The sequence below is a fragment of the Enterobacter cloacae complex sp. GF14B genome (assembly GCF_004136805.1).
GTDB lineage: Bacteria > Pseudomonadota > Gammaproteobacteria > Enterobacterales > Enterobacteriaceae > Enterobacter > Enterobacter hormaechei_C.
In genome coordinates this window covers 1-44,643 of record NZ_QFRV01000038.1, presented here as the reverse complement: position 1 = coordinate 44,643, position 44,643 = coordinate 1, and the positions used below count along the sequence as shown (strand labels likewise).

Below are 44,643 nucleotides of genomic sequence, written 5' to 3'. Positions count from 1 at the left end.
TGCTGCCCAGACGCGAGGTGAGCAGCACCGACGCCAGGCCGGACATCAGCCCCACCAGCGCGAAGAGGATCAGGTTGTGGCGCTTCACGTTGATGCCGGAGTACCACGCGCCGGTCGGGTTGTTGCCGATGGCGTAGGTGCGGCGGCCAAAGTTGGTACGGTGCAGCACAAAGGCAAACAGAGCGGCCAGGACGATAAACAGCGCGAACTCAAACGACAACGCGCCCCAGACGTAGCCCTGGCCGAACCAGGCAAAGCTCTCCGGGTAGCTGTTCAGCGCCTGGTCCCCGAGCAGGATGTAGGTGATCCCGCGGTACAGGCTCATGGTGCCGATGGTGATGACGATGGACGACAGGTTAAAGCGCGTCACCAGAATGCCGTTGAACAACCCGCACAGTAGCCCGACGCCTAATCCCACGCACACCAGCAGTGGCGTATCGACGCCCGCCGCCGCGCAAAAGCCCATCACCGTCGAGCTGAGCGCGATGGTGGAGGCCACCGACAGGTCAATTTCCCGGGCGATAATCAGCATCGCCATCGGCAACACAATGATCGCTTTTTCCGTGAAGTTGAACGTCGCGTCGGAGAGGTTCCAGATATTGAGGAAGTAGGGCGAGGCGAGCGCGTTCACCACAAACACCGCCAGCGTCACCGCCAGCAGGAAGCCCTCCCAGCACAGCAGACGCTGGAAGATGCCCGGCGCAGAAGTGGGTTTGAACTCTTCAGATGTCATCATTTTACTCATGGTTTCACCGCCAGTTTCTGACGTGCCAGCGCCGCGTCGCGCAGGATCAGCCTGCCTTTGCGCTTGTTGCCGCGCTCGTTCAGCAGCACAGCGATGACAATGACCGAGCCGGAAATCGCCATCTGCCAGAACGGGGAGACGCCGATCACCGGCAGGGCGTTGTTGATGACGCCAAGGAACAGCGCCCCGAACAGACAGCCGAGCACGCGGCCGGTGCCGCCCATGGTGCTGATCCCGCCAATCACGCAGGCTGCCACCACCTGCAATTCAAAACCGTTAGCGACGTCAACATACGCAACGGCAAAGCGCGATATCCACAGGTAGCCGCAGAACCCGGCCAGCAGACCGGAAAGGCAGAAGCTGATGAACTGCATTTTCCCGGCGTTGATCCCGGTGTAGTACGCTGCCGTGGCGTTACCGCCTGCGGTGTAGAGCGCCCGTCCGGTACGGCTGTAGCGCAGGAAGTAGCCCACCAGCAGCAGTACGGCGATGGCGCACCAGCTCAGCACCGGCAGGCCCAGCACTGACGCACGCGGCAGGCCGAGGAAGTCTGCACCCATCTGGTTGGAGTTCACCCAGCCGCCGCCGGAGAGCAAAAAGATCATTCCGCGGTAGATGCTCATGGTGCCGAGTGTTACCACAATCGCCGGAATGCCCAGCTTCCACACAAGCAGGCCGTTTATCGCGCCCATCAGCAGCCCAAGCGCGCTGGCGAGGATCAGCAGCGCCCAGACGGGCACGTCCGGGTAATGGAAGTTAATCAGGGCGACAATCATCCCGGTCAGGGCCAGATTGGCCGCCATCGACAGGTCGATGCCTTTAGTGAGCAGCACCATCATCTGCCCGAGCGCGAGGACGATCAGAATGGCGGTGTCGTTAAACATCTCCACCAGGTTGCCCGGCGCGATAAACGATGGCACGCGGCTGCCAATGGCGACGATCATCAGGATAATCACCGCGCCCAGCAGGGCTTCGCGGTGTTTTAAGAGTGAGCTAAGCATTTATGCCGCCTCCTGTTTTGCACCGCTGGCGGCGCTGACGATGGTTTCCGCCGTCGCGTCTCCCGCCTGGTATTCGGCCACCATCAGCCCCTCGTGCATGACGATAATGCGATCCGCCATGCCCATCACTTCCGGTAGTTCGGACGAGACCATAATCACCGCCAGCCCCTGACTGACCAGCTCGGACATAAACTGATGAACGGCTGCCTTTGAGCCGATATCGATGCCTTTTGTTGGCTCATCGAGGATGATCACGTCAGGGTGCGTCGCCAGCCATTTGCCGATCACCACCTTTTGCTGGTTGCCGCCAGAGAGGGTCTCCACCGCCTGCTTCCAGCTGAAGGCTTTCACTTGCAGGCGTTTGGCGTACTCGTTCGCCAGTTTCCATTCACGGTCGTCATGCAGCACGCCGTTCGGATTGAGCGTGCTAAGCTGAGGCAGGCTGATGTTCTGGGCAATCGGCAGGGCGATAATCGCCCCCTGTTTCTGCCTTTCTTCCGGCACGCAGACAATACCGGCTTTGATCGCATCCGCAGGCTGGCGGAAGCGCCGGGGCTGTCCGTTGAGGATAATTTCCCCGGACGATGGCCGCGTGACGCCGGAAAGCGCCTGCATCAATTCGGTACGCCCGGCACCCACCAGCCCGTAAAAGCCGAGGATTTCCCCTTTACGCAGGGAGAACGAGATATGCGCAAACTCGGTCGGATGGCAGAGGTTTTGCACCTCCAGCACCGTCTCGCCTTTTTCGCAGTCGATTTTCGGGAAGGTTTGGGTAATGGCGCGCCCGACCATCATCGACACCATCCGCTCCTCGGTGATCTCATTTATTGCCCCTGCACCGACGAACACGCCGTCGCGCAAAATGGTGTAGTGATCGGCCAGCTCAAAAATCTCGTCGAACTTGTGGGAGATAAACAGGATGGCTTTTCCCTCCTGCTTTAAGCGCTCCACAATCTGGTAAAACTCGAGGATTTCATGCTGCGACAACGCCGCCGTGGGTTCGTCGAGGATCACCACCTGCGCCTCAAACGACAGCGCGCGGGCAATCGCCACCATGTGACGCTGGGCGATGCTTAGGGTTTTCAGCGTTGCGCGCGGGTCGATTTGCACCTCAAGGCGGGCGAGAATAGCCTGCGCCCGGCGGTGCATTTCCGGCCAGTCGAGCTTTTTCAGGAAGCCTTTGTGAAGGTACTGACCAACAAAGATATTTTCGGTGACCGAGAGTTCATCAAACAGGACGGTTTCCTGGTGTATGGCGGTGATACCCATTTTATGCGCCGACTCCGGCGTTGGAAGGTGAACGGGGATCGCCTTGTAGAGAATTTCGCCCTCGTCGGGCTGGTATATGCCGGTCATCACTTTGACCAGCGTCGACTTGCCCGCGCCGTTTTCGCCGATAAGCGCCGTCACTTTGCCGGGCCACAGCGCAAGCTGCACGTTCTCAAGAGCACGTACGCCGGGGAACACCTTGGTGATGCCAGAAAGCTGTAGCAATGGGGTCATGATAGTTCTCCGTTTGGTTCACCCTCACCCCGACCCCCTCCCTTTGGGAGAGGGCTAGGGTGAGGGGGGAAAGGATCAAAAGATTTTCGAGAACTTATCAATATTGCTGGCATCGTAGACGAACGGCTCGGCCATCGCGCCGTTGCCGTCCGCATCCAGCTTCACTTTGCCCAGTTTGCCCATGCTGGCCTCACCTTTCGTGGCCGTGCCTTTCACCAGATCGTCCGCTAAGTAAGTCGCGGCATAGCCCAGGTCAATCGGGTTCCAGATGGCAAAGCTCTTGCTCGCGCCGGATTTCACCGCGCCCGCCATCTCAGACGGCAGGCCTAAACCGGTGACGTACACTTTGCCAATCTTGCCCTGGTCCTTCACCGCCTGCGCGGCAGCCACAATGCCCACGGACGACGGCGAGACGATGACTTTCAGCTCCGGGTAGGTTTTCAGCAGGCCGACCGCTTCGCGGTAGCTTTTGTCAGAGAGATCGTCTCCGTAGGCCACGGTCACCAGATTGACGGACGGGTACTTCGGCAGCACCTTTTTCATCTCCGCAATCCAGGTGTTCTGGTTGGTGGAGGTTGGCGTGGCGCTCAGCACCGCTACTTCGCCCTTCTCCACGTTCAGCGCTTTCAGGGCATCGGCGGCGAGCTTGACGTTGGTTTCGCCAATCAGGGCGTTATTGGACGGGTTGAGATGGATCTGACGCCCGGCTTTCGCCACCCCGGAATCCCACGACACAACCTTAATGCCGCGCTGCATCGCTTTTTTCAGCACCGGCACGACGGCGTCCGGATCGTTCGCGGAAATTGCGATCGCATCCACGCCCTGGGCGATCAGCCCGTTCAGCACCTCGATCTGCGCTTCCGCCGTGGTGGTGGTCGGGCCGGTATAAATCACTTTTACATCGCCTAACTCTTTGGCCGCCTCCTGCGCGCCGACGTTCGCTGCCTCGAAGAATCCATTCCCTAAGGACTTCGCCACCAGGGCGATTTTCACTTCTGCTAAAGCGGAACCGGACAACGCCAGAGCGGCAACGGTGAGGATCAAGCTTGCTTTTATTTTCATTGCTTTTACTCCACTGACTTGAGTTAGTTGTAGGGATTGCAGGTGGTTTTCGCCCCGTCTCGGTGAGCGGGGCGCGATGTTGTTATTGGTACAGATCTAACGCCGACTGCATCGGGGTGACGCCAAAGCGTTTGCCCAGGGCAATCAGCTCTTCCCGGGTGATGGTCTGCTTCATGCCGCCCATGGAATAGACCTTCACCAGCACCTCCGCGGATTTCTCGGCGGTGTCGATCAGGCCGAAGGTTTCATCCAGTGTCGGGCCGCTGCCGAAGACGCCGTGGAACGGCCACAGCACCAGTGAGTGCTTCTGCATGTCCGTCGCGGTCGCCTGGCCGATTTCGTCGGTACCCGGCACCATCCACGGCAGAATGCCGACGCCGTCCGGGAACACCACCAGACACTCGGTGCTGCCTTCCCACAGTTTGCGGGTGAAGAAATCAGAATTATTTTCCAGCACGTAGGTCAGGGCGATCAGGTTGGTGGCGTGGCAGTGCATGATTACGCGGTCCTTGCCATTGGTCGCCTTAATGCGCTCGCAGTGGGAGAGGAAGTGCGCCGGCAGTTCGGATGTGGGTACCGCGTCGTCCGTCAGTCCCCAGAGAATGTGGTAACCCGCGCCGTCGCTGTCCACCTTCACCACGCCGAGGTTGGCTTCCGGGTCCAGCTGTACGTTGCGGAAAAACTTCCCGGAACCGGTGACGATAAACGGCGTGTTGGCGAGCAGCGGCATCGGCTGGCTCAGGGCGATATAGCGCGGCTTCTGGTGGAAATCGGAGGCAAATGGCTCGATATCCGCGTCGTCCAGGCGTAGCGTCAGGTTGCCGCCGTTGCGCTCATCCCAGCCCTTCAGCCAGGCGTCGGAGGTGGCTTTGATCATGCCCTGGACGAACCAGGAGGTGGTGATGGTCTGCATACTGTAGTTCCTTTGAAAATGCCGGGTGGCGTTACGCTTACCCGGCCTGGTCTTATCTGTAGGCCCGGCAAGCAACGCGCCGCCGGGCGATGTTTTTTACTGACGAGCGGCAAGAACCTCTTTCTCATACGCCCGCACGTTATCCAGCCACTGGCTGCCCGCAGGTGCATCGTGACGCTGGCAGTACATCTCCCACACCGCCTGCCACGGCAGGGATTTCTGCTCTTCCAGCAGCGCCAGGCGCGCGGTGTAGTCGCCGTTTTCTTCCAGCTGTTTCAGGGCGGCGACAGGCTCCAGCAGCGCGCGCAGCAGGGCTTTCTTCATGTTACGGGTGCCGATAACCCACGCCGCGATGCGGTTGATGGAGGCGTCGAAGAAGTCGAGGCCGATATGTACGCGGTCAAAGAGGTTGTGGCGGATGATTTCGCTGGCAATGGCCTGGGTTTCGTCATCCAGCAGCACCACGTGGTCGCTGTCCCAGCGCACCGGGCGGCTGACGTGCAGCAGCAGGCGCGGCACGTAGAGCATGGCGGCGGAGATCTTGTCGGAGATGACTTCCGTTGGGTGGAAGTGGCCGGCATCCAGGCACAGCGCGGTCTGGCGGCTGGTGGCATAACCCATGTAGAACTCGTTTGAGCCCACGGTGTAGCTCTCTGCGCCAATGCCGAACAGCTTGCTCTCGACGGCGTCGATGTGGTGCGCCGGGTCCAGCTTCTCGCTGATGGCTTCATCCAGCGCGGCCAGCAGGCGCTGACGCGGGGCCAGTCGGTCTACGGTGATGTCCTTCATGCCGTCCGGGATCCAGATATTCATTACCGATGGCGTGCCAAGCTGCTCGCCAAAATAAGCCGAGACGCGGCGGCTGGCTTTGACATGGTCGATCCAGAACTGGCGGATTTCATCGTTGGCATGCGCAAGGGTAAACCCGTCCGCGCTCAGCGGGTGCGAGAAGCAGGACGGGTTAAAATCCAGACCCAGCCGGTTGGCTTTCGCCCACGCCACCCAGTTCGTAAAGTGTTCCGGTTTGATTTCGTTACGCGCGACCGGCTCATCGGATTCGAGATAAATGGCGTGCAGGTTCAGGCGCTTTGGCCCGGGGATCAGGCTCAGCGCCAGCTCCAGATCCGCACGCAGTTCGGTGGCGTTGCGCGCTTTGCCAGGATAGTTACCCGTGGCCTGAATACCCCCCGTCAGGGAACCGCCCGGGTTCTCGAAACCGGCGACATCATCACCCTGCCAGCAGTGCATGGAGACGGGCAGACGATCGAGCTGGCGCAGCGCCTCTTCGACATCCACGCCGACGGCGGCGAAACGCTGTTTAGCCAGATCCCAGGCTTGTTCAAGTTGAGTGGTCATGCGCAAAGCTCCTTAGTCAGTCGTTTTTGCTGAAACTGCGCCCGGTAGCGGGCAATTTCATGGCAGGGATGGGGGGTGAAGGTGGTCAGGCTGTTATTCGCCGTCACCACCGAACGGAAATCGTCGACGTTGGACAGTTCGTCCAGGGTCATCAGCTGAATGCCGATATTGCCGAGCGTGGAGGCTTCAATCGGACCTGCCACCACGGTAATGCCGCATGCATCCGCGCAGAGCTGGTTCAGCAGTTGGTTCTGGCAGCCGCCGCCCACGATATGCAGTTGTGTGAACGGTTTGCCGCGAAGGTCAGCCAGCTCGCTCAGGATGTCGGCATACAGCAGGGCGAGACTGTCAAAAATGCAGCGTGCCAGCTCGGCGGGGCGGGAAGGTACCGGCTGCCCCGCTTCAAAACAGGCGGCCTGGATTTCGGCGCTCATGTGCGCCGGGTTGATAAAGCGGTCATCGTTCGGGTTAATCAGGAAGGTACAGGCCTTCAGCGTTTCGGTTTCGGCGATAAGCTCGGGCAGGTCGGTGATGTTCTGCTCTTTCAGCACCCGCTGGAGCAGCCACAGGCCCATGATGTTCTTCAGCACCCGGTAGCGCCCTTCGGCACCGCCTTCGTTGGTGATGTTCGCGGCCAGCGCGGCATCGCTGGTGTAGGGCGTTTTGCTCTCAAAGCCCATCAGCGACCAGGTGCCGGATGAGAGGTAGGCCGCATCTTTGCCGGCGAGCGGCGAGGCAATGACCGCGCTCGCGGTGTCGTGGCTGGCGACGGCGACAACGGGGATTTTATTCCCCTGCGGGCAAAGCCAGTGGCCGATCACATTGCCCGGATGGGTTGGCGCGCCAAACCAGGACGGCGAGGCGCCCGTCCAGGCCAGCAGATGTTCATCCCAGTTATCGGTGTTGATGTTGACCAACTGCGTGGTGGTGGCGTTGGTGTATTCCCAGTTCATGTTGCCGGTCAGACGGTAGCTTAAGTAGTCCGGGATCAGCAGCGCATGCGCCACCTTTTCGACCAGCTCTGGCTGTTGCTCAACCAGCGCGCGCAGCTGATACAGCGTGTTAAACGGCAGAAACTGAATGCCGCTGCGACCATAGATGTTCTCCTTGCCAAGCTGGGCGATGGCGTGCGCCATTAGCCCATCGGTGCGGCTGTCGCGGTAGGAGACGGGCAGGCCGACGCGTTCGCCGTGACGGTCCAGCAGTACGTAATCCACACCCCAGGTATCAATGCCGATACTGTCGATGCGAATACCGTCTTCGCAGACGTTGTGAAGTCCGGTGCGGATCTCTGCTTCCAGGGCGTCGATATCCCAGGTAACAAAACCGTCCTGTTTTTGCAGACAATTGGCGAAACGGTGCATTTCGCGAAGCGTAAGGGTGTGCAGGTCGCAGTCCCAGGTGGCGAGCATTACACGGCCGCTGGATGCGCCTAAATCGACAGCCACACAATGGCGAAAAGTCATGGTCGGGTCCTTTCTTAAGTCATTAGCGAGGAGTGTAAGAAAGGGAAGAAATAGCCACCTTCTCGCCACTGACAGCCCAAATCTCGCGCTGGCAAGAAAGCAAAGATGAACGTGAGGGAGTTCACAGTTTCCAGTAATGGCGGGGTTTGCAGGCAGTGTGACGCTGACCGCATTTCCCGATCTTTCCGCCTGTTTCTTGAAAAACCGACAGCTTTTGCGCGGTTTGCTGTCAAAAATTTAAGGTGAGCGTGAAAGGCCTTAATTACTATTTTGAGAACTTTTCTCATTGGTGGGGGCCGTTATGACCGTACTGCACAGCGTCGATTTTTTTCCTACGGGGGCTTCGCCGGTCGCGATTGAGCCACGGCTGCCTCAGGCTGCGTTCCCGGAGCATCATCATGATTTTCATGAAATTGTGATTGTTGAGCACGGAACGGGCATCCACGTGTTTAACGGTCAGCCGTATACCATCAGCGGCGGTACGGTGTGCTTCGTGCGCGATCACGACAGGCACCTGTATGAACATACCGACAACCTGTGCCTGACCAATGTGCTCTATCGTTCTCCGGATGCGTTCCAGTTTCTTTCCGGGCTGAATCAGCTGTTGCCGCAGGAGAAGGACGGCCATTATCCGTCGCACTGGCGGGTGAATCAGTCCACGTTGCAGCAGGTGCGTCAGCTGGTGAGCCAGATGGAGCAGAGCGAGGATGGACAGGAGACGCACGCCATTGCTACCCGCGAGCTGCTGTTTATGCAGCTGCTGGTGCTGCTGCGGCGCAGCAGCCTGGTGGAAGGGCTGGAAAATAACGACGCGCGCCTGAATCAGCTGATGGCATGGCTGGAAGATCATTTCGCCGAAGATGTCTGCTGGGAAACGCTGGCGGATGACTTTTCGCTCTCGCTGCGCACGCTGCATCGTCAGCTCAAGCAGCATACCGGCCTGACGCCGCAGCGTTACCTTAACCGTCTGCGCCTGATCAAAGCGCGTCACCTTTTACGTCATACCGACGAAAGCGTCACCGATATCGCCTATCGCTGCGGTTTCGGCGACAGTAACCACTTTTCGACGCTGTTTCGCCGGGAGTTTAGCTGGTCGCCGCGCGATATTCGTCAGGGGAAAGACGCGTTGCTTCAGTAACGCGAGGGCAGTCACCGTTTTTTTGCTGCAAAAAGGCTAATAATGTCCGGTTATTCGCCGTAGAGGTTGTGGTGTGGCTGCTCAGCTCATTCTTCGCAAAGATGATTTTTTTGCCTCCGCGAGTCAGGCCGTCGCGGTGGCCGACCGCTACCCGCAAAACGTCTTCGCCGAGCACACCCACGAGTTTTGCGAGCTGGTGCTGGTGTGGCGGGGCAATGGCCTGCACGTCCTCAACGACCGTCCCTACCGCATCACGCGCGGAGACCTGTTCTACATCCGCGCTGAAGACAAACACTCCTACGCCTCGGTTAACGATCTGGTGTTGCAGAACGTCATCTATTGCCCCGACAGACTTAAACTGAATGTCGACTGGGCGGGCAATATCCCCGGTTTTCATGATGCCAGAGGCGAACCGCACTGGCGCTTAAGCAGCAACGGCATGGCTCAGGTGCGCCAGACGATTTCCCAGCTGGAGCAGGAGAGCCAGAAGAGCGATCCGGCGGCTAACCAGATGTCGGAGCTGCTTTTTGCCCAGCTGGTGATGACCCTGAAGCGCCATCGTTACGCTACGGATAATCCCTCTGCCACCATGCAGGAAGCGCTGCTGGATAAGCTCATCACCCGGCTTGCGGGCAGTCTGAACAAGAGTTTCGTGCTGGAAAAATTCTGCGAGCAGGAGCAGTGCAGCGAGCGCGCGCTGCGCCAGCAGTTCCGCACCCAGACGGGGATGACGGTAAACCACTATTTGCGCCAGCTGCGCATCTGCCACGCCCAGTACCTGTTACAGCATACGGAGCTGATGGTGAGTGAAGTGGCGATGCGCTGCGGCTTTGAGGACAGTAACTACTTTTCGGTGGTGTTTAACCGTGAGGTGGGGATGACGCCGGTTCAGTGGCGTCATCGCAGTCGAAAGGCAGCGTAATCAGTTCGCCATGCCGAGGCCGACGATATTGGCCGCAATGATAATCACCACGCAGCCCAGGCTCAGCACGCCAACCGGACGACGCCCGGCATTGTTCCACTCTTTCAGCACCAGCCCAACCAGCCCGCCGCACAGCACGTAGAAGCTCATGTGCAGCATCCAGCTCATGTAGTCATACTGCGCCGGAATACTGGCGTGACCCCAGGCGTAGAAGAAGAATTGCAGATACCACATCAGGCCGCCAAGGGCGGAGAGCAGGACGTTGGTGACGATCAGCGGTTTTGCCAGCGAGAAGTCGGCTTTTACCGACAGGTTGTTCACTTTTGCCAGACGAATAAAGCAGAAGCCGAGGTTTACCAGCGCGCCGCCGCCCATGATCACCACGTAGCTTGGCAGGGCAGCGTACAGCGGATCGACGCCCAGCGCCGCAGCGGCGTCGTGCATCGGTTTGGCGGCATTCATGGCGAACGACATGCCCGCCGAGAAGACGCCGCACATCACCGCCAGCAGCAGCCCTTTCTTCAGGTTGAACTCTTCGGCTTTGATGCCCATCTTGCGTTCTTTCAGCTGGCCCGCGCGGGTGACGATGCCCACGCCGATCACCGCCACCAGCACGCCCAGCAGGGTCATTCGCCCTCCCTGGGTGTTGATCAGCACATCGAAGTTGCCGTTGAGGATTGGCGTCATCAGGGTGCCAACAATCAACGTTATGCCAATCGCGATGCCAATCCCCATCGACATGCCGAGGTAGCGCATGGTGAGGCCGTAGTTGATATTACCGATGCCCCACATCGCGCCGAACAGGAATACTGGCAGCAGGGTGGAGGCGTTGAAGGAGGAGAAGTAGCCCCAGAAATCGGGCAGCAGCATGGCGCTGATTGTCCAGGGCAAAATCAGCCAGGACACGGTACCGCCAACGGACCACATGGTTTCCCATGACCAGCCTTTCACCTTTTTAAACGGGGCATAAAAACAGGCTGCACTGGCCGCGCCTATCAAATGCCAGAAGATACCCATCGTAATCGCATGATTCATTTTTACATCCTCATCGTTTTTATAGCCGGAGGCTTCCCGCCGACTTGATGAGTGTAAAAATGAGGCGGTTTGGGAACCTTCAGAAGGTTGCCGCACTTTTGTTCAGGATGGCAATCAGCACGTTAACCGCGTGAGCAGACTCACAATTTTGTCATTTATCAAAAACCGAATAACCTTATAAAAACTACGGCATTGATAATCATTTTCAATATCATTTAATTAACTATAATGAACCAACTGCTTACGCGGCATTAACAGCTGTGCCGCCCGACAATAATGGAGAGGATTATGAGTTATACACTGCCATCCCTGCCGTATGCCTACGACGCACTGGAACCGCATTTCGACAAGCAGACGATGGAAATCCATCACACTAAACACCACCAGACCTATGTGAACAACGCGAATGCTGCGCTGGAAAGCCTGCCAGAGTTCGCTAATCTGCCTGTTGAAGAGCTGATCACCAAACTGGACCAGCTGCCGGCAGACAAGAAAACCGTGCTGCGCAACAACGCGGGCGGTCACGCTAACCACAGCCTGTTCTGGAAAGGCCTGAAAACCGGCACCACCCTTCAGGGCGACCTGAAAGCGGCTATCGAGCGTGACTTCGGTTCCGTTGACAACTTCAAAGCGGAATTCGAAAAAGCCGCTGCAACCCGTTTCGGCTCTGGCTGGGCGTGGCTGGTCCTGAAAGGTGACAAACTGGCGGTCGTTTCTACCGCTAACCAGGATTCCCCGCTTATGGGTGAAGCTATCTCTGGCGCATCCGGCTTCCCAATTCTGGGTCTGGACGTGTGGGAACACGCTTACTACCTGAAGTTCCAGAACCGTCGCCCTGACTACATCAAAGCCTTCTGGGATGTAGTGAACTGGGACGAAGCAGCAGCGCGTTTCGCCGCTAAAAAATAAGGTTGCATTGACGCCTGTGAGAAGCGAGTCTGATGACTCGCTTTTTTTGTATCTGAAGGAGTGGAGATGCATTACCCGGTGAATGTGTTTACAGGCAAGGTAAGGGAGTACGAAGGCAGCCGCCCGAGTGCCATCGCCAAAGTGCAGGTCGACGGTGAGCTGACGTTGACCGATCTCGGGCTTGCGGGTGACCAGCAGGCTGAAAAGAAAATCCACGGCGGGCCCGATCGCGCGCTGTGCCACTATCCGCGCGAGCACTATCAGCACTGGAAAACCGAATTTCCTGAACAGGCTGACCTCTTCGTCGCCCCCGCGTTTGGCGAAAATCTCTCAACGGAGGGGCTGACGGAGAAGAACGTCTTTATCGGCGATATTTACCGCTGGGGCGATGCTTTGATTCAGGTCACCCAGCCGCGCTCACCGTGCTTTAAGCTTAATTACCATTTCGGCATTCAGGATATGTCGGCCCAGTTGCAAAACGCGGGTAAAACCGGCTGGCTGTATCGCGTTGTGCAGGCGGGACAGGTTTCGGCGGATGCGCCGCTTGAGCTGGCTTCGCGTTTGAGTGAGGTGTCGGTGTACGAGGCCTGCGCAATTGCCTGGCATATGCCGTTTGATGACGATCAGTATCACCGTCTGCTGTCAGCGGCGGGATTATCCACCAGCTGGACCAGAACGATGCAGAAGCGGCGGATAAGCGGCAAGATCGAGAGCAGTTCGCGGAGATTATGGGGGAAATAGTTCCCGCAGAAAGTAGGCCGGGTAAGGCGAAGCCGCCACCCGGCACATACGGTTACGAACGCTTATACAGCGGCAGCCACAGCGTTAACCTGAGCCCGCCCAGCGGGCTGTCATCGGCTTTCACCCAGCCACGGTGCTGTTGCATGGCGGTTTCAACAATCGCCAGACCCAGTCCCGTACCGCCAGATTCACGGTCGCGTGCCTCGTCGGTACGGTAGAACGGACGGAAAATCTGCTCGCGATCTTCCGGGCTGACGCCAGGACCGTCGTCGTCGACAATGACGGTTATCCCGTCTTTATCCACCGAGAACGCCACCTCAATCTTCGTGTGCGAGTAGCGCAGGGCGTTACGCACGATATTCTCCAGCGCGCTTTCCAGCGTGTTGGGGTTACCGTAGAGCGGCCACGGGCCCGGCGGGAAGTTGACGGTGAAGGATTTGCCCATCTGCTCCGCTTCAAACGCCGCGTTGTCCAGCACCTCATGCCACAGATGATTGGCTTTCACCGTTTCGCTCACCAGCGCGTTTTTCTGCTGATTGCGCGACATGACCAGCAGATCGTTGATCATGCTGTCCAGACGATGCGCTTCGGTTTCGATGCGCTCCAGCTCTTTGCTTTCTCCGCTGCGGCGACGCAGCAGGGCGGTACCCAGCTGTAAGCGCGTGAGCGGGGTACGCAGTTCGTGCGAGATATCCGACAGCAGGCGCTGCTGGGCCGTCATCATGCGATCGAGCGCGCTCACCATCTGGTTAAAACTGGTCCCGGCGGCCAGGAACTCCTGCGGCCCGGATTCCAGCTCCGGATGCTGCCTCAGGTTGCCCTGCGCCACTTCGTCCGCCGCATTTTTCAGCTTACGCGCCGGTTTCGCCAGGCTCCACGCCAGCCATAACAGCAGCGGGGAACTGACCAGCATCGTGACAATCAACAGCAAAAGCGGACGGTCAAACAGCAGGTTGATGAAGTCGGACTGGGAACTGCTCGCAGGGCGAATCAGGTAGAGCTGATAATTGTCTTCCCCGTCCCGAACCGAGAAAGGACCAACCATCTCTACCCGACCATATTTCTTTTTCTGTGGGTGATCGGCGTTATCCGCCTGGCCAATAAAGTTGCGGATAATCTGCATTTCATTGCGATCGGCCCCAATCACGCGGCCTTCACTGGTGACCAGTAAAAGACGTTGTCCGGGGGGCGCCCACTTGTCGATAGCGCGAAACAACCTGCGCCACCACATTAAATCGTTCGGCGGATCGTTTGCCAGCTCCGCTTCCACGTGCTGCTCGATCATCACGCCCTGACGTTGCTCGCTGTCGAGTAGCTCCGTCATCTGGCGTGAGTCGAGTTTTGGCAACATCAAAACGAGCATTAAAACCAGTGCCAGCGTCAGCCAGAAGATGGCGAAGATGCGGGCGGTTAAGCTGCCTATCATGAAGCGGAAACCATCAGATAACCGCGACCACGCAGGGTTTTGAACCAGGGATGACCGTCTTTACGCTCCGGCAGCTTACGGCGCAGGTTCGAGATATGCATGTCGATGGCGCGGTCAAACGGGGTGAGGCGTTTGCCCAGCACTTCCTGGCTTAAGTGTTCACGCGACACCACCTGGCCGAGATGCTGCGCCAGCAGATACAGCAGGGTGAACTCGGTGCCGGTTAGCTCCAGCGTTTCACCGTCGAAGCTCGCTTCCTGGCGGCCCGGGTTCAGGCTCAGGGAGTCCACTTCCAGCGTAGGTGAGCTGTTGTCGGTATTCTGCTGCTGCTCGCTCCAGTGAGAGCGGCGCAGGATCGCGCGAATACGGGCCACCAGTTCACGGTCGTTGAACGGCTTAGGTAAATAGTCATCCGCACCCAGCTCAAGGCCGAGTACGCGGTCAAGCTCGCTGCCGCGTGCGGTCAGCATAATGACGGGGGTCTGGTGTGTCTGGCGAAGCTCTTTCAACGTATCAATACCGTTTTTCTTCGGCATCATGACGTCGAGCAAAAGTAAATCGATGCTGTCGTCAAGGAGACTCAGCGCCTGCTCGCCATCATGGGCAACCAGGACGTTGAAACCTTCCATGTCGAGCAACTCCTTTAAAAGAGATGTGAGCTCTCGGTCATCATCAACTAACAGGATTTTATTCATTGTTTAAATACCTCCGAGGCAGAAATTACGACATCAAGGCTATCTAATCCATGACTTTACGTTGTTTTACACCCCCTGACGCATGTTTGCAGCCTGAATCGTAGACTGTCTCTCGTTGAATCGCGACACGAAAGATTTTGGGAGCAAGTGATGCGCAAAGTTACCGCTGCCGTCATGGCCTCAACGCTGGCCTTCAGTGCGTTTAGCCAGGCTGCTGTAGCTATCATCAGCGATAACGGTTCCTCAGCAGAGGGCGCAACGCAGCACAGCAGCCAAAGCCATATGTTTGACGGCATAAGTTTAACCGAACATCAGCGTCAACAGATGAGAGATCTGATGCAGAGGGCAAGACACGACCAGCCCCCTGTTAATGTTAGCGAAATGGAGACAATGCATCGCCTTGTCACCGCAGAAAATTTTGACGAAAGCGCTGTACGCGCTCAGGCCGAAAAAATGGCGCAGGAACAGGTTGCCCGCCAGGTAGAGATGGCGAAGGTTCGCAACCAGATGTTCCACCTGCTAACGCCCGAGCAGCAAGCGGTTTTGAATACCAAACATCAGCAACGTATGAACCAGTTGCGTGAGGTTGCACGGATGCAGCGAAGCTCAGATATGACGCTTTTCAGTAGCAATAGCAGTACCCGTAGTAACCAGTAAACCCTGTTTTCCTTGCCATAGACACCATCCCTGTCTTCCCCCACATGATGTGGGGGTTTTTTTTGCCCATCGTTCCGGTTTGTTAACGCTTTATTCATCCTTTCACTCCACCACCATCCGTTATACTAGCGCCATGGCATGACAGGAGTGTTTATGAATCAATCCTATGGACGGCTGGTAAGCCGGGCCGCAATAGCCGCGACGGTGATGGCGTCGTGTTTACTGATCATTAAAATTTTCGCGTGGTGGTACACCGGATCGGTCAGTATTCTGGCGGCGCTGGTGGACTCACTGGTGGATATTGCCGCCTCGCTGACCAACCTGCTGGTGGTGCGCTACTCGCTGCAACCGGCGGATGAAGAGCATACGTTTGGCCACGGCAAAGCGGAATCGCTGGCCGCGCTGGCACAAAGCATGTTTATTTCGGGCTCTGCGCTTTTCCTGTTTTTGACAGGCATTCAGCATCTTGTTTCGCCGTCACCGATGAACGATCCGGGCGTTGGCGTGGTCGTAACGGTAGTTGCACTTATAAGCACACTTGTTCTTGTAACGTTCCAGCGCTGGGTTGTACGCAAAACACAAAGCCAGGCTGTACGGGCCGATATGCTTCATTATCAGTCTGATGTTATGATGAATGGGGCTATTCTTATTGCGCTTGGTCTGGCCTGGTATGGCTGGCATCGGGCCGATGCGTTGTTTGCGTTAGGGATAGGGATCTATATTTTATACAGCGCCTTGCGGATGGGGTATGACGCGGTACAGTCGCTTCTTGACCGTGCGCTTCCGGATGCAGAACGTGATGAAATTTATGCCATCGTGACCAACTGGCCCGGCGTCAGTGGTGCTCACGATCTTCGTACGCGGCAGTCAGGGCCGACCCGCTTTATTCAGATTCATTTGGAAATGGAAGACAACCTGCCACTGGTTCAGGCGCATATGGTCGCTGAACAGGTGGAGCAGGCGATTTTGCAGCGTTTCCCTGGGTCAGACGTCATTATTCACCAGGACCCATGCTCTGTCGTACCCAGGGCGTTTTGAGCTTTCGTAATTCGTTGTAAAAAAGTGAGCCAGAGCAGCATTTTGTGGATAAATTACCACCATATGGCCTGACCTGAATCAATTCAGCTGGAAGGGATTGATATACTATTTGCAGTATTCGACGGTTGAACAGTTTCTTCCGGCAGCAGATTTCAATTTTGCATTCCTAAGTTCAGAGGTAGTCATGATTAAGAAAATCGGTGTGTTGACAAGCGGCGGTGATGCGCCGGGCATGAACGCGGCAATCCGTGGGGTTGTCCGTGCAGCGCTGACGGAAGGTCTGGAAGTTTTTGGTATCTATGACGGTTACCTGGGTCTGTATGAAGACCGCATGGTTCAGCTCGACCGCTACAGCGTGTCTGACATGATCAACCGTGGCGGTACTTTCCTCGGTTCTGCACGCTTCCCGGAATTCCGTGACGAACACATCCGTGAAGTGGCTATCGAAAACATGAAAAAACGGGGTCTGGATGCGCTGGTGGTTATCGGCGGCGACGGCTCCTACATGGGTGCAAAACGTCTGACTGAAATGGGCTTCCCGTGCATCGGCCTGCCTGGCACCATCGACAACGACATTAAAGGCACCGACTACACCATCGGTTACTTCACCGCGCTGGGTACCGTTGTGGAAGCGATTGACCGCCTGCGTGACACCTCTTCCTCTCACCAGCGTATTTCCATTGTTGAAGTGATGGGCCGTTACTGCGGTGACCTGACTCTGGCAGCGGCAATTGCCGGTGGCTGTGAGTTCGTGGTGGTGCCGGAAGTGGAATTTAGCCGTGAAGATCTGGTCGCTGAAATCAAAGCCGGTATCGCGAAAGGTAAGAAACACGCCATCGTTGCTATCACCGAGCACATCTGTGACGTTGACGAGCTGGCGAAGTACATCGAAACCGAAACCAAACGCGAAACCCGCGCGACCGTTCTGGGTCACATTCAGCGTGGTGGTTCCCCAGGCCCGTACGACCGTATCCTGGCGTCCCGCATGGGCGCGTACGCGATCGAGCTACTGCTTCAGGGACACGGCGGCCGCTGCGTCGGTATCCAGAACGAGAAACTGGTTCACCATGACATCATCGATGCCATTGAAAACATGAAGCGTCCGTTCAAAGGTGACTGGCTGGACTGCGCGAAAAAACTGTACTGATTGGCTCTGTTGCCCGGTGGCGGCAAGGTAAATGCAAAACGGTAACCCTTGGGTTACCGTTTTTTATGGTTGCTCCCTCTCCTGTGGGAGAGGGTTGGGGTGAGGGCATCAGTCCGCTCATTCACTTTTTTTATTCCTCCACGTTATAGCCAATCTTTTTTTATTCTTTAATCATCGGTTAGCTTTCTGGCACGCTGCATTCATCAAAACACTACACAAGAGAGCTGGGCGATGAATAAATGGGGCGTGGGGTTAACATTATTGCTGGCATCAACCAGCGTTCTGGCAAAGGACATTCAGTTACTGAATGTGTCGTACGATCCGACGCGTGAACTGTACGACCAGTACAACAAAGCTTTCGCGGCGCACTGGAAACAGGAAACCGGCGATAACGTGGTGGTTCGCCAGTCTCACGGCGGTTCCGGTAAGCAGGCGACATCGGTGATCAACGGTATCGAAGCCGACGTGGTGACCCTGGCGCTGGCTTATGACGTGGATGCGATCGCGGAGCGTGGCCGTATCGACAAAAACTGGATCAAGCGCCTGCCGGACAACTCTGCGCCATACACCTCGACCATCGTCTTCCTGGTGCGCAAAGGCAACCCGAAACAGATTAAAGACTGGAACGACCTGATTAAGCCTGGCGTGTCTGTCATTACCCCGAACCCGAAAAGTTCCGGCGGCGCACGCTGGAACTACCTGGCGGCCTGGGGCTACGCGCTGCACCACAACAACGGCGATCAGGCCAAAGCACAGGACTTCGTCAAAGCACTGTTTAAAAACGTCGAAGTGCTGGACTCCGGCGCGCGCGGCGCAACCAACACCTTCGTCGAGCGCGGCATCGGCGACGTGCTGATCGCCTGGGAAAACGAAGCCCTGCTGGCGACCAACGAGCTGGGTAAAGACAAGTTCGAGATCGTCACCCCGAGCGAATCCATCCTCGCTGAGCCGACCGTCTCCGTCGTCGATAAGGTTGTTGATAAGAAGGGCACCAAAGCGGTGGCGGAAGCCTACCTGAAGTACCTCTACTCACCGGAAGGGCAGGAAATTGCGGCGAAAAACTTCTACCGCCCACGCGATGAGGCCGTCGCGAAGAAATACGAAAACGCCTTCCCGAAACTGAAGCTGTTTACTATCGATGATGTTTTTGGCGGCTGGACCAAAGCGCAGAAAGAGCACTTCTCTAACGGCGGCACCTTCGACCAGATCAGCAAGCGCTAAGCGTTTTACAAAGAACGACACGGTAACCCGGTGTGAGAAATCCGCCGGGTTTTTTATTTGGTCATCATTTTGCGTTACTCTTTTGCCTCTATTGAAAACAGGGAACGCGTTGTGAAAAAAATTATCTTACTGATTCTGATCGTTATCGCCCTTGCCGCAGGCGGCGTGTACTGGATGAAAGCGGGTAATCCGAATGCGTTGCGTCATATCGTTCTCGACCAGTGTGTGCCCAACCAGCTGCATAACCGTAACCCGGCACCGTGCGCGCAGGTGAAGCCAGATGCGGGCTACGTGGTGTTCAAAGACCGCAACGGACCGCTGCAATACCTGCTGATGCCCACGTACCGTATCAACGGCACTGAAAGCCCGCTGCTGACAGAGCCGCAGACACCGAATTTCTTCTGGCTGGCATGGCAGTCTCGTCATTTTATGAGCATGAAACGAGGGGCCGACGTGCCTGACAGCGCCGTTTCGCTAACCATCAACTCCCCGACCGGGCGCACGCAAAACCATTTTCATATCCACATCTCCTGTCTGCGCCCAGACGTGCGCGAGAAGCTGAACGCGTCGCAGGGGCAAATCAGCACCCAGTGGTTACCGCTTCCGGGCGGGCTGGAAGGGCATGAATACCTTGCCCGTCGGGTGACGGAGAACGAACTGGTGCAGCGCAGCCCGTTTATGATGCTGGCGGAAGAGCTGCCAGAAGCGCGCGACCATATGGGACGCTTCGCGCTGGCGATGGCGCAGCAGTCAGACGGCTCGTTTGTATTGCTGGCGACAGAGCGTAATTTGCTTACCTTTAACCGCGCGTCAGCTGAGGAATTGCAGGATCATCAATGCGATATCCTGAAGTGACCCCACCATAAATAGCGTTTACTCGCCCTGCCTGTCGCCGTAGACTTGCTGAAAAATTCTACAGGAGACAGGTATGTCGCTCTGGTTAACGCATCCTCTGCTGCTTCCCTCGCTGATCGTCGGCGTCACCATCGTGCTGTGGGCGACGTCGCTGTTGCCCGAATTTATCACCGCGCTGCTGTTTTTCACGGCGGCGATGACCGCCAGAATCGCCCCGCCGGAAGTGATCTTCGGCGGCTTCGCCTCGTCTGCCTTCTGGCTGGTGTTCAGCGGCTTTGTGCTGGGTGTGGCGATTCGGAAAACCGGCCTGGCGGACAGGGCCGCCCGGGCGCTGTCGGCAAAGCTTACCGACTCCTGGGTGCTGATGGTGGCAAGCGTTGTGCTACTGAGCTATGCCCTGGCATTCGTGATGCCGTCGAACATGGGACGTATTGCGCTGCTGATGCCGATTGTCGCCGCGATGGCGAAGCGGGCCGGCATTCCTGATGGCTCGCGGCCTGGTTTGGCCTGGCGCTGGCGGTCGGGTTTGGCACCTTCCAGCTCTCGGCCACTATTTTGCCCGCCAACGTGCCCAACCTGGTGATGAGCGGCGCGGCGGAAGGCTCATACGGCATCCACCTGAACTATGTTCCGTATCTGCTGCTGCACACCCCGGTGCTGGGTATTCTCAAAGGCCTGATTCTGATTGGCCTGATCTGCTGGCTGTTCCCCGGCAACCCGAAACCGGCGAAGGATCTCGCGCCATCGGAACCGATGGGGCGTGACGAAAAACGGCTCGCCTGGCTGCTGGCGGTGGTGTTGACGATGTGGGTGACGGAGAGCTGGCACGGCGTGGGCCCAGCGTGGACAGGGCTGGCGGCCTCGGTCGTCGTTATGCTGCCGCGTATAGGTTTTATCACCGGGGAGGAGTTCTCGGCGGGGGTGAATATGCGCACCTGTATTTACGTCGCGGGTATACTCGGGCTGGCCATTACGGTGACGCAGACCGGTATCGGTGCGGCCGTAGGCGAGGCGTTGCTCCATATCATGCCGCTGGATGCAGATCGCCCGTTTACCAGCTTCCTGGCGCTGACGGGGATCACCACGGCGCTCAACTTCATTATGACCGCCAATGGCGTTCCGGCGCTGTACACCACGCTGGCGCAGAGCTTCTCGGACGCGACCGGCTTCCCGCTGCTGTCGGTGATCATGATCCAGGTGCTGGGGTATTCCACACCGCTGCTGCCGTATCAGGCGTCGCCAATTGTGGTGGCGATGGGCTTAGGGAAAGTGCCTGCGAAGGCGGGGATGCTGCTCTGCCTGGCGCTGGCGATTGCGACGTATCTGGTGCTGCTGCCGCTGGATTATTTGTGGTTTAGCGTATTAGGACGTTTGTAGTGGTTTTGTAGGGCGGGTTAGCGAAGCGCCACCCGCCCCAAAGGCAATTACGCCTGCTTAGCCGCTTCTGCCGCTTTAACGATCACCGCGAAAGCGTCTGCTTTCAGGGATGCGCCGCCCACCAGCGCGCCATCGATGTCTGGCTGGGTGAACAGCTCAGCTGCGTTTGATGCGTTAACGGAACCGCCGTACTGGATGATGACCTGCTCCGCCACTTTCGCGTCTGCTTTTGCAATGTGGTCACGAATGAACTTGTGCACCGCCTGTGCCTGCGCAGGGGTTGCAGATTTGCCTGTACCGATCGCCCAGACTGGCTCGTAAGCGATAACCGCGCCTTCGAACGCTGCCGCGCCCTGGGTTTTCAGCACAGCGTCGATCTGACGTGCGCACACTTCTTCGGTTTTACCCGCTTCGTTTTCTGCCTCGGTTTCACCGATGCACAGAACCGGGATCAGACCCTGCTCTTTCAGCACAGCGAATTTCTTCGCGATGAACTCGTCAGATTCTTTGTGGTAGGTGCGACGCTCAGAGTGGCCGATGATGATGTATTTCGCGCCGATGTCTTTCAGCATTTCAGCGGAGGTTTCACCGGTAAACGCGCCAGACAGGTTAACGTCAACGTTCTGCGCGCCCAGAATGATGTGGCTGCCGTCAGCGGCACGTTTAGCCAGATCCAGGTACATATCCGGCGGAGCGATAGCAACCGCGCAGCCGGTCACGCCAGCCAGCTCTTTACGCAGGTTAGCAACCAGTTCGTTTACCATGTGGCGGCTGCCGTTCAGTTTCCAGTTACCCATCACTAAAGGATGTCGCATTTCAATTCTCCACGCTCAATAAGCGAATTAAGGAATATGGCCACCCTTAAGGGCAGCATGGTCTGTGAATCAGTATAGAGATTTTCCCTCGAAAGGCTTTGCTTTTTGTCATTAATTCGCCCCCTCGAGTGCGTCTGATAGGGCCAGCTTAATCGGTTCAACCGCGAAGGTCAGCCCCTTTTCGCCGTTATCTGCGACGACATAGCGAACGGCACCTTCCGTATCGGCGTAATAGCGTTTGTTTTTCCCCGCGGTAAGAAGTTTTTGCAGCTTTTGCTGGCTTTGTGCTTTCGTGAAGGTGGGGGTAAAGGCGCGCAGAATAGCGCTCATGTACTCCAGCGCTTTCGCTTTCGCCGCTTTCTGCTCTGGCCCCTGAATCGGCAGCCAGGTGATCTGCATGCTTTTGATTTTTAACGTTCCGCGCTCAAGGGCGGTAGAGGCATACAGATTCTCGTTAATTTTGCTGGCCGCGCGGGTCAGGGTCGGCGTATCGCGGGCGCTGTCAATCGCTCGGAACTCTCCCAACGGAAGTGAGGGATTTTCTTTGTTGAAGGCTTCGCGGAACTGGCTGATAGATTGATCGAAAGAGGGAGCGCCCGCCAGAAGATAGGGGGCGGTGACCGGGGAAGCCGTTTCCGTGGCGTACAGGGAAAAACTGGCGCTCAGCATCGCTAAACACAAATAAAGAGAGTGTGCCGAACTTTTCATCAACATTGCCCCTGGCCGTCATTGCCCATGATTAAAACGATATCTGGTCGGCTTGTCAAAAGGTCACAACTCCAGGGTAAAATGCGGGCTAAACAATAATAAGGAACCTTACATGACCATACAGCAGTGGCTGTTTTCATTCAAAGGGCGTATTGGGCGCCGTGACTTCTGGATCTGGATTGCAACGTGGGTTGTCGCCATGCTGCTTCTGTTTTTTGTTGCCTACAACGCATGGCTGAGCACGCAAACCGCGGCATTTGCGCTGGTCTGTTTACTGTGGCCAACCGCCGCCGTGGTGGTGAAACGTCTGCACGATCGTGGCCGCTCCGGCGCATGGGCTTTCCTGATTATTCTGGCGTGGATGCTGGTGGCGGGGAACTGGTCATTGCTGCCCTCAATCCTCCCATGGGTGGTGGGCAGACTGCTGCCGACGGTTATCTTTGTAATGATGGTTGTCGAACTGGGCGCGTTTATCGGCACCCAGAGCGAGAACAAATATGGAAAAGATACCCTTGAGGTGAAGTACCGCTGATCACCAGTAGTGTTCAGCGGTCATGTGGCCCGGCCGGCGGCGAAGGTGCTTCGTCATCTGTCGGGTATCTTTCAGCAGCTGCTGCGTATCGCGTACCATCTGCGGGTTACCGCACAGCATCACATGGCTGGTTTCGGTATTCATCGGTAAACCCACCGCCTCTTCCAGCGCGCCGCTTTCAATCAACGCCGGAACGCGACCGGTTAACGAGCCAGCTGCGGTTTCGCGGCTGACCACCGTCTGAATTTTTAACTTTCCGCCATATCGCTGTTCCAGCGCCTGCATCTGCGGCAAATAGCTCAGGTCTGCGGCGTAGCGCGCGGCGTGAACCAGCACGATATTTTTAAAGCGCTCCAGATCTTTGCCGTATTGCAGAATGGAAAGATACGGGCCGATGGCCGTGCCGGTCGCCAGCATCCAGAGCGTATCACAGTCGGGGATTTCATCCAGCACGAAGAACCCCGCCGCGTCGGAGACAATCTGCACTTCATCGCCTGGCTTCAGCGCAGCGAGGCGCGGGCTGAGCTTACCGTCCGGGACGGTGACCAGATAGAACTCAAGGTCCGGGTTATCAGGCGCATTAACGTAAGAGTAGGCGCGCTGTACGCGTTCACCGTCGATATCCAGCCCGAGTTTGGCAAACTGCCCGGCAGTAAACGGATGAACGGGAGCGTGCAGCGTGAGGCTAAATAGCGCATCGGTCCAGAACTGTACCTTTGTGACTTTACCTGTTACCCAGTCCGCCATGATCTTCTCCTGTGCTGTTTCTCTCTTCTATCTTCCGTACTTGTGGGAAACATTTCCAGCCCATTCGGGCCGGAAAGCTCTATCGATCAAACGGTTTTACAGAATGTGCGTCTGTACGTCCGGATCTTTACGATCGAGATAATGAATGGACTTAATGCGGCGAATAGTGCGGGATTTACCGCGGATCAGCAGGGTTTCAGTGGTGGCCATGTTGCCCTTGCGGGTGATGCCGTCCAGCAGATCGCCTTTGGTGATGCCGGTTGCGGAGAAGACCACGTTATCGCTGCGGGCCATCTCGTTTAGCGCGAGCACTTTATTGGCCTCGATGCCCATCGCCGCGCAGCGCGCCAGTTCGTCTGCACCAATGCGAAGGTTCTCGTCGCTGTCGCCTTTCACCTCATGGCGTGGCAGCAGACGCGCCTGCATATCGCCGTCCAGCGCGCGGATCACTGCCGCAGAGACCACACCCTCCGGCGCGCCGCCGATGCCGTAAAGCACGTCGACTTCGCTGTCAGGCATGCAGGTCAGAATAGAGGCGGCAACGTCGCCATCCGGAATAGCAAATACGCGCACGCCAAGCGTTTGCAGGTACGCGATGGTGGCGTCGTGGCGCGGTTTTGCCAGAATGGTCACGGTGAGTTCGCTGAGCGCTTTACCCAGCGCCGCAGCGATATTGCGCAGGTTGGCGTCCAGCGGCAGACTAAGGTCGATAGCGCCTTTAGCGCCAGGACCGACGATCAGCTTTTCCATGTACATATCGGGCGCGTTGAGGAAGCAGCCCTTATCGCCCACCGCCAGTACCGCCAGCGCGTTGGCCTGGCCCATCGCCGTCATGCGCGTGCCTTCGATCGGGTCGACCGCGATATCCACCGCATCGCCTTTGCCGGTCCCGACCTTTTCACCGATGTAGAGCATCGGCGCTTCGTCGATCTCGCCTTCACCGATGACGATAGTGCCGTCGATGTTAACCTGATTAAGCACAATGCGCATGGCGTGGACGGCTGCGCCGTCTGCGGTATTTTTGTCGCCACGGCCCAGCCACTTGTAGCCTGCGAGGGCGGCAGCTTCGGTGACGCGGGAAAACTCGATAGCAAGTTCACGTTTCATGAGGTACTCGTACAATCAAAAGGAATTGCACGAAGTTTATCACAGAGTGGGGAGGGGCGAGGGGACCGGTGCGGTTGGAGCCCCTCACCCTAACCCTCTCCCCAGGGGAGAGGGAATATAGGCTTACTCGTCGTGCTCTTCCCACGCCAGGGCACGTTTCACCGCTTTCTTCCAGCCGCTGTAGCGGTAGTTGCGCTCGGTGGTTTCGATGCCAGGACGGAATTCGCGTTCGATAACCGCTTTTTCCTGAAGCTCGTCGAGGTTTTGCCAGAAGCCAACCGCCAGACCTGCCAGATACGCCGCGCCCAGCGCCGTCACTTCTCGCACCTCAGGACGTTCAACGCGAGTGCCCAGAATGTCGGACTGGAACTGCATCAGAAAGTTGTTGGCTACTGCACCGCCGTCCACGCGCAGGGCGTGCAGACGAATGCCAGAGTCAGCCTGCATCGCTTCCAGCACGTCGCGCGTCTGGTAGGCGATGGATTCCAGCGTCGCGCGAATGATGTGGTTTGAGTTCACGCCGCGCGTCAGGCCGAAAATCGCGCCGCGGGCGTACGGATCCCAGTACGGTGCGCCCAGACCGGTGAACGCTGGCACCACGTACACGCCGTTGGTGTCTTTCACTTTGGTCGCGAAGTATTCGGAGTCAAACGCGTCGCTAATCAGCTTCATCTCGTCGCGCAGCCACTGAATGGAGGCACCCGCCATGAATACCGCGCCTTCCAGGGCATAGTTCACTTCGCCGCGCGGGCCGCAGGCGATGGTGGTCAGCAGACCGTTTTCTGATTTCACCGCTTTCTCGCCCGTGTTCATCAGCATAAAGCAGCCGGTGCCGTAGGTGTTCTTCGCCATCCCTTCTTTTACGCACAGCTGGCCGAACAGGGCTGCCTGCTGGTCACCGGCGATACCGGCGATAGGAATACGCGTGCCGCCTTTACCGCCAATGTTGGTCTGGCCGTACACTTCTGAAGATTTACGCACGTCTGGCAGCATCGCTCGCGGAATGTCCAGCGCGTCCAGCATCTTGTCATCCCACTCCAGAGTGTTGATGTTGAACAGCATGGTGCGCGAGGCGTTGGTGTAGTCGGTGACGTGAACGCGTCCCTGAGTCATCTTCCAGATAAGCCAGGTATCGACGGTACCGAAGAGCAGCTCGCCACGACGTGCGCGCTCGCGTGAACCTTCCACGTGGTCGAGGATCCACTTCACTTTGGTGCCGGAGAAATAGGGGTCAACCACCAGGCCGGTGGCGCTGCGCACGTACTCTTCCATCCCGTCGCGCTTCAGCTGTTCGCAGATCTCTGACGTACGGCGGCACTGCCAGACGATGGCGTTGTAGATGGGCTTACCGGTTTCGCGCTCCCAGACCACAGTCGTTTCACGCTGGTTGGTGATACCGATAGCGGCAATCTGGTCAGAACTGATGTCGGCTTTCGCCAGCACTTCCACCAGCGTGGAGCTTTGTGACGCCCAGATCTCCATCGGGTCGTGTTCAACCCAGCCTGGACGCGGATAAATTTGCTCAAATTCGCGTTGAGACACGCTGACAATGTTCGCGTCATGATCCATTACGACAGCGCGGGAGCTGGTAGTGCCCTGGTCGAGCGCAACGATATATTTTTTTTCGGTCATGGTATGTGTCCCGTAGTCAGATTACAGCGAAGCTTTTTGTTGTGTGGTGGAAGTTGTCTCTTTTTCCTCTTCCACACAGGTGTCGCACGGTAAGTGGCGACCAATTAATTTGCGATAGCCGAATGCGCCCAGCGCCGCCCCTACAATTGGCCCGAACAGCGGAACCAGGAAGTAAGGAATGTCTTTGCCGCCCGTGAAGGCGACATCGCCCCATCCCGCAAAGAAGGCGAAGGTTTTTGGACCCAGGTCACGCGCCGGATTCATCGCAAAACCGGTCAGCGGACCCATGGATGCGCCAATCACCGCAATCAGAAGGCCAATCAGAAGTGGTGCCAGCGGGCCGCGCGGAATGCCGTTTCCGTCGTCGCCCAGCGCCATAATGACGCCCATCAGAATAGCGGTAATCACCATTTCAACTGCGAACGCCTGCACAAAATTGATATGCGGATTCGGATACGTTGAGAAAATGCCTGCCAGATCCAGACTTTCGACACTGCCACGCACCATATGATGCGTCTGTTCGAAGTCGATGAAAAGATTGTAATAAAGCCCGTAAACTAACGCCGCTGCGCAAAAGGCGCCGGCAAATTGCGAAATGATGAAAGGAACAACTTTGCGTCCGTCAAAGCACGCGAATAGCCACAACGCGATGGTCACCGCCGGGTTAAGATGTGCGCCGGAAACCCCTGCGGTCAGGTAGATGGCCATCGCCACGCCCAGACCCCAGATAATACTGATTTCCCACTGACCAAAACTGGCACCCGCCACTTTCAGTGCAGCGACACAGCCTACTCCGAAGAATATCAACAACCCGGTACCCAGGAACTCGGCAATGCACTGGCCTTTTAAGGTTGATGTCTGACTCATAATCGGAATCCTGCAAAAGAGTAATGTTTATTGTTTGCGTGACCGCCCGTGACAGTCACGATGCCCTGTAGACATAGTGTTAATTTATCGTTAACGAGCACAAACGAGAAATATCGAAATCGAAATGTGTGGTCTGTGTCAATAAAATGAGCGTTTTCGCGCCATAAAGCGCGTTTTTGCAACAGGTAATGATTCTGGGTTGAATCATTTCTTTAACTTATGGGTTAACAACTTAGGGGTATATGCGGCGAACGCACCAGGACGAGGCCGAAAAGTGTTGCAAACCGCGATCTGCGTGGCATGCCGCTGGACAGGGGCGACGGCGCTCCATACAATCGGAACATATGTTGTGCGCGTTTACGTTAAAGCGTCGCCTTGCAATTCAGGAGAGGTAGGATCATGTCTTTAGAAGTGTTTGAGAAACTGGAATCGAAAGTACAGCAGGCGATTGACACCATCACGCTGCTGCAAATGGAAATTGAAGAGCTGAAAGAGAAGAACAACTCCCTGTCTCAGGAAGTTCAGAATGCTCAGCACAGCCGCGAAGAACTGGAGCGCGAAAACAACCAGCTGCGCGAACAGCAGAACGGCTGGCAGGAACGCTTGCAGGCGCTGCTGGGACGTATGGAAGAAGTCTGATTTCCTTGGGAATGAATTGAACAGGCCGGGTAAGGCGTAGCCGCCACCCGGCTTTTTTATGCATCTCGCTTACCGATTAACTACTCAATATCCAGCGCATCCTCAGAAAGGATAATGCCGGTATTGTCAGCATAAAGGTGGTCACCCGAGAAGAAGGTCACGCCGCCGAAGTTAACGCGCACGTCGCTTTCGCCGATGCCTTCACCCGCTGCGCCAACCGGAATGGCGGCAATGGCCTGAATACCGATATCCAGATCTTCCAGATCGTCCACCTGGCGCACGGAGCCGTAGACCACAATCCCTTCCCACTCGTTTTGCACCGCAAGGCGGGCGAGGTCCGCATCGATCAGTGCACGGCGCACTGAACCGCCACCATCCACCAGCAGAACGCGGCCACGGCCGTTCTCTTCGAGCAGATCGTACAGCAACCCGTTGTCCTCGAAACATTTCACCGTGATGATTTGTCCGCCAAACGAAGACCGTCCACCAAAGTTGGAGAACAGGGGTTCAACGACGTTGACATCTTCCTGGTAGATGTCACAAAGCTCGGAGGTATCGTATTTCATAGGTTTAACGCTCTGTTGCTGCGAATGTGTTCAGTATATCGTGCGAAATGCGTTGTTGGCAAAATCATCAATTGTTAATTGATATTTGTCAGCTAACTCAGCGTCTGGCTTAAGACAATCCCGATGACGAACAGCAGGTTAGTCAGTAACGCGCCTTTTACCGTGCGTTCCAGCATCGGCGGCATGGCGGCCGGGCTGAGTTCACGCATGACATAGCGGGCCTGCTTAATCAACAGCGGTGCGGCGAGCACAAACAGCCAGCCCCACAGGCTGTGCAGAGAAATCAGGTTGAACAGCGCCAGGCAGACCAGCGCGCCGATGAGCAGGCAGGCGTGATAGCGGCGTGCATTCACCGGCCCCAGACGCACCGCAAGGGTGTTTTTACCGTTCTCGCAGTCGCTGTCGATGTCGCGCAGGTTATTGATATTTAGCACCGCTGTCGCCAGCAGGCCACAGGCGGTCGCGGGCAGGAACAGGGCAGGGATCACCGTATGCGCCTGCAAGTACCAGCTTCCCATCACGCTTAGCCAGCCGAAGAAAACCAGCACGGAGATATCGCCCAGGCCAATATATCCGTAAGGGCGCGTGCCGACGGTATAGGTAATGGCCGCGATAATGGCGAGCAGGCCCAGCACTAGGAAGCCAATGAAGTCGCTGGTGGTTTTCGAGGCGACCGTCACCAGCGCCAGCCCGGACAGGCAAATTAACACCACGGTGATAATCAACGCCCGCTTCATCTGTGCCTGGGTGATCACCCCTTTTTGCATCCCGCGCAGCGGCCCGATACGGTCAGGCTTGTCGCTGCCTTTTACCGCATCGCCATAATCATTCGCGAGGTTAGAGAGGATTTGCAGCAGCCCGGCGGTAATGAGCGCCAGACCTGCTACCAGCGGATCGAAATGACCCTGCCACCAGGCAAGCGCGGTGCCGACAATAATAGCGGCAAAAGCCAGAGGAAGCGTTTTAGGGCGCAGACTTTCGAGCCACGCCTGCGTACGGCTGATATCAGTCATAGTTATTTAGCCAATAAAAAATGGGGGCAATAGCCCCCATCAACAGTGATGAAAATGCATTGAACGCGATTATAGAATAAAACGGCTCAGATCTTCATCTGCCACTAACGCATCCAGGTGTTTGCCCACATAGTCTGCGTCAATGGTAATGCTTTGACCGTTAAGGTCGCTCGCATCATAAGAGATGTCTTCCATCAGGCGTTCCAGCACGGTGTGCAGACGACGCGCACCGATGTTCTCGGTGGTTTCGTTGACCTGCCACGCGGCCTGGGCGATGCGCTTGATACCGTCATCGGTAAATTCAATGTTCACGCCTTCGGTCGCCATCAGCGCTTTGTACTGTACGGTCACAGAAGCGTTTGGCTCAGTCAGGATACGTTCGAAATCTTCGGTGGTCAGCGCCTGCAACTCAACGCGGATTGGCAGACGACCCTGGAGTTCCGGGATCAGGTCAGACGGGCTGGCAATCTGGAACGCACCGGAGGCGATAAACAGAATGTGGTCAGTTTTAACCATGCCGTGCTTGGTGGAGACGGTGCACCCTTCCACCAGCGGCAGCAGGTCGCGCTGAACGCCTTCGCGGGAGACATCCGGGCCGGACGCGTTGCCGCGCTTACAGATTTTGTCGATTTCGTCGATAAACACGATACCGTGCTGCTCAACCGCGTCGATAGCGTCCTGTTTCAGCTCCTCCGGGTTAACCAGCTTCGCGGCTTCTTCTTCAATCAGCAGCTTCATCGCGTCTTTGATTTTCAGCTTACGCGCTTTCTGCTTCTGCCCGCCCAGGTTCTGGAACATGGACTGCAACTGGCTGGTCATCTCTTCCATGCCCGGAGGCGCCATAATTTCCACACCCATTGGCGCGGCAGCGAGATCGATCTCAATCTCTTTATCGTCCAGCTCGCCTTCGCGCAGTTTTTTGCGGAATGCCTGACGCGCAGCAGAAGGTTCAGACTGCTGTTCAGCCTGTCCCCAGTTGTTTTTTGCCGGTGGGATCAGCACGTCGAGAATACGCTCTTCGGCCATCTCTTCGGCGCGATAGCGGTTTTTTTCAATCGCCTGGACGCGCACCATCTTAATCGCCGAATCGGTCAGATCGCGGATGATGGAGTCCACTTCTTTACCCACATAGCCCACTTCGGTGAACTTAGTGGCTTCAACTTTGATGAACGGCGCGTTAGCCAGTTTGGCCAGACGACGGGCGATTTCGGTTTTACCCACACCGGTCGGGCCGATCATCAGAATATTTTTTGGCGTCACTTCGTGGCGAAGCTCTTCGTCGAGCTGCATGCGACGCCAGCGGTTACGCAGTGCGATAGCCACGGAGCGCTTGGCATTGTCCTGGCCGATAATGTGTTTGTTCAGTTCGCTGACAATTTCGCGTGGGGTCATTTCAGACATGGGCGATCCTTACGCTTTAGACGGTAATTCTTCGATGGTGTGATTGTGGTTGGTATAGATGCAGATATCACCTGCAATATCCAACGCTTTCACCGCGATATCGCGCGCGTTCATGTCGGTATTTTCCAACAGCGCACGGGCTGCGGCCTGGGCGTACGGGCCGCCAGAGCCGATGGCAATCAGGTCGTTTTCAGGCTGAACTACGTCGCCGTTACCGGTGATGATCAGCGAGGCGTTTTCGTCAGCCACGGCCAGCAGCGCTTCGAGCTTGCGTAGCATGCGGTCGGTACGCCAGTCTTTTGCCAGCTCAACGGCGGCTTTCACCAGATGACCCTGATGCATTTCCAGTTTGCGTTCAAACAGTTCAAACAGCGTGAAGGCATCAGCCGTGCCGCCTGCGAAACCGGCGATCACTTTGTCGTTATAAAGACGACGTACTTTCTTCACGTTGCCTTTCATGACGGTATTACCCAGCGTGGCCTGGCCATCACCGGCAATTACCACCTGGCCGTTACGGCGTACACTTACTATTGTTGTCACGAGCAGACCCCCTGGTTACAGATTCGGGAAACAGAAGCCCTGAGCCTGTGCTCAGGGCTGAATTAAATGATAGATGGGGGGGATTTTGGGGGTTTCAACCCCCGGAGGCGAGTCGAATGCAGTTTGTGTGGCCAGCCACTTTCAAACGGGAAATGGTGCCGTCTGCGTTTTCTTTGCCTTTGACCGGTCCAATCACTACGCGATTCCAGCCGTTATTGGTGGTAATGCGTGAGTCAAATCCTTCAAATGCCAGCTGAGCACGCACCGTTTCTGCCTGTTCGGCGCCTTTAAACGAACCGCACTGAACCATCCAGCGGCGTTCATCTTTTTTCTCAGCCGTCTGCTTCGGCACCTCGGTCTCTTTGGTGACCGGCGCAGCCTGCTGCGTTTTTGGCTGTTGCGCAGTGGTATGCGCAGGCGTCTGCAACAGATCCTGATACGGCTGTGCCGTTTGCTTCTGCGGCTGCGCCTTCGGTTGCTGCTGGACAGGCTGAGTTTGTACGGTACGCGTCTGCTGCTGCGGTTGTGAACGCGGCTGCTGTACCGGCTGCGTCTGCGTCCACTGCTGCTGTTGCGTTTGCTGCTGAGCCTGACGCTGGCGCTGCAATGTTTGCTGACGCTGCGCCGGGGTTTGTTCGTTCCACGGCACTTCGTTCAACTGCGTAGGCTGCTGGCGCATGTCCGCCTGCATCTGAGCGAGCAATTGACGCTGTTCGTCCGTCAGCTGATCGGCATTCTTCACTTCACCCCCGGCAGAAGGCTCGGTAGGCGCACGTACGCCAGGCTGGCGGCTTTCCAGCTCTTTAATGTAGCGCCAGCGCTCTTCAGGCTTAGGAGGAAGGCCGTTGCCGACGACCTTGTTACCCTGAAGGGCTTCAGACTCTTCTTTTTTATGATGCGTAATGAAGTAGAGGCCGCCAATAAAGGCCACCAGCACGGCCGCAGCAATGGCGACCATGGCTGGGGAGACAGCAGACAGGCTACGTTGCTTGCTTTTTGAACTACTCTTTTTGCGTCGCGAAGGTGCCGGCTGGCCGCGACGTACATAATCTCGTTGTGCCACTATCGTTTCGCTGTATTTATTCGTTCGTCAGCCCGCCATGTTACTTAAGCGACGGGGCTTTGACCAGATAAGGGTGTCGAAAGGTATTTACTTTAAGTTAATGCCTGGGTAGAGCCGCGCACAATTAGCTCACAATCCAGTAGCCGTGACCCACTGCTAACTGTTTGACCGTGCAGCTGATCCAGCAAAAGCAGCATCGCTTCCCGGCCAATGTCATACCGCGGCTGTGCAACGGTCGAAAGCGGCGGATCGCAAAACTCCGAAAGCGAAATATTATCAAAACCGATTATCGACAGGTCCTGCGGCACACGCAGGCCGTGACGTTTGGCGTAGGATAACGCCCCTAGCGCCATCACGTCGCTGTGGCAGAAGACCGCGGTAGGCGGTTCTGGCAAGGCCAGCAATTTTTCCAGCGCCTGCCCGCCCGCTTCAAAGGTGAAATCACCGCGCGCAATGTAGTGCGGATCGACGATAGCCCCGGTACGGCGCAGCGCCTGAACGTAGCCCTGCAAGCGGTAATGACACAGCGGCATCTCTTCTGGTCCGGCGATACAACCGATGCGCTTATGCCCCAGTTCCTGAAGATAGTTCACGGCGTTGAACGCGGCGGTGAGGTTATCGATATGAACGGTTGGCAGCTCCAGCTCCGGCGCGAATTCGTTCGCCATGACCATCGGCGGTAAATTGCGCTGTTCTTCAATGCTGGCATCAAACGGCAGGCGTGAGCCAAGCAGCAGCATGCCATCAATCTGCTTGGTGATGATCAGGTCGATGAACGTTTTTTCCTGCTGGTTCTGGTGGGCACAATCGCCAATCAGCACCAGATAGCCCTGGGCGGCGGCCGTGACTTCAATGCCGCGGATGATTTCGCTGAAGAAGGGATCGCAGATGTCGGGCACGATCACCAGGATGGTGCGGGATTCGTTGCGTTTTACGTTACGCCCCATGGCTTGCGGAAAATAACCGACCTCAAGCGCCGCCTTTTCAACCCGGTTTCGGGTCGCCTGGGAGACTTTGTCAGGGTTCATCAATGCGCGGGACACGGTTGCTGTTGAGACTTGTGCTTTCTCGGCAACGTCTTTCATGGTCGCCGAGGCAACCTCTTTCCTGGACTTCAACGTCTTCTCCTCGCCTGAACACCGAACTGCGGACCGCACCATTTTTACAGATAGTTAATGGAATCGGTTACAGAATTTTCATAAAAAGTGTGAGGCGCATTAAATTTTTCGATCCGTCTTCAGCCTTCAATCGGATCGACGTCCAGAACCCACTTCACTTTTCGCGCTTCCGGCAGGGTATTGATCAGCGCCAGCGTGCCGCTGACGATCTGCTGTAAACGGATACGCGAGGGGTGCTGAAGTAAGAGTTGCCAGCGGAAACGGCCGCCGCGTTTCGGGGCGAGCGCGGGTACCGGGCCTAAAATCCACAGCTGATTATCCACCAGCGGGCTGGCTTGCAGGAGGTTTCTCAGCTGTTGCAGGAACAGCGGCGCCTGCTGGTTATTATGGTCTTCCGCACGGATGATAACGTGGCTGGTCCACGGGGGAAGCTGCATCGTCTGACGTTCGGCCAGCGCCTGGTCCGCGAAGGCGTCATAGCCTTTGTGCAGCAGGGTTTGCAGCAGCGGATGTTCAGGGTGGTGCGTTTGCAGCACCACCTCGCCCTGCTTACCCGCTCGACCAGCGCGACCGGCAACCTGGGTATAAAGCTGGGCGAAACGCTCGGCGGAGCGAAAATCCGCGGAGAACAGCGCGCCGTCGACGTCCAGCAGGGCGACCAGCGTCACGTCCGGGAAGTGGTGCCCTTTCGCCAGCATCTGAGTACCAATCAGGATACGCGCGCCGCCACGATGTACTTCCGCCAGTTGCTGCTCAAGCGCCCCTTTACGGCTGGTGGTATCCCTGTCGATACGGGAGATGGGCACATCCGGGAAGAAGGGCGCGAGCGCCTGTTCAAGCTGTTCCGTTCCCAGACCGACCGGCACGATGTGCGTTGAGCCGCAGGACGGGCACTGACGGGGGACCGGACGCTGGCTGTCGCAGTGGTGGCAGCGCAAATGGCGCTGAGCCTGGTGGAAGGTGTAGTAGTGATCGCAGCGCGGGCACTCCGCGATCCAGCCGCAGTCGTGGCACAGCAGCGCAGGCGCAAAGCCGCGGCGGTTCAGGAACAGGATCACCTGGTTGCCCGCCTGCAAATGCTGACGCATGCGGCTAATCAGCGCAGGCGCTAACCCGGCCTGCACCTGCTGACCTTTCAGATCCAGCACATGCTGAATGGCCGGGCGGGCATTTCCCGCGCGGCGCGTCAGGCGCAGCATGTGGTATTTACGCTGGCGAACGTTGTGCAGCGTTTCAAGCGCGGGGGTGGCAGACCCGAGAATAATGGGGATTTGCTCGCTGTGGGCGCGGTACACGGCTAAGTCGCGGGCGTGATAGCGCCAGCCTTCCTGCTGTTTATAGGAGCTGTCATGCTCTTCATCGATCACGATAACGCCGAGATTTTTAAACGGCGTAAACAGCGATGAACGGGTGCCGATCACAATCGCCGCTTCGCCGTTTTTCGCTTTCAGCCAGGCGCTGAGGCGCTCGCTGTCGTTCAGGCCGGAGTGCAGAACCTCAACGGGCGCATTAAAACGTTCACGGAAACGCGCGATGGTTTGCGGCGTCAGGCCGATTTCCGGCACCATCACCAGCGCCTGTTTGCCCTGCGCGAGCACGTTTTCCAGCACGCTCAGATACACTTCGGTTTTACCGGAGCCGGTGACGCCCGCCAGCAGCCAGGCGGAAAAACGATCGGCAGCGCTGTGAATCGCGCCTACGGCGGTGGCCTGCTCGGTATTCAGACGCAGACGATCGCCCGAGACGGAAAAGCCGTCGCGCCAGTCGTGAAGGGCAGGTGCTTCACTGGCCAGCTCGCTCAGCCCTTTCTTCCTTAATGCCTGCAACGCGGTTTCGCTTACCTCAAGCTCGTCGACCTGATGGCGCCAGATTTTTCCCTGGCGCAGCGCGGCCAACGCCTGCTGCTGTTTTTGCGAGCGCTTCAGGCTGTTAATGTCCACCGCCTGGCCCTGCTCGGTGGCAAACCAGTACCACATTGGCGCGTGGCTGGCGCTCTTACCCTGGCGCAGCATAATGGGCAGGGCATGGAACAGGACATCGCCAATCGGATGATGATAATAATCTGCCGCCCACAGCAGCAGTCGCCAGGTGCTGGTGGAGTAAACCGGCTCGCTGTCCAGCACCTCAACAACCGATTTCAGCTCGTTAAGCGGCAGTTCGCTTTTATTACTGACGGACACCACGATCCCCACGCGCTGCTGTTTGCCAAACGGCACGGTCACGCGACAGCCCGCTTTGGCGCTCATGCTGTCGGGCAGCAGGTAGTCAAAGGTGCGGGGAAGCGGAACGGGCAGGGCAACGTGAGCGACGGGCATCGAATCTTCCTGACTTGAAAAGTGGCGCGTTAGTATACACATTAGTGAAAGCGGCGTGCGGATCAGTTTGCATACGTTGGTCAAATTCTGTATGATTCGCCGCCTTTGGTGTATTTTACGCCAAAGAACTTACATTCAACATCGCGTGGTGTCTGGCGTTAGGGCTGGAAGAGCGACGCGGCCTTAACTGAGGTTCTCCCATGAAAAAAGATATTCACCCGAAATACGAAATGATTACTGCAAACTGCTCTTGCGGTAACTCTATCCAGATCCGCTCTACCGTGGGTCACGATCTGAACCTGGACGTGTGCGGCAAATGCCACCCGTTCTACACTGGTAAGCAGCGTGATGTTGCAACCGGTGGCCGTGTTGACCGCTTCAACAAGCGTTTCAGCATCCCGGGCGCTAAATAAGCATCCAGAAGAAACCGCCTCCGGGCGGTTTTTTTGTGCCTGTAATATCTTTCCTGAATTAATTCTGTATTTATATTTTCTCTTCAAATATATATTTTAATTTTTCCGAAAAATAATCACCGTGTCTTAATATATTCCTATTTATACGGATAGTGAGCTTTATCTCTGTATTCTTGGCCTGTTTGCCATTTTATTGCCGGATATGGCAATAAATAAAAGGTTTCCCTCTGGGTGTAAAATTACACTGCGCTCGACATAAATTCTTATTTGCCATTTCAACAGCGATGGCTTTCAGGGTGTATTTACTTTGAGGGAAAAAGGATGAAACTGAAGCAACTTTTATTCGTGCTTCCATTACTATCGTGCGCGGCGCAGGCGGGATATGTTGATTACCGACACGAGTATTACGACGATGGACGTAACTATGACCGTGTATACATGTCACACCGTTTCGGGACGGGCTTTGGTGTGGCCGTAGAGGCCGTCTCACGCTCAGACGAAAAGCAATCTAATGATGCGCTCAATAATATGGAGAGTAACAGCAACGAATATACTGCCAGCTACCAGTTTACCTGGCAGGGATTTATCTGGCAGCCGGGTGTCGCGGTTGAAATGGGTGACGACATGGCTATTTATAAACCCTATTTACGCGTACAGTATAATATTAATGACAGCTGGTGGACGGCGTTCCGTTATCGTACCGAATATACCCGCCGTAATGCAGACGGTAAAGATGACAGACTGGTATATCGCCCGGAAATGTGGCTGGGATATAATATTGATAACTGGATGTTTGAGCTGAACGGAATTTATAAATTCGCCGACAACGAAGATCTGTATAACAACAAAAAAGAGGATTACGAATATAACTTCCGCGTGGCGTATAACATCGATTCGTGGGTGCCATTCGTGGAGGTGGGTAATGTCTCTTCCGGCTATAACACTGCTACCACTGACGACCGACAAACGCGTCTGCGTGTCGGCTTAGGTTACAACTTCTGAGAAACCATCCCGCTGAGCACCCTCAGCGGGACCGCATCGCTGTTAGTATTCCCAGGTCTCCGGGTCGATACCCAGTTCACGCATGATCACCTTCGCCTCTTCCGGGATTTCGTCACTGCGTTCTTTACGCAGATCGTCATCGTTCGGCAACGGTTGGCCGGTAAACGCATGCAGGAACGCTTCGCACAGCAGTTCGCTGTTAGTGGCGTGACGCAGGTTGTTCACCTGACGACGCGTACGTTCATCGGTGAGGATCTTCAACACCTTCAGAGGAATGGACACCGTGATTTTCTTGACTTGCTCACTCTTCTTACCGTGCTCAGCGTATGGGCTGATATATTCGCCGCTCCATTCAGCCATGAGATACCTTTAATCCTCTCAGTCATTAATCTAAAGGTGCAAAACCCGTAACCATCAGTTTTGAACCGTAATCTTGCGTAGTTTACCGTAGAGACGATACCGAGGCACGGATATTGCCGCTGTAGCGTGTCCTAAAGCATATAATTTTAACGGCTATTTGCGCATTGCTCAATCTATACGCAAAGAAGTTTAGATGTCCAGATGTATTGACGTCCATACTTTCAATGTTTACTCTGGTGCCTGACTTTTCACCTCATTCGCCAGGAAGCCTCACCATGACGCGTAAACAGGCCACCATCGCAGTGCGTAGCGGATTGAATGATGACGAGCAGTACGGCTGCGTTGTCCCGCCAATTCATCTCTCCAGTACCTATAATTTCACCGGATTTAATGAACCTCGCGCGCATGACTACTCGCGTCGCGGCAATCCTACGCGCGACGTCACCCAGCGCGCGCTGGCGGAACTGGAAGGCGGCGCAGGGGCGGTATTAACCAATACCGGCATGTCTGCCATTCACCTGGTAACCACAGTGTTCCTGAAACCTGGCGATCTGCTGGTGGCGCCACACGACTGTTACGGCGGCAGCTATCGTCTGTTTGATAGCCTGGCGAAACGTGGCTGCTACCGTGTGCTGTTTGTCGATCAAAACGACGAACAGGCGCTGAAACAGGCGCTTGCCGAGCAGCCGAAGCTGGTTCTGGTGGAAAGTCCAAGCAATCCATTGTTGCGCGTAGTCGATATTGCGAAAATTTGTCAGCTCGCAAGGGATGCGGGAGCGATAAGTGTAGTGGATAATACGTTCCTCAGTCCGGCCCTTCAGAACCCACTGGCACTGGGTGCCGATCTGGTGTTGCATTCATGCACGAAATATCTGAACGGCCATTCTGACGTGGTGGCGGGCGTGGTGATTGCCAAAGATCCCGACGTTGTCACCGAACTGGCATGGTGGGCCAATAACATTGGCGTCACCGCGGGCGCGTTCGACAGCTATTTGCTGCTGCGCGGTATTCGCACGCTATCACCGCGTATGGACGTGGCGCAGCGTAATGCCCAGGCGATCGTGGATTTCCTGAAAACCCAGCCGCTGGTGAAAAAGCTTTATCACCCGTCGCTGCCGGAAAACCAGGGGCACGAGATTGCCGCGCGCCAACAGAAAGGATTTGGCGCGATGTTAAGTTTTGAACTGGACGGTGACGAGCAAACGCTGCGTCGCTTCCTGAGCGGGTTGTCATTGTTTACGCTGGCGGAATCCTTAGGGGGAGTAGAAAGCTTGATCTCCCACGCCGCAACTATGACGCACGCAGGTATGGCACCCGAAGCACGTGCCGCCGCCGGGATTTCCGAGACGCTGCTGCGTATCTCGACCGGTATTGAAGATTCTGAAGATTTAATTGCCGATCTGGAAAATGGCTTCCGGGTCGCAGCCAAGGGGTAATCATGAGTGTGATAGCGCAGGCAGGGGCGAAGGGTCGTCAGCTGCACAAGTTTGGTGGTAGTAGTCTTGCTGATGTGAAATGTTACCTGCGTGTCGCAGGGATCATGACCGAGTATTCACAGCCGGGGGACATGATGGTTGTCTCTGCGGCAGGCAGCACCACCAACCAGTTGATTAGCTGGCTGAAACTGAGCCAGACCGATCGCCTCTCTGCGCATCAGGTGCAACAGTCCTTACGTCGTTACCAGAGCGAACTGATTGCCGGTTTGCTGCCTGCGGACGTGGCGGACGGGCTGATTAGCGCTTTTACGCACGACCTTGAGCGTCTGGCCGCTCTGCTGGACAGCGGCATTACCGATGCGGTGTATGCCGAAGTGGTTGGCCACGGTGAAGTGTGGTCTGCGCGCCTGATGGCCGCCGTGCTGCAACACCTGGGTGTGGAAGCCGCCTGGCTCGACGCGCGTGATTTCCTGCGTGCCGAACGTGCCGCGCAGCCGCAGGTGGACGAAGGGTTGTCCTACCCACTGCTGCAACAGCTGCTGGTGCAACATCCCGGTAAACGTATTGTCGTCACCGGCTTTATCAGCCGCAGCAATGCCGGCGAAACCGTTCTGCTGGGCCGTAACGGCTCTGACTACTCGGCAACACAGATTGGTGCCCTGGCGGGCGTGTCCCGCGTCACCATCTGGAGCGACGTGGCCGGTGTGTACAGCGCGGACCCGCGCAAAGTGAAAGATGCCTGCCTGCTGCCGCTGCTGCGTCTCGACGAAGCGAGCGAGCTGGCGCGTCTGGCGGCCCCGGTGCTGCACGCGCGCACGCTACAGCCGGTTTCCGGCAGCGACATCGACCTGCAACTACGCTGTAGCTACACGCCGGATCAGGGTTCCACCCGCATCGAGCGCGTGCTGGCATCCGGTACGGGCGCGCGCATTGTCACCAGCCACGATGACATCTGCCTGATTGAGTTCCAGGTGCCTGCGGGCCAGGATTTCAAACTGGCGCACAAAGATATCGACACCATCCTGAAACGTGCCCAGGTGCGTCCGCTGGCCGTTGGCGTACATAACGATCGTCAGCTGTTGCAGTTCTGCTATACCGCTGAAGTGGTGGACAGCGCCCTGAAAATTCTGGATGAAGCGGGCCTGCCGGGCGAGCTTCGCCTGCGTCAGGGGCTGGCGCTGGTGGCGATGGTGGGCGCGGGCGTCACCCGTAACCCGCTCCACTGCCACCGCTTCTGGCAGCAGCTGAAAGGCCAGCCGGTGGAGTTCACCTGGCAATCAGAAGAGGGCATCAGCCTGGTTGCCGTTCTGCGTAAAGGGCCAACCGAAAGCCTGATTCAGGGCCTGCATACCTCCCTGTTCCGTGCGGAAAAACGCATCGGCCTGGTGCTGTTTGGTAAAGGCAACATCGGTTCCCGCTGGCTGGAGCTGTTCGCCCGCGAACAGGTCACGCTCTCGGCGCGTACCGGGTTCGAATTCATTCTCGCAGGCGTGGTGGACAGCCGCCGCAGCCTGCTGAACTACGAAGGGCTGGATGCCAGCCGCGCGCTGGCCTTCTTTAATGATGAAGCCGTCGAGCAAGATGAAGAGTCGCTGTTCCTGTGGATGCGTGCGCACCCGTATGACGATCTGGTAGTGCTGGATGTGACCGCCAGCGAGCAGCTGGCCGATCAGTATCTGGATTTCGCCAGCCACGGGTTCCACGTCATCAGCGCCAACAAGCTGGCGGGCGCGAGCAGCACTGATAAATACCGTCAGATCCATGACGCATTCGAAAAAACGGGTCGTCACTGGCTGTATAACGCCACCGTTGGCGCGGGCCTGCCGGTGAACCATACCGTGCGCGACCTGATTGAAAGCGGCGACAGCATTCTGGCGCTGAGCGGGATCTTCTCCGGCACGCTCTCCTGGCTGTTTTTGCAGTTTGACGGCACCGTTCCGTTCACCGACCTGGTGGATCAGGCGTGGCAGCAGGGCTTAACCGAGCCGGATCCGCGCGTTGACCTTGCCGGTAAAGATGTGATGCGCAAGCTGGTGATCCTGGCGCGTGAAGCCGGCTACGACATTGAGCCGGGTCAGGTACGCGTTGAGTCGCTGGTGCCTGCGGGCTGCGAGGAAGGGTCCGTCGATCACTTCTTCGAGAACGGCGACGAGCTGAACGAGCAGATGGTGCAACGTCTGGAAGCAGCTAACGAGATGGGGCTGGTGCTGCGTTACGTGGCGCGCTTCGAGGCGAACGGTAAAGCGCGCGTGGGCGTGGAGGCGGTGCGTCCTGAACATCCGCTGGCGGCGCTCCTGCCATGCGACAACGTCTTCGCCATCGAAAGCCGCTGGTACCGCGATAACCCGCTGGTGATCCGTGGCCCGGGCGCGGGGCGCGATGTCACCGCCGGAGCCATTCAGTCCGACATTAATCGTCTGGCTAAGCTGCTGTAACGTCTGCATTTCCCTCTCCCTGTGGGAGAGGGTCGGGGTGAGGGTATCAGACCGCACTCACCCCCATCATGAATGCCCTTCATCTTCCCTGAACAAACCTCACCGTTAATGTTGATTATTTCTGTTGACGTCATCCCGCTTTTCCGTCATTTTTACATCTGGACGTCTAAACGTATAGAAGTTCACAACACAACAGACAATGACACGCGATTGATAGGGGTAGGGTATGAGCTTTTTTCACGCCAACCAGCGGGAAGCACTGAACCAGAGCCTGGCCGAAGTAAACGGCCAGATTAACGTCTCTTTTGAATTTTTCCCGCCGCGCACCAGTGAAATGGAGCAAACCCTGTGGAGCTCTATCGATCGCCTGAGCAGCCTCAAGCCGAAGTTCGTCTCCGTGACCTACGGCGCCAACTCCGGTGAGCGTGACCGCACGCACAGCATCATTAAGGGCATTAAAGACCGAACCGGTCTGGAAGCGGCGCCGCACCTGACCTGTATCGACGCCACCCGTGATGAACTGCGCGCCATTGCCCAGGACTACTGGAATAACGGCATTCGCCACATTGTGGCCCTGCGCGGCGACCTCCCGCCAGGCAGCGGTAAGCCAGAGATGTTTGCCGCCGATCTGGTCGGCCTGCTGAAAGACGTTGCCGACTTTGATATCTCCGTGGCCGCCTACCCTGAAGTTCACCCGGAAGCCAAAAGTGCCCAGGCGGATCTGCTCAACCTGAAGCGTAAAGTGGAGGCTGGTGCTAACCGTGCGATTACTCAGTTCTTCTTTGACGTTGAAAGCTACCTGCGCTTTCGTGACCGCTGCGTCTCGGCAGGTATTGATGTCGAAATCATCCCTGGTATTCTGCCGGTCTCGAACTTCAAACAGGCGAAGAAATTCGCGGATATGACCAACGTGCGCATTCCGCTGTGGATGTCCAAAATGTATGAAGGGCTGGACGACGACCCGGAAACCCGCAAGCTGGTGGGGGCCAATATCGCGATGGACATGGTGAAGATTTTAAGCCGCGAAGGGGTGAAAGATTTCCATTTCTATACCCTGAATCGCGCGGAAATGAGCTATGCCATTTGCCATACGCTCGGTGTTCGCCCGGCGCTGTAAAGTAAAAAGCCCTCATAAAACGAGGGTTTTTTAATCGAACAGAGAGTTAAAAGGTATTAGCTATCGAATCTGTGGATTAATTCAACTATCTCTTATCGCTAGTGGTGTATATCGTAACGGTAACACTGTAAAGGGAGCATAGCGATGAGCATGTCAGACGAGACCAATAACGCGGCATCCGCCGGCAAATGTCCGTTCCACCAGGGCGGCGTCGATCACAGCGCGGGTGCAGGTACCGGCAGCAAAGATTGGTGGCCTAAACAACTCCGCATCGATCTTCTAAACCAACATTCCAACCGTTCGAACCCGCTGGGTGAAGACTTCGACTACCGCAAAGAATTCAGCAAGCTCGACTATTCCGCCCTTAAGGGCGATCTCAAAGCCCTTTTAACCGACTCACAACCGTGGTGGCCTGCCGACTGGGGAAGCTATGCGGGCCTGTTTATTCGTATGGCCTGGCACGGTGCGGGTACCTATCGCTCCGTTGACGGTCGCGGCGGCGCGGGGCGCGGCCAGCAACGTTTTGCGCCGCTGAACTCCTGGCCTGATAACGTCAGCCTGGATAAGGCTCGCCGTCTGCTGTGGCCAGTTAAGCAAAAATACGGACAAAAAATCTCCTGGGCCGACCTGTTTATCCTCGCGGGTAACGTGGCGCTGGAGAACTCCGGCTTCCGCACTTTTGGTTTCGGTGCCGGGCGTGAAGACGTCTGGGAACCGGATCTGGATGTGAACTGGGGCGATGAAAAAGCCTGGCTGACCCACCGTGACCCGGAAGCGCTGGCGAAGCGCCCGCTTGCGGCCACTGAAATGGGCCTGATTTACGTTAACCCGGAAGGGCCAAACGCCAGCGGTGAACCGCTGTCTGCGGCGGCGGCGATCCGCGCTACCTTTGGCAATATGGGCATGAACGACGAAGAGACCGTCGCGCTGATTGCAGGCGGCCATACGCTCGGTAAAACGCACGGCGCAGGCGAAGCCACGCATGTGGGCACTGACCCGGAAGCGTCGCCGATTGAAGCGCAGGGTCTGGGCTGGGCCAGCACGCACGGCACCGGTATTGGCGCTGACGCCATCACCTCCGGGCTGGAAGTTATCTGGTCTCAAACCCCGACCCAGTGGAGCAACTACTTCTTCGAGAACCTGTTCAAATACGAATGGGTGCAGACACGTAGCCCGGCGGGCGCCATTCAGTTTGAAGCCGTGGATGCGCCAGAAATTATGCCTGACCCGTTTGACCCGTCGAAAAAACGCAAGCCAACCATGCTGGTCACCGACCTGACGCTGCGTTTTGATCCGGAATTCGAGAAAATTTCCCGTCGCTTCCTGAACGATCCGCAGGCCTTCAACGAAGCCTTTGCGCGCGCGTGGTTCAAGCTGACCCATCGCGATATGGGGCCAAAAGCGCGGTACATTGGCCCGGAAGTGCCGAAAGAAGATTTGATTTGGCAGGATCCGCTGCCTCAGCCGGTGTTCCATCCGACGCAGGAAGATATTGAAAGCCTGAAAGCGGAAATCGCGGCCTCTGGTCTCTCCGTGAGCGAGCTGGTTTCCGTGGCCTGGGCGTCGGCATCGACCTTCCGCGGCGGCGACAAGCGTGGCGGCGCTAACGG

At 56.8% G+C, this 44,643-nt stretch carries 42 protein-coding genes and 1 pseudogene; 19 read left to right on the top strand and 24 right to left on the bottom strand.

Annotated elements, in window-relative coordinates; translation table 11 throughout:
* The 7 genes from DD606_RS13955 to rhaB form a co-directional block, all read right to left on the bottom strand.
* Positions 1-745 (bottom strand): ABC transporter permease (locus DD606_RS13955; protein WP_139158317.1); only part of this gene is annotated, 745 nt, incomplete at its 3' end.
* A complete protein-coding gene (locus DD606_RS13950; RefSeq protein WP_022652071.1) occupies positions 742-1,746 on the bottom strand; it encodes an ABC transporter permease in 1,005 nt (334 codons plus the stop codon). The genes DD606_RS13955 and DD606_RS13950, both read right to left, overlap by 4 nt.
* Entirely contained in the window at positions 1,747-3,249 is a 1,503-nt protein-coding gene (locus DD606_RS13945; RefSeq protein WP_003861985.1) for a sugar ABC transporter ATP-binding protein, read from the bottom strand. It lies immediately after the preceding gene.
* A 75-nt stretch (positions 3,250-3,324) separates the two neighbouring features.
* Positions 3,325-4,311, bottom strand: a complete 987-nt coding sequence (rhaS, locus tag DD606_RS13940) for a rhamnose ABC transporter substrate-binding protein (protein WP_003861987.1) — start codon at positions 4,309-4,311, stop codon at positions 3,325-3,327.
* An 82-nt stretch (positions 4,312-4,393) separates the two neighbouring features.
* Complete coding sequence (gene rhaD / locus DD606_RS13935) at positions 4,394-5,224, bottom strand: rhamnulose-1-phosphate aldolase (RefSeq protein WP_003861989.1); 831 nt, start codon at positions 5,222-5,224, stop codon at positions 4,394-4,396.
* A gap of 96 nt (positions 5,225-5,320) precedes the next feature.
* Positions 5,321-6,580, bottom strand: a complete 1,260-nt coding sequence (gene rhaA / locus DD606_RS13930; protein ID WP_003861990.1) for an L-rhamnose isomerase — start codon at positions 6,578-6,580, stop codon at positions 5,321-5,323.
* Positions 6,577-8,046: a rhamnulokinase gene (gene rhaB, locus DD606_RS13925; protein ID WP_022652069.1), complete on the bottom strand. Its 1,470-nt coding sequence runs from the start codon at positions 8,044-8,046 to the stop codon at positions 6,577-6,579. Before rhaB ends, rhaA begins: the two co-directional genes overlap by 4 nt.
* A gap of 136 nt (positions 8,047-8,182) precedes the next feature.
* On the opposite strand from rhaB, the gene DD606_RS26635 reads away from it, so the two are divergent.
* The 3 genes from DD606_RS26635 (at position 8,183) to rhaR (ending at position 10,106) form a co-directional block, all read left to right on the top strand.
* Entirely contained in the window at positions 8,183-8,287 is a 105-nt protein-coding gene (locus DD606_RS26635; RefSeq protein ID WP_015569933.1) for a hypothetical protein, read from the top strand.
* A gap of 60 nt (positions 8,288-8,347) precedes the next feature.
* Positions 8,348-9,184 (top strand): HTH-type transcriptional activator RhaS, encoded by an 837-nt coding sequence (gene rhaS, locus DD606_RS13915; protein WP_022652068.1) that lies wholly within the window; start codon positions 8,348-8,350, stop codon positions 9,182-9,184.
* A 73-nt stretch (positions 9,185-9,257) separates the two neighbouring features.
* Complete coding sequence (rhaR, locus tag DD606_RS13910) at positions 9,258-10,106, top strand: HTH-type transcriptional activator RhaR (protein WP_045350732.1); 849 nt, start codon at positions 9,258-9,260, stop codon at positions 10,104-10,106.
* Here rhaR and rhaT read toward each other — a convergent pair whose 3' ends face one another.
* The gene (rhaT, locus tag DD606_RS13905) at positions 10,107-11,141 is read right to left on the bottom strand and encodes an L-rhamnose/proton symporter RhaT (RefSeq protein ID WP_048245119.1); all 1,035 of its coding nucleotides are present in this window, start codon (positions 11,139-11,141) and stop codon (positions 10,107-10,109) included.
* A gap of 288 nt (positions 11,142-11,429) precedes the next feature.
* On the opposite strand from rhaT, the gene sodA reads away from it, so the two are divergent.
* Together sodA and yiiM are read left to right on the top strand one after the other, a co-directional pair.
* A complete protein-coding gene (sodA, locus tag DD606_RS13900; protein WP_003861999.1) occupies positions 11,430-12,050 on the top strand; it encodes a superoxide dismutase [Mn] in 621 nt (206 codons plus the stop codon).
* Between the two features lie 66 nt (positions 12,051-12,116).
* Positions 12,117-12,791: a 6-hydroxyaminopurine reductase gene (gene yiiM, locus DD606_RS13895; protein ID WP_003862001.1), complete on the top strand. Its 675-nt coding sequence runs from the start codon at positions 12,117-12,119 to the stop codon at positions 12,789-12,791.
* 52 nt (positions 12,792-12,843) lie between these two features.
* Here yiiM and cpxA read toward each other — a convergent pair whose 3' ends face one another.
* Positions 12,844-14,217 (bottom strand): envelope stress sensor histidine kinase CpxA, encoded by a 1,374-nt coding sequence (cpxA, locus tag DD606_RS13890; RefSeq protein ID WP_015569937.1) that lies wholly within the window; start codon positions 14,215-14,217, stop codon positions 12,844-12,846.
* Positions 14,214-14,912, bottom strand: a complete 699-nt coding sequence (gene cpxR, locus DD606_RS13885) for an envelope stress response regulator transcription factor CpxR (RefSeq protein WP_003862004.1) — start codon at positions 14,910-14,912, stop codon at positions 14,214-14,216. Before cpxR ends, cpxA begins: the two co-directional genes overlap by 4 nt.
* A gap of 150 nt (positions 14,913-15,062) precedes the next feature.
* Between cpxR and cpxP the strand changes: the two genes are divergently transcribed.
* From cpxP to DD606_RS13855, 6 genes and pseudogenes are all read left to right on the top strand, one after another.
* Complete coding sequence (gene cpxP / locus DD606_RS13880) at positions 15,063-15,569, top strand: cell-envelope stress modulator CpxP (protein WP_003862006.1); 507 nt, start codon at positions 15,063-15,065, stop codon at positions 15,567-15,569.
* 153 nt (positions 15,570-15,722) lie between these two features.
* On the top strand, positions 15,723-16,607 hold the full coding sequence (gene fieF / locus DD606_RS13875; RefSeq protein WP_022652064.1) for a CDF family cation-efflux transporter FieF: 885 nt from the start codon (positions 15,723-15,725) through the stop codon (positions 16,605-16,607).
* A 184-nt stretch (positions 16,608-16,791) separates the two neighbouring features.
* Positions 16,792-17,754: a 6-phosphofructokinase gene (gene pfkA / locus DD606_RS13870; protein WP_003862009.1), complete on the top strand. Its 963-nt coding sequence runs from the start codon at positions 16,792-16,794 to the stop codon at positions 17,752-17,754.
* Between the two features lie 231 nt (positions 17,755-17,985).
* The gene (locus DD606_RS13865; RefSeq protein ID WP_003862012.1) at positions 17,986-18,975 is read left to right on the top strand and encodes a sulfate ABC transporter substrate-binding protein; all 990 of its coding nucleotides are present in this window, start codon (positions 17,986-17,988) and stop codon (positions 18,973-18,975) included.
* A 111-nt stretch (positions 18,976-19,086) separates the two neighbouring features.
* The gene (locus DD606_RS13860; RefSeq protein WP_003862014.1) at positions 19,087-19,830 is read left to right on the top strand and encodes a CDP-diacylglycerol diphosphatase; all 744 of its coding nucleotides are present in this window, start codon (positions 19,087-19,089) and stop codon (positions 19,828-19,830) included.
* Positions 19,831-19,903: 73 nt separating this feature from the next.
* A pseudogene (locus DD606_RS13855) lies at positions 19,904-21,207 on the top strand (SLC13 family permease).
* A 47-nt stretch (positions 21,208-21,254) separates the two neighbouring features.
* On the opposite strand, the gene tpiA reads toward DD606_RS13855, so the two are convergent.
* Entirely contained in the window at positions 21,255-22,022 is a 768-nt protein-coding gene (tpiA, locus tag DD606_RS13850; RefSeq protein ID WP_003862019.1) for a triose-phosphate isomerase, read from the bottom strand.
* A gap of 111 nt (positions 22,023-22,133) precedes the next feature.
* Positions 22,134-22,730: a DUF1454 family protein gene (locus DD606_RS13845; RefSeq protein WP_003862020.1), complete on the bottom strand. Its 597-nt coding sequence runs from the start codon at positions 22,728-22,730 to the stop codon at positions 22,134-22,136.
* 112 nt (positions 22,731-22,842) lie between these two features.
* On the opposite strand from DD606_RS13845, the gene DD606_RS13840 reads away from it, so the two are divergent.
* Positions 22,843-23,262 (top strand): DUF805 domain-containing protein, encoded by a 420-nt coding sequence (locus tag DD606_RS13840; protein ID WP_003862022.1) that lies wholly within the window; start codon positions 22,843-22,845, stop codon positions 23,260-23,262.
* Here the strand turns inward: DD606_RS13840 and fpr are convergent, their stop codons facing one another.
* The 4 genes from fpr to DD606_RS13820 all read right to left on the bottom strand — a co-directional run bounded on the left by fpr (position 23,263) and on the right by DD606_RS13820 (position 27,615).
* Positions 23,263-24,009, bottom strand: coding sequence for a ferredoxin--NADP(+) reductase (gene fpr, locus DD606_RS13835; RefSeq protein ID WP_003862024.1), 747 nt, complete (start codon positions 24,007-24,009; stop codon positions 23,263-23,265). It lies immediately after the preceding gene.
* A gap of 96 nt (positions 24,010-24,105) precedes the next feature.
* Positions 24,106-25,116: a class II fructose-bisphosphatase gene (gene glpX, locus DD606_RS13830; RefSeq protein ID WP_023315041.1), complete on the bottom strand. Its 1,011-nt coding sequence runs from the start codon at positions 25,114-25,116 to the stop codon at positions 24,106-24,108.
* Positions 25,117-25,239: 123 nt separating this feature from the next.
* A complete protein-coding gene (gene glpK / locus DD606_RS13825; protein WP_003862028.1) occupies positions 25,240-26,748 on the bottom strand; it encodes a glycerol kinase GlpK in 1,509 nt (502 codons plus the stop codon).
* A gap of 21 nt (positions 26,749-26,769) precedes the next feature.
* A complete protein-coding gene (locus DD606_RS13820; protein WP_003862030.1) occupies positions 26,770-27,615 on the bottom strand; it encodes an MIP/aquaporin family protein in 846 nt (281 codons plus the stop codon).
* Positions 27,616-28,014: 399 nt separating this feature from the next.
* On the opposite strand from DD606_RS13820, the gene zapB reads away from it, so the two are divergent.
* A complete protein-coding gene (gene zapB / locus DD606_RS13815; RefSeq protein ID WP_003862031.1) occupies positions 28,015-28,254 on the top strand; it encodes a septal ring assembly protein ZapB in 240 nt (79 codons plus the stop codon).
* An 80-nt stretch (positions 28,255-28,334) separates the two neighbouring features.
* On the opposite strand, the gene rraA is transcribed toward zapB, so the two are convergent.
* From rraA to priA, 7 genes are all read right to left on the bottom strand, one after another.
* Positions 28,335-28,820 (bottom strand): ribonuclease E activity regulator RraA, encoded by a 486-nt coding sequence (gene rraA / locus DD606_RS13810; protein ID WP_003862032.1) that lies wholly within the window; start codon positions 28,818-28,820, stop codon positions 28,335-28,337.
* A 92-nt stretch (positions 28,821-28,912) separates the two neighbouring features.
* Positions 28,913-29,839 (bottom strand): 1,4-dihydroxy-2-naphthoate polyprenyltransferase, encoded by a 927-nt coding sequence (gene menA, locus DD606_RS13805; protein ID WP_114078568.1) that lies wholly within the window; start codon positions 29,837-29,839, stop codon positions 28,913-28,915.
* A gap of 63 nt (positions 29,840-29,902) precedes the next feature.
* Positions 29,903-31,234, bottom strand: coding sequence for an HslU--HslV peptidase ATPase subunit (gene hslU / locus DD606_RS13800; RefSeq protein ID WP_003862035.1), 1,332 nt, complete (start codon positions 31,232-31,234; stop codon positions 29,903-29,905).
* Between the two features lie 9 nt (positions 31,235-31,243).
* Positions 31,244-31,774 carry an ATP-dependent protease subunit HslV gene (gene hslV, locus DD606_RS13795; protein WP_003862036.1) on the bottom strand — a complete coding sequence of 177 codons (531 nt, stop codon included), beginning with the start codon at positions 31,772-31,774 and terminating at the stop codon, positions 31,244-31,246.
* A 94-nt stretch (positions 31,775-31,868) separates the two neighbouring features.
* Positions 31,869-32,837: a cell division protein FtsN gene (gene ftsN, locus DD606_RS13790; RefSeq protein ID WP_003862037.1), complete on the bottom strand. Its 969-nt coding sequence runs from the start codon at positions 32,835-32,837 to the stop codon at positions 31,869-31,871.
* Positions 32,838-32,929: 92 nt separating this feature from the next.
* Positions 32,930-33,955: a DNA-binding transcriptional regulator CytR gene (cytR, locus tag DD606_RS13785; protein ID WP_003862038.1), complete on the bottom strand. Its 1,026-nt coding sequence runs from the start codon at positions 33,953-33,955 to the stop codon at positions 32,930-32,932.
* Between the two features lie 119 nt (positions 33,956-34,074).
* On the bottom strand, positions 34,075-36,270 hold the full coding sequence (gene priA, locus DD606_RS13780) for a primosomal protein N' (RefSeq protein ID WP_023315037.1): 2,196 nt from the start codon (positions 36,268-36,270) through the stop codon (positions 34,075-34,077).
* A gap of 200 nt (positions 36,271-36,470) precedes the next feature.
* On the opposite strand from priA, the gene rpmE reads away from it, so the two are divergent.
* Together rpmE and DD606_RS13770 are read left to right on the top strand one after the other, a co-directional pair.
* The gene (rpmE, locus tag DD606_RS13775) at positions 36,471-36,683 is read left to right on the top strand and encodes a 50S ribosomal protein L31 (protein WP_003862040.1); all 213 of its coding nucleotides are present in this window, start codon (positions 36,471-36,473) and stop codon (positions 36,681-36,683) included.
* Positions 36,684-37,004: 321 nt separating this feature from the next.
* Positions 37,005-37,685, top strand: coding sequence for an oligogalacturonate-specific porin KdgM family protein (locus DD606_RS13770; protein WP_032608106.1), 681 nt, complete (start codon positions 37,005-37,007; stop codon positions 37,683-37,685).
* Positions 37,686-37,727: 42 nt separating this feature from the next.
* Here the strand turns inward: DD606_RS13770 and metJ are convergent, their stop codons facing one another.
* Positions 37,728-38,045, bottom strand: coding sequence for a met regulon transcriptional regulator MetJ (gene metJ / locus DD606_RS13765; protein WP_003862042.1), 318 nt, complete (start codon positions 38,043-38,045; stop codon positions 37,728-37,730).
* A 275-nt stretch (positions 38,046-38,320) separates the two neighbouring features.
* Between metJ and metB the strand changes: the two genes are divergently transcribed.
* The 4 genes from metB to katG all read left to right on the top strand — a co-directional run.
* Entirely contained in the window at positions 38,321-39,481 is a 1,161-nt protein-coding gene (metB, locus tag DD606_RS13760; protein WP_017383102.1) for a cystathionine gamma-synthase, read from the top strand.
* Positions 39,482-39,483: 2 nt separating this feature from the next.
* Positions 39,484-41,916: a bifunctional aspartate kinase/homoserine dehydrogenase II gene (locus tag DD606_RS13755; protein ID WP_003862044.1), complete on the top strand. Its 2,433-nt coding sequence runs from the start codon at positions 39,484-39,486 to the stop codon at positions 41,914-41,916.
* 226 nt (positions 41,917-42,142) lie between these two features.
* Positions 42,143-43,033: a methylenetetrahydrofolate reductase gene (metF, locus tag DD606_RS13750; protein WP_003862045.1), complete on the top strand. Its 891-nt coding sequence runs from the start codon at positions 42,143-42,145 to the stop codon at positions 43,031-43,033.
* A gap of 144 nt (positions 43,034-43,177) precedes the next feature.
* Positions 43,178-44,643, top strand: a 1,466-nt coding sequence (gene katG, locus DD606_RS13745; RefSeq protein ID WP_129258773.1) for a catalase/peroxidase HPI, incomplete at its 3' end; no start/stop codon positions are given.

Bases quoted from the DNA above. Each gene is read 5' to 3' on its own strand.
- yiiM (WP_003862001.1), top strand. From the start codon at position 12,117: ATGCATTACCCGGTGAATGTGTTTACAGGCAAGGTAAGGGAGTACGAA.
- glpX (WP_023315041.1), bottom strand. From the start codon at position 25,116: ATGAAACGTGAACTTGCTATCGAGTTTTCCCGCGTCACCGAAGCTGCC.
- metF (WP_003862045.1), top strand. From the start codon at position 42,143: ATGAGCTTTTTTCACGCCAACCAGCGGGAAGCACTGAACCAGAGCCTG.
- rraA (WP_003862032.1), bottom strand. From the start codon at position 28,820: ATGAAATACGATACCTCCGAGCTTTGTGACATCTACCAGGAAGATGTC.
- rhaD (WP_003861989.1), bottom strand. From the start codon at position 5,224: ATGCAGACCATCACCACCTCCTGGTTCGTCCAGGGCATGATCAAAGCC.
- rhaS (WP_003861987.1), bottom strand. From the start codon at position 4,311: ATGAAAATAAAAGCAAGCTTGATCCTCACCGTTGCCGCTCTGGCGTTG.
- rhaT (WP_048245119.1), bottom strand. From the start codon at position 11,141: ATGAATCATGCGATTACGATGGGTATCTTCTGGCATTTGATAGGCGCG.
- tpiA (WP_003862019.1), bottom strand. From the start codon at position 22,022: ATGCGACATCCTTTAGTGATGGGTAACTGGAAACTGAACGGCAGCCGC.
- fpr (WP_003862024.1), bottom strand. From the start codon at position 24,009: ATGGCGGACTGGGTAACAGGTAAAGTCACAAAGGTACAGTTCTGGACC.
- pfkA (WP_003862009.1), top strand. From the start codon at position 16,792: ATGATTAAGAAAATCGGTGTGTTGACAAGCGGCGGTGATGCGCCGGGC.
- fieF (WP_022652064.1), top strand. From the start codon at position 15,723: ATGAATCAATCCTATGGACGGCTGGTAAGCCGGGCCGCAATAGCCGCG.
- DD606_RS13865 (WP_003862012.1), top strand. From the start codon at position 17,986: ATGAATAAATGGGGCGTGGGGTTAACATTATTGCTGGCATCAACCAGC.
- DD606_RS13820 (WP_003862030.1), bottom strand. From the start codon at position 27,615: ATGAGTCAGACATCAACCTTAAAAGGCCAGTGCATTGCCGAGTTCCTG.
- hslU (WP_003862035.1), bottom strand. From the start codon at position 31,234: ATGTCTGAAATGACCCCACGCGAAATTGTCAGCGAACTGAACAAACAC.
- DD606_RS13770 (WP_032608106.1), top strand. From the start codon at position 37,005: ATGAAACTGAAGCAACTTTTATTCGTGCTTCCATTACTATCGTGCGCG.
- glpK (WP_003862028.1), bottom strand. From the start codon at position 26,748: ATGACCGAAAAAAAATATATCGTTGCGCTCGACCAGGGCACTACCAGC.
- metJ (WP_003862042.1), bottom strand. From the start codon at position 38,045: ATGGCTGAATGGAGCGGCGAATATATCAGCCCATACGCTGAGCACGGT.
- cpxR (WP_003862004.1), bottom strand. From the start codon at position 14,912: ATGAATAAAATCCTGTTAGTTGATGATGACCGAGAGCTCACATCTCTT.
- priA (WP_023315037.1), bottom strand. From the start codon at position 36,270: ATGCCCGTCGCTCACGTTGCCCTGCCCGTTCCGCTTCCCCGCACCTTT.
- DD606_RS13950 (WP_022652071.1), bottom strand. From the start codon at position 1,746: ATGCTTAGCTCACTCTTAAAACACCGCGAAGCCCTGCTGGGCGCGGTG.
- rhaS (WP_022652068.1), top strand. From the start codon at position 8,348: ATGACCGTACTGCACAGCGTCGATTTTTTTCCTACGGGGGCTTCGCCG.
- DD606_RS26635 (WP_015569933.1), top strand. From the start codon at position 8,183: ATGGCGGGGTTTGCAGGCAGTGTGACGCTGACCGCATTTCCCGATCTT.
- metB (WP_017383102.1), top strand. From the start codon at position 38,321: ATGACGCGTAAACAGGCCACCATCGCAGTGCGTAGCGGATTGAATGAT.
- rpmE (WP_003862040.1), top strand. From the start codon at position 36,471: ATGAAAAAAGATATTCACCCGAAATACGAAATGATTACTGCAAACTGC.
- DD606_RS13755 (WP_003862044.1), top strand. From the start codon at position 39,484: ATGAGTGTGATAGCGCAGGCAGGGGCGAAGGGTCGTCAGCTGCACAAG.
- DD606_RS13840 (WP_003862022.1), top strand. From the start codon at position 22,843: ATGACCATACAGCAGTGGCTGTTTTCATTCAAAGGGCGTATTGGGCGC.
- zapB (WP_003862031.1), top strand. From the start codon at position 28,015: ATGTCTTTAGAAGTGTTTGAGAAACTGGAATCGAAAGTACAGCAGGCG.
- rhaA (WP_003861990.1), bottom strand. From the start codon at position 6,580: ATGACCACTCAACTTGAACAAGCCTGGGATCTGGCTAAACAGCGTTTC.
- DD606_RS13845 (WP_003862020.1), bottom strand. From the start codon at position 22,730: ATGAAAAGTTCGGCACACTCTCTTTATTTGTGTTTAGCGATGCTGAGC.
- cpxA (WP_015569937.1), bottom strand. From the start codon at position 14,217: ATGATAGGCAGCTTAACCGCCCGCATCTTCGCCATCTTCTGGCTGACG.
- cpxP (WP_003862006.1), top strand. From the start codon at position 15,063: ATGCGCAAAGTTACCGCTGCCGTCATGGCCTCAACGCTGGCCTTCAGT.
- rhaB (WP_022652069.1), bottom strand. From the start codon at position 8,046: ATGACTTTTCGCCATTGTGTGGCTGTCGATTTAGGCGCATCCAGCGGC.
- DD606_RS13945 (WP_003861985.1), bottom strand. From the start codon at position 3,249: ATGACCCCATTGCTACAGCTTTCTGGCATCACCAAGGTGTTCCCCGGC.
- sodA (WP_003861999.1), top strand. From the start codon at position 11,430: ATGAGTTATACACTGCCATCCCTGCCGTATGCCTACGACGCACTGGAA.